47 protein-coding genes (2 of these 47 only partly in view) are annotated in these 57,671 nt (G+C 43.0%); 38 read left to right on the top strand and 9 right to left on the bottom strand.

The features are described from left to right. Window positions 1–535 carry the 3' portion of an aldose 1-epimerase family protein gene (locus tag M1F03_RS02475; RefSeq protein WP_163860622.1) on the top strand. 482 nt of this gene lie to the left of the window's left edge, so 535 of the gene's 1,017 nt are visible here — the last part of the coding sequence; its start codon lies off the left edge, out of view; the stop codon is at window positions 533–535. A 133-nt stretch (window positions 536–668) separates the two neighbouring features. On the opposite strand, the gene M1F03_RS02480 is transcribed toward M1F03_RS02475, so the two are convergent. After that, window positions 669–1,064 (bottom strand): DUF2750 domain-containing protein, encoded by a 396-nt coding sequence (locus tag M1F03_RS02480; RefSeq protein ID WP_163860623.1) that lies wholly within the window; start codon window positions 1,062–1,064, stop codon window positions 669–671. Window positions 1,065–1,257: 193 nt separating this feature from the next. On the opposite strand from M1F03_RS02480, the gene M1F03_RS02485 reads away from it, so the two are divergent. The 7 genes from M1F03_RS02485 (at window position 1,258) to dusA (ending at window position 9,834) form a co-directional block, all read left to right on the top strand. Beyond that, the gene (locus tag M1F03_RS02485; protein ID WP_154623541.1) at window positions 1,258–2,277 is read left to right on the top strand and encodes a mechanosensitive ion channel family protein; all 1,020 of its coding nucleotides are present in this window, start codon (window positions 1,258–1,260) and stop codon (window positions 2,275–2,277) included. A 271-nt stretch (window positions 2,278–2,548) separates the two neighbouring features. Next, complete coding sequence (locus M1F03_RS02490; protein ID WP_154623542.1) at window positions 2,549–4,708, top strand: ornithine decarboxylase; 2,160 nt, start codon at window positions 2,549–2,551, stop codon at window positions 4,706–4,708. Between the two features lie 104 nt (window positions 4,709–4,812). Continuing rightward, window positions 4,813–5,748 (top strand): nucleoside hydrolase, encoded by a 936-nt coding sequence (locus M1F03_RS02495; protein ID WP_154623543.1) that lies wholly within the window; start codon window positions 4,813–4,815, stop codon window positions 5,746–5,748. Window positions 5,749–5,854: 106 nt separating this feature from the next. Next, on the top strand, window positions 5,855–6,334 hold the full coding sequence (locus M1F03_RS02500; protein ID WP_154623544.1) for a DUF6882 domain-containing protein: 480 nt from the start codon (window positions 5,855–5,857) through the stop codon (window positions 6,332–6,334). A 92-nt stretch (window positions 6,335–6,426) separates the two neighbouring features. Then, window positions 6,427–7,257 (top strand): inositol monophosphatase family protein, encoded by an 831-nt coding sequence (locus M1F03_RS02505; protein WP_251465019.1) that lies wholly within the window; start codon window positions 6,427–6,429, stop codon window positions 7,255–7,257. Window positions 7,258–7,666: 409 nt separating this feature from the next. Then, on the top strand, window positions 7,667–8,311 hold the full coding sequence (locus M1F03_RS02510; RefSeq protein ID WP_154623824.1) for a hypothetical protein: 645 nt from the start codon (window positions 7,667–7,669) through the stop codon (window positions 8,309–8,311). Between the two features lie 512 nt (window positions 8,312–8,823). Then, the gene (gene dusA / locus M1F03_RS02515; RefSeq protein WP_163860627.1) at window positions 8,824–9,834 is read left to right on the top strand and encodes a tRNA dihydrouridine(20/20a) synthase DusA; all 1,011 of its coding nucleotides are present in this window, start codon (window positions 8,824–8,826) and stop codon (window positions 9,832–9,834) included. Between the two features lie 45 nt (window positions 9,835–9,879). Here dusA and M1F03_RS02520 read toward each other — a convergent pair whose 3' ends face one another. Then, entirely contained in the window at window positions 9,880–10,863 is a 984-nt protein-coding gene (locus tag M1F03_RS02520) for an NADPH:quinone reductase (protein WP_163860628.1), read from the bottom strand. A 339-nt stretch (window positions 10,864–11,202) separates the two neighbouring features. Here M1F03_RS02520 and dnaB point away from each other — a divergent pair, with 339 nt between their 5' ends. The 3 genes from dnaB (at window position 11,203) to M1F03_RS02535 (ending at window position 15,133) form a co-directional block, all read left to right on the top strand. After that, window positions 11,203–12,612: a replicative DNA helicase gene (gene dnaB / locus M1F03_RS02525; RefSeq protein WP_154623822.1), complete on the top strand. Its 1,410-nt coding sequence runs from the start codon at window positions 11,203–11,205 to the stop codon at window positions 12,610–12,612. Window positions 12,613–12,786: 174 nt separating this feature from the next. Beyond that, on the top strand, window positions 12,787–13,869 hold the full coding sequence (gene alr, locus M1F03_RS02530) for an alanine racemase (protein ID WP_196714000.1): 1,083 nt from the start codon (window positions 12,787–12,789) through the stop codon (window positions 13,867–13,869). 67 nt (window positions 13,870–13,936) lie between these two features. Further along, complete coding sequence (locus M1F03_RS02535) at window positions 13,937–15,133, top strand: aromatic amino acid transaminase (RefSeq protein WP_196714001.1); 1,197 nt, start codon at window positions 13,937–13,939, stop codon at window positions 15,131–15,133. 110 nt (window positions 15,134–15,243) lie between these two features. Here the strand turns inward: M1F03_RS02535 and uvrA are convergent, their stop codons facing one another. Then, the gene (gene uvrA, locus M1F03_RS02540) at window positions 15,244–18,078 is read right to left on the bottom strand and encodes an excinuclease ABC subunit UvrA (RefSeq protein ID WP_154623820.1); all 2,835 of its coding nucleotides are present in this window, start codon (window positions 18,076–18,078) and stop codon (window positions 15,244–15,246) included. 397 nt (window positions 18,079–18,475) lie between these two features. On the opposite strand from uvrA, the gene M1F03_RS02545 reads away from it, so the two are divergent. From M1F03_RS02545 to M1F03_RS02590, 10 genes are all read left to right on the top strand, one after another. Continuing rightward, a complete protein-coding gene (locus M1F03_RS02545; protein WP_154623819.1) occupies window positions 18,476–18,994 on the top strand; it encodes a single-stranded DNA-binding protein in 519 nt (172 codons plus the stop codon). A 218-nt stretch (window positions 18,995–19,212) separates the two neighbouring features. After that, a complete protein-coding gene (locus M1F03_RS02550; RefSeq protein WP_154598816.1) occupies window positions 19,213–20,394 on the top strand; it encodes a tyrosine-type recombinase/integrase in 1,182 nt (393 codons plus the stop codon). After that, the gene (locus M1F03_RS02555; protein ID WP_251465021.1) at window positions 20,391–21,974 is read left to right on the top strand and encodes a tyrosine-type recombinase/integrase; all 1,584 of its coding nucleotides are present in this window, start codon (window positions 20,391–20,393) and stop codon (window positions 21,972–21,974) included. Before M1F03_RS02550 ends, M1F03_RS02555 begins: the two co-directional genes overlap by 4 nt. Further along, the gene (locus tag M1F03_RS02560; protein WP_154623818.1) at window positions 21,967–23,976 is read left to right on the top strand and encodes an integrase; all 2,010 of its coding nucleotides are present in this window, start codon (window positions 21,967–21,969) and stop codon (window positions 23,974–23,976) included. Before M1F03_RS02555 ends, M1F03_RS02560 begins: the two co-directional genes overlap by 8 nt. Then, window positions 23,969–24,445 carry a protein kinase gene (locus tag M1F03_RS02565; protein ID WP_154598814.1) on the top strand — a complete coding sequence of 159 codons (477 nt, stop codon included), beginning with the start codon at window positions 23,969–23,971 and terminating at the stop codon, window positions 24,443–24,445. Before M1F03_RS02560 ends, M1F03_RS02565 begins: the two co-directional genes overlap by 8 nt. A gap of 89 nt (window positions 24,446–24,534) precedes the next feature. Continuing rightward, window positions 24,535–24,774, top strand: a complete 240-nt coding sequence (locus M1F03_RS02570) for a transcription factor (RefSeq protein ID WP_154598813.1) — start codon at window positions 24,535–24,537, stop codon at window positions 24,772–24,774. A gap of 40 nt (window positions 24,775–24,814) precedes the next feature. Beyond that, window positions 24,815–27,208, top strand: coding sequence for an EcoAI/FtnUII family type I restriction enzme subunit R (hsdR, locus tag M1F03_RS02575; RefSeq protein WP_154623817.1), 2,394 nt, complete (start codon window positions 24,815–24,817; stop codon window positions 27,206–27,208). A gap of 57 nt (window positions 27,209–27,265) precedes the next feature. Beyond that, window positions 27,266–28,732 carry a type I restriction-modification system subunit M gene (locus M1F03_RS02580; protein WP_154598811.1) on the top strand — a complete coding sequence of 489 codons (1,467 nt, stop codon included), beginning with the start codon at window positions 27,266–27,268 and terminating at the stop codon, window positions 28,730–28,732. Further along, a complete protein-coding gene (locus M1F03_RS02585) occupies window positions 28,729–30,426 on the top strand; it encodes a restriction endonuclease subunit S (RefSeq protein ID WP_154598810.1) in 1,698 nt (565 codons plus the stop codon). Before M1F03_RS02580 ends, M1F03_RS02585 begins: the two co-directional genes overlap by 4 nt. Window positions 30,427–30,435: 9 nt before the next feature. Then, window positions 30,436–32,376 (top strand): AAA family ATPase, encoded by a 1,941-nt coding sequence (locus M1F03_RS02590; protein WP_251465022.1) that lies wholly within the window; start codon window positions 30,436–30,438, stop codon window positions 32,374–32,376. Window positions 32,377–33,473: 1,097 nt separating this feature from the next. On the opposite strand, the gene aarP is transcribed toward M1F03_RS02590, so the two are convergent. Both aarP and M1F03_RS02600 read right to left on the bottom strand, forming a co-directional pair. Further along, the gene (gene aarP / locus M1F03_RS02595; RefSeq protein ID WP_154623204.1) at window positions 33,474–33,881 is read right to left on the bottom strand and encodes an HTH-type transcriptional activator AarP; all 408 of its coding nucleotides are present in this window, start codon (window positions 33,879–33,881) and stop codon (window positions 33,474–33,476) included. Window positions 33,882–34,038: 157 nt separating this feature from the next. After that, window positions 34,039–35,205, bottom strand: coding sequence for an MFS transporter (locus tag M1F03_RS02600; protein ID WP_154623203.1), 1,167 nt, complete (start codon window positions 35,203–35,205; stop codon window positions 34,039–34,041). 377 nt (window positions 35,206–35,582) lie between these two features. Between M1F03_RS02600 and ivbL the strand changes: the two genes are divergently transcribed. The 4 genes from ivbL to M1F03_RS02620 all read left to right on the top strand — a co-directional run bounded on the left by ivbL (window position 35,583) and on the right by M1F03_RS02620 (window position 38,613). Continuing rightward, the gene (ivbL, locus tag M1F03_RS02605; protein WP_154621822.1) at window positions 35,583–35,672 is read left to right on the top strand and encodes an ilvB operon leader peptide IvbL; all 90 of its coding nucleotides are present in this window, start codon (window positions 35,583–35,585) and stop codon (window positions 35,670–35,672) included. A gap of 104 nt (window positions 35,673–35,776) precedes the next feature. Further along, window positions 35,777–37,474 (top strand): acetolactate synthase large subunit, encoded by a 1,698-nt coding sequence (gene ilvB, locus M1F03_RS02610; RefSeq protein WP_251465023.1) that lies wholly within the window; start codon window positions 35,777–35,779, stop codon window positions 37,472–37,474. Window positions 37,475–37,476: 2 nt separating this feature from the next. Then, on the top strand, window positions 37,477–37,761 hold the full coding sequence (gene ilvN / locus M1F03_RS02615; protein ID WP_004924476.1) for an acetolactate synthase small subunit: 285 nt from the start codon (window positions 37,477–37,479) through the stop codon (window positions 37,759–37,761). 189 nt (window positions 37,762–37,950) lie between these two features. Beyond that, window positions 37,951–38,613 (top strand): hypothetical protein, encoded by a 663-nt coding sequence (locus M1F03_RS02620; protein ID WP_251465024.1) that lies wholly within the window; start codon window positions 37,951–37,953, stop codon window positions 38,611–38,613. Here M1F03_RS02620 and M1F03_RS02625 read toward each other — a convergent pair. Then, window positions 38,610–39,167 carry a helix-turn-helix domain-containing protein gene (locus M1F03_RS02625; protein ID WP_196714005.1) on the bottom strand — a complete coding sequence of 186 codons (558 nt, stop codon included), beginning with the start codon at window positions 39,165–39,167 and terminating at the stop codon, window positions 38,610–38,612. The genes M1F03_RS02620 and M1F03_RS02625 overlap by 4 nt on opposite strands. A 222-nt stretch (window positions 39,168–39,389) precedes the next feature. Here M1F03_RS02625 and M1F03_RS02630 point away from each other — a divergent pair, with 222 nt between their 5' ends. Together M1F03_RS02630 and M1F03_RS02635 are read left to right on the top strand one after the other, a co-directional pair. Continuing rightward, window positions 39,390–40,142 (top strand): sulfite exporter TauE/SafE family protein, encoded by a 753-nt coding sequence (locus tag M1F03_RS02630; protein ID WP_163860635.1) that lies wholly within the window; start codon window positions 39,390–39,392, stop codon window positions 40,140–40,142. 166 nt (window positions 40,143–40,308) lie between these two features. Further along, window positions 40,309–41,499: an MFS transporter gene (locus M1F03_RS02635; RefSeq protein WP_154621817.1), complete on the top strand. Its 1,191-nt coding sequence runs from the start codon at window positions 40,309–40,311 to the stop codon at window positions 41,497–41,499. A 49-nt stretch (window positions 41,500–41,548) separates the two neighbouring features. Here M1F03_RS02635 and M1F03_RS02640 read toward each other — a convergent pair whose 3' ends face one another. Further along, entirely contained in the window at window positions 41,549–43,219 is a 1,671-nt protein-coding gene (locus M1F03_RS02640; RefSeq protein ID WP_251465025.1) for an ArnT family glycosyltransferase, read from the bottom strand. A 657-nt stretch (window positions 43,220–43,876) separates the two neighbouring features. Here M1F03_RS02640 and M1F03_RS02645 point away from each other — a divergent pair. From M1F03_RS02645 to M1F03_RS02655, 3 genes are all read left to right on the top strand, one after another. Continuing rightward, entirely contained in the window at window positions 43,877–45,223 is a 1,347-nt protein-coding gene (locus tag M1F03_RS02645) for an NCS2 family permease (RefSeq protein WP_318840075.1), read from the top strand. A gap of 261 nt (window positions 45,224–45,484) precedes the next feature. Next, entirely contained in the window at window positions 45,485–47,134 is a 1,650-nt protein-coding gene (locus M1F03_RS02650) for a Na+/H+ antiporter (protein ID WP_154624653.1), read from the top strand. Window positions 47,135–47,151: 17 nt separating this feature from the next. Beyond that, a complete protein-coding gene (locus M1F03_RS02655; protein WP_154624654.1) occupies window positions 47,152–48,006 on the top strand; it encodes a carboxylate/amino acid/amine transporter in 855 nt (284 codons plus the stop codon). On the opposite strand, the gene metR is transcribed toward M1F03_RS02655, so the two are convergent. Beyond that, entirely contained in the window at window positions 47,936–48,892 is a 957-nt protein-coding gene (gene metR / locus M1F03_RS02660) for an HTH-type transcriptional regulator MetR (RefSeq protein WP_154624655.1), read from the bottom strand. The two genes, M1F03_RS02655 and metR, sit on opposite strands and share 71 nt — an antisense overlap. A gap of 108 nt (window positions 48,893–49,000) precedes the next feature. Here metR and metE point away from each other — a divergent pair, with 108 nt between their 5' ends. Beyond that, a complete protein-coding gene (gene metE / locus M1F03_RS02665) occupies window positions 49,001–51,280 on the top strand; it encodes a 5-methyltetrahydropteroyltriglutamate--homocysteine S-methyltransferase (protein ID WP_272661256.1) in 2,280 nt (759 codons plus the stop codon). Window positions 51,281–51,348: 68 nt separating this feature from the next. On the opposite strand, the gene M1F03_RS02670 is transcribed toward metE, so the two are convergent. Further along, on the bottom strand, window positions 51,349–51,738 hold the full coding sequence (locus tag M1F03_RS02670; RefSeq protein ID WP_251465027.1) for a YidB family protein: 390 nt from the start codon (window positions 51,736–51,738) through the stop codon (window positions 51,349–51,351). Between the two features lie 398 nt (window positions 51,739–52,136). On the opposite strand from M1F03_RS02670, the gene ltnD reads away from it, so the two are divergent. The 7 genes in view from ltnD to M1F03_RS02705 are tightly spaced (at most 56 nt apart) and all read left to right on the top strand, a layout consistent with a single transcriptional unit that may run on beyond the window. Then, window positions 52,137–53,045: an L-threonate dehydrogenase gene (gene ltnD / locus M1F03_RS02675; protein WP_154624658.1), complete on the top strand. Its 909-nt coding sequence runs from the start codon at window positions 52,137–52,139 to the stop codon at window positions 53,043–53,045. Beyond that, window positions 53,042–54,319, top strand: a complete 1,278-nt coding sequence (otnK, locus tag M1F03_RS02680) for a 3-oxo-tetronate kinase (RefSeq protein WP_251465029.1) — start codon at window positions 53,042–53,044, stop codon at window positions 54,317–54,319. The genes ltnD and otnK overlap by 4 nt, the downstream gene beginning before the upstream one ends. Continuing rightward, complete coding sequence (locus M1F03_RS02685; RefSeq protein WP_154624660.1) at window positions 54,312–54,953, top strand: aldolase; 642 nt, start codon at window positions 54,312–54,314, stop codon at window positions 54,951–54,953. The genes otnK and M1F03_RS02685 overlap by 8 nt, the downstream gene beginning before the upstream one ends. Window positions 54,954–54,963: 10 nt before the next feature. After that, window positions 54,964–55,743 (top strand): 2-oxo-tetronate isomerase, encoded by a 780-nt coding sequence (otnI, locus tag M1F03_RS02690; RefSeq protein WP_163860640.1) that lies wholly within the window; start codon window positions 54,964–54,966, stop codon window positions 55,741–55,743. 12 nt (window positions 55,744–55,755) lie between these two features. Next, complete coding sequence (locus M1F03_RS02695) at window positions 55,756–56,523, top strand: DeoR/GlpR family DNA-binding transcription regulator (protein ID WP_004924695.1); 768 nt, start codon at window positions 55,756–55,758, stop codon at window positions 56,521–56,523. 56 nt (window positions 56,524–56,579) lie between these two features. After that, a complete protein-coding gene (gene denD / locus M1F03_RS02700; RefSeq protein WP_163860641.1) occupies window positions 56,580–57,539 on the top strand; it encodes a D-erythronate dehydrogenase in 960 nt (319 codons plus the stop codon). 10 nt (window positions 57,540–57,549) lie between these two features. Next, window positions 57,550–57,671: the start of a GntP family permease gene (locus M1F03_RS02705; protein ID WP_154624663.1), read on the top strand. 1,255 nt of this gene lie beyond the right edge of the window; 122 of the gene's 1,377 nt are visible here — the first part of the coding sequence; the start codon lies at window positions 57,550–57,552; the stop codon falls past the right edge of the window.

Below are 57,671 nucleotides of genomic sequence, written 5' to 3' on the forward strand. Positions count from 1 at the left end.
ATTTGAGATTAACATGTCGGTGACTAATTTGGCTTCAGTAGCGATGCCTCTACAATATATGTGTCATATGAACTATGCCTATGTGGATAACGCCCAACTGAGTCAAAATATTCCGGAAAGTGCGATGACGTTACGAGAATCAATTCCTGGGCATGTGAATCCAACACCGCAGTGGCTGGAATTTAATCAAGCTTTAAAATCGGGCGCGGTCACACTCAATCAGCTTGATCAACCGAATATGTGTGATCCTGAAATAGTCTTTTTTATGGATAACTTAGCGCAGTACACCTCACAACCAGAGTTCCGTATGACCTCGAAAGAGGGGGTGAGTTTTGTGACCCGCTTTCATTCTTCTGAGCTTAATTTTGCCACTCGCTGGATCCTTTACAATGGCGATCAGAAAGTTGGTGCCTTTGTGTTACCCGCGACTTGCCGGCCTGAAGGCTTTTTAGCGGCAAAGAATAATCAAACGTTGATTTGGTTAGGTGCTGGTGAAAAACGACAATTTACGGTAACCACCGGTGTTGAGCAATAATCTTCATTACATGGCAGGCAGCTTAAAAACTGCCTGTTATTGAAGATTAAAGTGGGTGAGCTTTGATAAGGCCACTGATAATCAATCAATAAAAGTCAGATCGATAGTGGCAATAAAAGTGGCATGATCGTTATCATTCATATTGCTCACACTCTTCGATCAGATCTTGTAGCAGTGTTTTGGGTTCAGCGATGACATATGTTTTACATTGCGGATCCATCATGATCGCGACTGTCATATTCGCGCCATCCATATCCGGTAATATCTCTGTCATAAAATGTTCTAGTGATAGCCGCGTCGGGATGCAATTTGTCTTTTTGCCATCAAGATGACGCTGTGCATAAGCTTTAGCTGGCCAAACAGGGAGTAATAACCGTCCATTGTTATCGTGTATTGTCGTAATCTGATCATGCGCGAAAAGTACCCACACGGCCTCCCAATCGGCAATTTTTCCCACAAAGTAGCGATACTTTTGTTGTAAATTCAATGCAAGGACGTTATCGATCTCTTTTGAGTTTGGGCTAAACATAAGATGTCTCTATATTAGAATTGGAAGCTCTAAAAAAGTAACTTGATAATTAATAGGAAAATAACGTTCAAAATTGTTATCTTAGTGAGGTTTTATTGCTGCGTTTTATCCACTCAGAGTTTATCTAAAATAGCGTAGTAGACAAACAAGGTATCATTAAAAAAGAATATAAAGCGATGCGGAGCGGTGAAATATGATTGATACATTACTCGAAAAGTATGCCATTGGCATTACCATCATTGCGGTATGTTTAGCCGTTGCGGTTGTTTTCGAGATAATAAGCAAAAAACGTAAGCATAAGCATAAAAATAAAAGTATTTTTATTCATGTCATCCAGACAGCAGTGCTATGTAGTATGGTCATTGTCGCTGCCCAATATGTTGATATGGCGGCTACAGATTTTCATTTAAGCTTTATTTCAACCCCTCTGATTAATTTCATTACTATTGCGATTATTGCCATTATTTTAGTGCGCAAGCTGTTTCAATTGGTCAATAGGCTAGAAAAGACGCAAATTAAAAAAGGGAGCGACCCAACCTCAGCACGTATTATTGCCCGAGTATTTAAAACCACCATTTTTGTCGTGATGATTTTGTTATTTGGCGAACATTTTGGGATGAGTTTGTCGGGGTTGATGGCTTTTGGTGGTATTGGTGGCATTGCCATTGGTATGGCGGGTAAGGATATTCTAAGTAACTTTTTCTCTGGGATTATGCTTTACTTTGATCGGCCTTTTAATATTGGTGATTGGGTCAGCTCGCCAGACCGAAATATTGAAGGTACGGTTGTGGAGATTGGCTGGCGTATCACAAAAATTGTTACTTTCGATCATAGACCACTCTATATCCCTAACTCATTATTCTCATCAATCAGTGTTGAGAATCCAGGGCGTATGACTAACCGACGCATCAAAACCTCATTAGGTTTACGTTATGAGGATGCAGATAAAGTGAGCGTTATTGTCAGTGATATTCGTAGTATGTTGCAGCAAGATCCCAATATTGATACGGGGCAAACGTTATTGGTTTATTTTGATGAATTCGCGGATTCATCGCTCAACATTATGGTGTATTGCTTCACGAAAACGACGGTGTGGGCGGAATGGTTAGCTGCTCAGCAAGATGTGTATTTAAAGATCATTGAGATCGTTAAACGTCACGATGCAGACTTTGCTTATCCTACACAGACATTGTATATGGAAAAAAACAACTAACCTCCCAACTTGGATAAATCGGCCGACTAATATGTGGTTAAAATTAAAAATATTAGTCGGTTAGTTGATATTGTGGTTTTTCTATAGCGTTTAATGCCAGTGGCGCAAAAATAACCCTGAATAATTTTATGCTATTAACCAGTAGCTTATCAAAATTTATCTACTCCATAATATTTATGATTCTTCCCGCACGTTCTGACAATTCCAATCTGATTTTCTATCAAGTATATTGTCGGCCTCTTTTCCTCAGCTAACTAAGGGCCAGACTGTTATGAACAAAATCAATGTGGCATGTAGCCAGGGGGTCGCTATCTATTTTACTGGAGAATTCCAATGGGTAGATATTCGCGATGCACAGTTAAACAATATCGCTGCTGTTGTGCTATCTGAACAGGATGCCAATCAAGGGCTATGGAAAAGAGTTATTGATAGTAAGTTAAGTATTCCGCTGTTTATCATTAGTGATAAACAGCTTCCTGATAATATCGAGATGCCGTCATATGTAACGGCAATACTGCCTCCTGCACCTGCTGAGCGTAACGAAAATAGCCGTCAATTACTCGACGCCGCGAATCGCTATCTTGAGCAGTTATTACCGCCATTTTTTGCTCGAATGATGGATTATGCTGCGGGTCATAATGTCACCTTCGCTTGCCCTGGACATCAAGGCGGGCAATTTTTCCGTCGCCATCCGACAGGGGAACAATTTTATCAGTTCTACGGTGAAAATCTTTTTCGTACCGACTTGTGCAATGCTGATGTAGCAATGGGGGATCTGCTGATCCATGAAGGGGCCGCAAAGGAAGCGCAAAAATTTGCGGCCACGGTTTTTAATGCCGATAAAACGTATTTTGTACTCAATGGCACATCATCATCAAATAAAGTGGTATTGAACGCGTTATTAACACCTGGAGACCTCGTGTTATTTGATCGCAATAACCATAAATCTAACCATCATGGTGCGTTAATTCAGGCAGGAGCAACGCCAATTTACCTTGAAACTGCACGTAATCCGTTTGGGTTTATTGGTGGGATTGATGCACATTGCTTTGAAGAAGATTATTTGCGTGAATTGATTACTGAAGTGATGCCCGAGAAACGCACGGCAGAACGACCATTTCGTTTGGCGGTTATTCAGTTAGGCACCTATGACGGCACGGTATATAACGCAAGGCAGGTTGTCGATAAGATTGGCCATTTATGTGAGTATATTCTGTTTGACTCTGCATGGGTGGGTTATGAACAATTCATTCCAATGATGCGTCAATGTTCGCCATTATTACTGGAATTAAATGAAAATGACCCAGGTATTATGGTGACACAATCCGTGCATAAACAATTAGCAGGCTTCTCACAAGCGTCGCAGATTCATAAAAAAGATAATCATATTAAAGGGCAAAACCGTTTTGTTTCTCATAAAAAGCTCAATAATGCTTTTATGATGCATGCATCGACCAGCCCGTTCTACCCGTTATTTGCTTCCTTAGATGTGAATGCGCGTATGCATCAAGGCGATGCGGGCGAAATGATGTGGATGGAGTGCGTTAAGCTCGGTATTGAAATTAGAAAATCCATCATCAAACATTGCCAATATTTCAGGCCGTTTGTGCCTGAATGGGTCGATGGTAAACCATGGCAGGATTATCCAACAGAGCAAATAGCTTCCGAGCAGCGTTTCTTTAATTTTATTCCAAATGAACGTTGGCATGCTTTTGAGGGTTATGCAAAAAACCAATATTTTGTTGATCCTTGCAAGTTAATGTTAACGACGCCGGGGATTGATGCTCAAAGTGGCGACTATGAATCCTTTGGGGTTCCAGCGACGATTTTGGCTCATTTTTTGCGCGAACATGGTGTGATCCCTGAAAAATGTGATCTGAATTCGATTCTCTTTTTGCTCACGCCAGCGGAGAGCAAAGAGAAGCTGGATTTGTTAGTCATGCATTTGGTGCGTTTTGAGCAGTTACTGGAAGAAGATGCATTATTAGAAGATGTGCTGCCATCCGTCTATCAGCGTTATCAAGAGCATTACCAAGGCTATACTTTGCGCCGTTTATGCCAAGAGATGCATCAATTAAGTGTGCAGTACAATATTAAGCAGTTACAGAAAGAGATGTTCCGTAGACAACATTTTCCTACGGTCAAAATGAACCCACAACAGGCTCACCTTGAATTTATTCGAGGCAATGTGGAATTACTTCCACTTAGTGAATTGGAAGGCCGAATTGCCGTTGAAGGCGCATTACCTTACCCACCGGGAGTGCTGTGTGTGGTGCCGGGTGAGGTTTGGGAAGGACCTGTATTACGTTATTTTCAAGCGCTCGAAGCTGGAATTAACTTACTGCCGGGGTTTGCGCCCGAGCTACAAGGTGTCTATATTCCGAAAACGGAAGATGGACAGAAACGTGTCTATGCGCATGTTTTAAAATAAAATGACCTTTATTTTGTAGCGGTTCATAGATTTTACTTGATGAGCTGGTTAGATTGGGAGCTGTTTAGCAAACAGCTCCTTTTTCATTCAATAAGGTAAGGTGTATGGCAAAGAAAATTATCCTAGATTGCGATCCGGGACATGACGATGCGATTGCGTTGTTATTGGCTTATGGTAATCCTGAAATAGATTTATTGGCTGTCACTACTGTCGCGGGTAATCAAACTCTTGAAAAAGTCACTCATAATGCGCTTGCTGTTGCGGAAATGGCAAAAATTCGGGGAATTCCGTTTGCGGCAGGTTCACCTCGGCCATTAGTACGTGAAGTGGAAATTGCTCCTGATATTCATGGAGATTCAGGGCTTGATGGTCCTCAATTACCAGAACCATCGCTAACATTAGAAAATAGTCATGCAGTAGAATTGATCATAAAATTGATCATGTCGCATCCTCCTAAAACCATCACTTTAGTGCCTACAGGGGCACTGACCAATATTGCATTAGCAGCAAGGCTTGAGCCGCGTATTGTGGAGCGGGTAAAGGAAGTTGTGTTAATGGGCGGCGGTTACCATGTTGGAAACTGGAGCCCTGTGGCTGAATTTAATATTAAGATTGATCCGGAAGCCGCACATATTGTTTTTAATGAAAAATGGCCACTCACCATGGTTGGCTTAGACCTCACTCACCAAGCACTTGCAACGCCGGATGTTATCGAAAACATCGCTAAAGTTGGCACACCTTGTTCGCAATTTGTTGTCGAATTACTCGATTTCTTTGGCAAAATGTATAAACAGGCGCAAGGTTTTGATGCCCCACCAGTGCATGACCCTTGTGCTGTTGCCTATGTTATCGACCCTTCCGTAATGACGACACAACGTGTTCCCGTGGATATTGAGCTAACAGGAACGTTAACTTTAGGGATGACCGTTGCTGATTTCCGCCATCCTGCCCCTGCTGATTGTCATACTCAAGTCGCGGTAAAATTAGATCATGCTAAATTCTGGCAACTGGTGGTGGATGCCTTAAAACATATTGGGTGATAAATAGCTATTAGGTCATGTTGAATCCCCATAGTTTAGCTGGCCTAATCTATCACTATGTAATGATTTTCTTTCTGTTATTAAGTTGTAATTTAGGAATGCTTATATGAATCAAGATGCTGAAAACTTACCTTATGACATATTGCTAGCCCGTAGCATGAACGCCTTGCAACATAAGAGTCAATTTCATTGTGATACTTGGAAACTTGATCAAGCGAGTTGGTCTGTTGATCAAGAAGAAGGCACTATCGTTTTTCAGGCGCCAGACGATATTGTGGCAGTTGCCCCCGTGCAAATTATCGGCACTTATGATCAAAACCAAGGAAATTGGCTGTGGGGATGGGCGAATAGCTCGATCGAAGAACCATTATTACAAGATGCTTTAGCCGTACAAGAATTTGCTGAACGCAAAGGCTATGATCAATTAACCGAAGCCATGTGTCAGATCGATGAAAGCGAAGCTTGGGAATTTGCCGCACTGGCTTGTGAGTTAAATGAACGCCAAGGGGTATACCGCGGTGCCGCAGGGAATACGTTAATTTTTATGTCGTTTGGTGAAGTTAAGCTCCATAAAAATAATGCATAATCATTGAGTAACAAAAAGCATGATTATCTCTCCCTAATTATTCTTGGAAGTTATAATGACGTTCTGTCTTATGCTTTGGGAGGATAAACACGATGTTAGCAATAGCACTTGAAGCGGCGAAATCGGTCACAGCGATGACTGTGGAAGCATTTCAAGGCGCTGGACGATTTGATTACAAGCCGGATCGTTCAGTTGTCACTCAAACGGATTTGCGAGTTGAATCTGAATTGCGTGAATTATTCGCTCGACGCACCCCTAATATCCCCATTCTTGGCGAAGAATTTGGCCTTGAAGGCAGTAAATCATTCGATTCGGGCTGGGTTATTGACCCTATCGATGGTACTCGTGCTTTTATTTATGGTGTTCCGTTATTTAGCACCTTGATTGCTTATGTTGAGCATGGTGAGCCTATTGTCGGTGTCATTAGCTTTCCCGCTATTTCTACAATTATGTACGCTGCAAAAGGGGATGGCTGCTATTTAGACACAGGTAACAGCTCTAGACGGCTAGTCTTAGCAAAAGACGCACCAAAAGAGCTGGCGAATGCGGTGGTTTCAGCATCAGGTATTCATAGTAGCACTTACGATCCACGAGATGGAACAACGCTTTATCATCTCGATCGTGTTGTCGGAGCGGCGCGTGATTTTATTTTTGCTAATGATGCTTATCAACATGCAATGGTTGCATCAGGCCGTATACATGCCGCTATTGATTCGATCATGAAACCTTGGGATAGTGCGGCGCTGATCCCCTGTATTCGCGAAGCTGGCGGAGAAGTCTGTACCTTAAGTGGTGAACGTGAAAAAGTGTTGTTTGGCGGCAGCTTACTCAGTGCTTCAACGCCGGAGCTTGCGGAGCACATTGTGAATTTGATGAATACACCGGTTTCTTCAGTGAATGCAGATGGTGATAAATGTTTATAGCCTATATTGCGGAATATCATATTGAACAATTCCCTCGTATTCGCGTATTTGGCAATTAATAAGAGAGATAAAAATTTATTTATATGAGTTTACAACATGTCACTAATAAAGTGACATGTTGTAATATGAACGTCTACTCTATTCTCTTCTACACTAAATAATCGAAAATTAATTATAATGAGTTTAATCTAAATGTAATCTTCAGTTTTAATTGGCTGAAAATCAATGATAAAGGAAGTTTATTTTAAAAAGCACACGTCATAATCGTCTCTTTTTTGCTTTTATATGCTTAGGTTTTAATAATAACAGGTTTTTATCTTTTTTATTTTATAATCTATCCGACAAATAAATTACTACTATAATTAATTTGTGTTTTTTCATCGGTGTTATATAAATAAATGAGGCTATTATGATTAAGTCTGGGTATATTGATGAAGTTTTAAAAGTTACTGAATCCACTAATTCAAATTCAGATAACTCAAGCGTGATTGTTAAATGTACTTTGGAAGAGAGTGATGAAATTATTGACCTTGTTTTTAGTAATGATGATAAATATATAGCCGAATTGTATGTGTCATTATTAGAATATGTTTCGCCAGATAGTTTCTTTAGCCTATATGTTGAGTTTTTTAGTTCCCCAAATCGGATAGAACAAAACCATCTTGTTAAGGGGTTTAAACTAGAGCTGCCAGCCTTCCTAGAACACATGGCGTTGTCAGACAGTGAGTCTGTTTTAAATAATAATCAGGACTCAGAAGACGATAACATTATGAAAGGCGAGATATATGGAGTAAACGAAATTAGTAAAGAATTAGATTCCGTGTACTATGAAGTGATTACAAGAGTAGAACGAGGAAACTATAAAATCGTATTATACTCTGAAAATATGAAGTCATTTTTCATTAACTATGCTGGGATGATCACTCGATATAATCTCTTACCTAGAAATACGATTAAGTTAGAGTATATCATGTATGTTGAGTTTTATGTTGCGAATAACAACAGCGAACTGCATTATTCGATACCACATGTTATGGAGGTTAATAAAGTCTAAATGAAAAAATAATCGACTAATATAAAAAGGGTGTGTGAATCTAAAATCTCACTGGGTTTTTATTGGTGGGATTTTTTATATTGCATTGTGATAATTTATTTCACTCTGTCTATGGCCTATTGATGAATTAGAATATTAAAAATATGTTTTATCGGGCCTATGGCTGCCATCGATAGAAGAGTATTAAACCGGTTGAATTCAATATGCGCACAGATTTTTAATAGAAAATAGTGTGTTTATACCTCATGGCATATTGAGTATCAATGCATGTAGCAGGGCTACCTTGTGTTTAAATGCTTTTGCCGTCTTCTTGATAGCAACCGAGCAGCGATATCGCACAGTACCATCTGCTCTCATTCTGAGGTCTATGTTATAATCGTCTATCTTATAGTATTTTCCATGGCAGATTTAGGTGTGGAGTTTCCCAAACAGGGGGCTTCAACGGGTGTTCTGGTAAAGCAAAAACACATTAAATAGGTCACAAAAGACATGGATACAAGACAGATACAACAATGACCGAAAATAAGGTTTTTCAAGGTATGACAGGTTACAAGAACATAAATAGATTTTCCGTTGCGCCGATGTTGGATTGGACTGACCGCCATTGCCGATACTTCCACCGTTTGTTGAGCAAAAATACGTTGCTCTATACTGAAATGGTCACCACAGGCGCTATTATTCACGGTAAAGGTGATTATTTAGCATTTAGTGAAGAAGAGCAACCTGTAGCACTACAGCTCGGCGGCAGTGACCCAGCGGCATTAGCGCAATGTGCAAAGTTAGCACAAGCGCGTGGTTACGATGAAATTAATCTTAATGTCGGTTGTCCATCTGATCGTGTACAGAATGGCCGTTTTGGCGCTTGTTTAATGGCAGATGCTCAGCTTGTGGCTGATTGTGTCAAAGCGATGCAGGACGTGGTGTCGATCCCAGTGACGGTGAAAACGCGGATTGGTATCGATGAGCAGGACAGCTACCAATTTTTGTGTGACTTTATTGAGACCGTTTCAGCCAAAGGCGGCTGTGAAATGTTTATCATCCACGCTCGTAAAGCATGGTTATCTGGCCTTAGTCCAAAAGAAAATCGTGAAATCCCACCCTTGGATTATCCGCGTGTTTATCAGCTAAAACGTGATTTTCCTCAGTTAACGATAGCAATTAATGGTGGAATAAAAACCCTAGAAGAAGCGAAAGAGCATTTACGCCACCTTGATGGTGTGATGGTAGGACGTGAAGCCTATCAAAATCCCACTATTTTGACTGCGGTAGATAACCAATTATTCGATAGTCAATTGCCGGTGGTGAATGCTGTGGATGCTGTTCAGCAAATGTTTCCTTATATCGAAAAAGAGTTGTCGCGAGGCACTTACTTGGGACATATTACCCGCCATATGCTAGGGATATTCCAAGGTATTCCAGGCGCTCGCCAATGGCGACGTTATTTGAGTGAGAATGCACATAAGAAAGGTGCAGATCTTGCTGTCGTCGAACAAGCCTTGGCATTAGTTACTCGAGATCAATAATTAGCGTTGGGATGGCAACCGCAGTTGGCATCCCAATCAAGCGAATTAAGGGATCAATAGACTAGAACCTTGCGTTTTTCTCGACTCTAATGTGCGGTGTGCCGTTTGCACATCTTTTAAGGCAAAAATCTGTTGCTCTGGTACATCCACGTTCAGTTTGCCACTCAATATCATATCAAACAGCGCACGGCTGGCTTGATCTAGCTCGGCTCTATTAGTGACGTAGACCCCTAATGATGGGCGAGTGACATATAAACCGCCTTTTTGATTTAATATTCCTAGGTTGACGCCTGTCACTGGGCCAGATGCATTACCAAAACTCACCATTAAACCACGGCGTTTCAGTGAATCGAGTGAGGCAATCCAAGTTGACTGGCCGACAGAGTCATAAACGACATTCACTTTTTCACCGTTGGTGATTTCTTTAACGCGTGCAGCAATATCTTCAGTTTGGTAATTAATCACTTCCCACGCACCAGCTGCTTTGGCGCGTTCTGCTTTTTCCGCACTACCAACCGTACCAATCATTTTGGCACCCAACGCTTTTGCCCATTGGCAAGCAATGAGTCCAACGCCGCCTGCTGCTGCATGGAATAAAAAGATTTCGTCGCGTTTGATTTGATAAGTTTGGTTCAGTAGGTAATAGACTGTCATACCTTTTAGGCCACATGCCGCGGCTTGATTAAAGGAAATATCATCGGGTAGATGGGCAACAGCCTGTTCTGGTACATTGTGAACTTCACTGTATGCGCCGAGAGGGCCTTGAGCATACATGACTCGGTCACCAGGGCGAAAACCTGTTACTTGGGAACCGGTTTTCACCACAATACCCGCAGCTTCTGTACCCAGGCCTGAGGGCAAATTGGCGACAGGGTATAAACCGCTACGTACATAGGTATCAATATAGTTGATACCTATGGCATGGTTTTCTATCTGAATTTCGTTATCGGCAGGGTCTTTTAGCTCAAAATCGGTATAATTCAGAACTTCGGGGCCACCATTTTGTACAAATTCAATGCGTTTTACCATGATCATCTCCGATAGTAACAGTATTGGACTCGTCGTCTTGCAAGTTATCTGTTGGTTGAGGTGTGTAGCGGACAAATTTTGATCCTTAATCCCATCGTGAGCTAGTTTCACGGGAATCATTGGATTTGTTGGCTACAAATATTCGAATTATTTAGAAGCTGATTTGTCTACCATATCAATCACTCAATAATAACGCTATGGTTTCGTGGTATGAATTATAGGTTTATCACTCATCGGACAACGATAAAAATTCTGTTCAGGAAGTAAAGAAAGCGCCCTTCAATAACAAGTTTGGCGTATACTAATATGTTAGTAAATAATGGATGTGGATAAGAAAGTATGGCTAAGAAATACCCTTCAGAAAACAAAAACAGTGCGCCGCGCGACCAGCAGATGGAAGGCTTAAAACTTCCACCGCATTCTATCGAAGCGGAGCAATCTGTATTGGGAGGGTTAATGCTAGATAACGAACGTTGGGATACTGTTTCTGAGCGCGTTACCCATGCAGACTTTTATAGTCGTCCACACCGTACTATTTTTGCTCAAATGCAAACCTTGCTAGAACAAGGCAAACCGATTGATCTGATCACGCTATCAGAGTCCCTAGAGCAACAAGGTGAGCTGGATGTAGTTGGGGGATTTGCTTACCTTGCCGAATTGTCAAAAAACACACCAAGTGCGGCGAACATTAATGCTTATGCGGACATTGTTCGTGAACGTGCTGTTGTGCGAGATATGATCTCGGTAGCGAATGAAATCGCCGATGCAGGTTATGACCCACAAGGGCGTAGTAGTGAAGATTTATTGGACTTTGCAGAAACGAAAGTCTTCCAAATTGCTGAATCGCGGGCCAATAAAGATGAAGGCCCAAAGGATATTGAAGCGATTTTAGCGGAAACCATCGAAAAAATTGAAAAACTATACCAGCAGCCGCATGACGGTGTGACTGGGGTGTCAACAGGCTACCAAGATCTCGATAAAAAGACAGCCGGCCTACAGGGCTCCGATTTAATTATTGTTGCTGCCCGTCCATCAATGGGGAAAACGACCTTTGCGATGAACTTGTGTGAAAATGCGGCAATGACGGAAGAAAAACCGGTTTTGATTTTCAGCTTGGAGATGCCCGGCAACCAGATCATGATGCGTATGTTGGCCTCATTATCCCGTGTTGACCAAACGCGTATTCGTACTGGGCAGCTTGATGATGAGGATTGGGCACGAATTTCGAGCACGATGGGGATCTTGTCTGAAAAGCGTAATATGTATATCGATGATTCCTCGGGGTTAACGCCGACAGAGGTTCGCTCACGCGCTCGCCGTATTTATCGTGAACATGGCGGCTTGAGCCTAATCATGATCGACTACCTACAGTTGATGCGAGTTCCTGCGTTATCAGACAACCGAACGTTAGAGATCGCGGAGATCTCTCGTTCACTTAAAGCGTTAGCGAAAGAGCTTAATGTACCCGTTGTGGCGCTTTCACAGCTAAACCGCAGCCTTGAGCAACGTGCAGATAAACGCCCAGTCAACTCCGACTTACGTGAATCAGGCTCTATCGAGCAGGATGCTGACTTGATCATGTTTATTTATCGTGATGAAGTTTATCACGACAACAGCGACTTGAAAGGCGTTGCGGAAATTATTATAGGTAAACAGCGTAATGGGCCAATTGGTACGGTTAGATTGACGTTCAATGGCCAATGGTCTCGCTTCGATAACTATGCGGGACCGGCTTACGATGATGAATAAACACTCACCCGATTTCGAGATGTCATTGCGTTGACTCAGTTCACTCGTCTTAGCCGCATACTTTGGTATGCCCCTAAGGCGTTTTTTTGTGTCGTGTTATGACAACTGGAATGATTTCGTGTATTCACTAACGGTAGTTTTAGTGATGAGAGCATAAAAATAAAAGAGGAAATAATGAAAGCGGCAACCGCATTAATTAACCGCCGCGCTCTGCGACACAATCTGCAACGCGTCAGAGAATTAGCACCACACAGTCGTCTCATTGCAATTGTTAAAGCAAACGCTTATGGCCATGGATTAACTGAAGTCAGTACCGGTATTGAAGACCTCGTTGATGGGTTTGGGGTTGCCCGTCTTAAGGAAGCTCTGGCATTAAGAGAAAAGGGAATAACAGCTCCCATCGTGTTACTTGAAGGTTTCTTTGAACATTCTGATCTGCCATTGTTAGTCACACACCGTATCGATACGGTTATCCATTGTATTGAACAACTTGAAATGTTGGAAAACGTTCAGTTAGCGACGCCTATCAAAGTTTGGATGAAACTTGATACGGGTATGCATCGCTTAGGTGTACTTCCTCAAGATGCGGAGGCGTTTTATCAGCGTTTACAAGCTTGTAAAAATGTCGAATTGCCTATCAATATTGTTAGCCATTTTTGTCAGGCTGATGAACCTGAATTACCTACAACCGCTAAACAAATCCATTGCTTCAAACAATTTATTGAGAATAAGGTCGGGGAAAAATCGATTGCGGCATCGGCAGGCATTCTATTATGGCCAGAAGCTCACTATGATTGGGTAAGACCGGGCATTATAATGTATGGCGCGTCTCCGCAAGAAGGAGTCCCCGCTAAATCCTTTGGTTTAGAAAGTGTGATGACACTTAAATCAACATTAATTGCCGTCAGAGAGCATGCTGCTGGGCAATGTGTCGGATATGGTGCAACATGGTGTAGTGACCGTGATACTCGACTTGGCGTCGTGGCAATTGGTTATGGTGACGGCTATCCTCGAAGTGCGCCATCGGGCACACCCGTTTTGGTTAATGGGCGAAAAGTGCCAATTGTAGGGCGCGTTTCTATGGATATGATCACCGTCGATTTAGGCCCAAATGCCAATGATAAAGTAGGTGATGAGGTGGTTTTATGGGGGAAAGCTCTGCCTGTTGAGGAAATTGCCAAACAAACAGGAATTATCAACTATGAACTGCTGACAAAATTAACCTCAAGAGTTGTCATGGAATATGTAGACGAATAACTGACAAAGGGTTATTTTCAAAAGACGAGACGAAAAATAGAATATTATCTGATTATGGAGATGTCCTGTGTACCAACACGTTGATTCCTATCCTGGCGATCCCATCCTTTCGTTAATGGATGAATTTAATAAAGATACTCGTGAAAACAAAATCAATTTGAGTATCGGCCTGTATTATGACGGTGAAGGCAAAACACCAGAGCTAAAAACAGTGGGCCATGCAAAAGCGGCTTTAAATAAGCTGCCACCAAGTGCATCACTGTATTTGCCGATGGAAGGTTTAAAAGATTATCGATTGGAGATCCAACACCTGCTATTTGGTGCTGATTGCCCACTGATCGCTCAAGAGCGTATTGCAACAGTACAAACGATAGGGGGGTCTGGTGCGCTAAAACTGGGTGCTGATTTCCTTCACCATTATTTCCCTCAATCTGAGGTTTGGTGTAGTGATCCAACATGGGAAAACCATGCCTCTATTTTTTCTGGTGCCGGTACCAAAGTTCACTACTACCCTTACTTTGATGAAAAAACTAAAGGGGTTAAATTTGCTGAAATGCTCGCAACATTTAAGACGTTGCCAGCAAATAGCATCATTTTAATGCATCCGTGTTGCCATAACCCAACGGGGTCTGATTTGACACCTGAGCAGTGGGATGAAGTGACTAAAGTCGCAAAAGCACAAAAACTGATCCCATTCTTAGATATTGCTTACCAAGGTTTCGCTGAAGGTATTGATGAAGATGCTTATGCTATCAGAGCGATGGTCAAAGCAGGTTTACCGGTATTCGTCAGTAATTCATTCTCCAAAATCTTTGGTATCTATGGTGAACGTGCTGGTGGCCTATCTGTTATTTGTGAAAACCAAGAAGAACGCGACCGCGTTCTTGGTCAGCTAAAAGCAGGGGTTCGTCGCCTTTATTCTAGCCCTCCATCAAACGGAGCTAAGATTGTGGCGCAAGTGCTGACTGATAGCGAACAAAAAGCACAATGGTTGAAAGAAGTTGAAGAGATGCGAGTGCGTATTGTCGAGATGCGTACAGTCCTCGTAGACGAACTGAAAAAAGCTTTACCTGAAAAGAACTTTGACCATCTGTTAAAACAACGCGGTATGTTCAGCTATACAGGATTTACAAAAGAACAGGTTGCTCGTTTGAAAGATGAGTTTGCGGTCTATTTAGTCGGAACTGGGCGAGTTTGTATGGCTGGAGTTAACCGCCATAACGTGCATCGTATCGTTGAAGCTTTTGCTGCGGTTAGTCAGTAACCGTCGAGTGATATCGTAAAAAAACGCAGGTAAATCCTGCGTTTTTTATTACAGAGGCAGTGACACAACGCGGCGATCAAAAACCGCCATTGTTTGGGTCACCGTGATATTTAGTAGCCACGTGCCAAGATTGGTTTTAAGAAACGAGCAGTATGCGATTTTTCACATTCCGCCACCTCTTCTGGGGTACCTGAAATTAATATTTCACCACCACCGCTGCCCCCTTCAGGGCCTAAATCGACAATCCAGTCAGCCGTTTTGATAACATCTAAGTTATGCTCAATGACCACAATGGTGTTACCTTGATCGCGTAATTGATGCAATACCGTCAGCAGCTGTTGGATATCTGCAAAATGTAAGCCAGTCGTTGGTTCATCAAGGATATAAATGGTTTGCCCAGTACCACGTTTCGATAATTCACGTGCAAGCTTCACGCGTTGCGCTTCACCACCAGACAAAGTGGTGGCTGACTGGCCTAAACGAATGTAGGAAAGACCAACATCCATCAATGTTTGCAGTTTACGCGCAAGAGCAGGGACGGCATCAAAGAAATCACGAGCCTCCTCAATAGTCATATCAAGTACTTCGTGAATGCTTTTTCCTTTGTATTTAATCTCTAATGTCTCACGGTTATAACGCTTACCTTTACACTGGTCACAGGGTACATAAACATCAGGTAAGAAGTGCATCTCAACCTTGATCACACCGTCGCCTTGGCAGGCCTCGCAGCGACCACCTTTGACGTTGAAACTAAAGCGACCTGGATTATAGCCACGAGTTCGTGATTCAGGTACACCTGCAAATAGTTCACGAATAGGTGTAAAGACCCCCGTATAGGTGGCTGGGTTTGAACGAGGTGTACGGCCGATAGGGCTCTGGTCGATATCAATGACTTTATCGAAATGCTCAAGACCCTCAACATCTAAATAAGGGGCAGGTGTGATGGTCGTTGCACCATTTAATTGACGCTGTGCGATAGGGAATAAAGTATCGTTGATCAGCGTGGACTTCCCTGAACCAGAAACGCCTGTAATACAAGTAAATAAGCCAACAGGGAGTTTAAGGGTGACATTTTTTAGGTTGTTCCCTTTCGCACCATGTAATTGGAGCATCTTGTCTTTATTCACGGGAACTCGTTTCTCGGGAATTTCGATTCGTCGTTCACCGCTTAAGAACTTACCCGTTAATGACTCTGGGTTGGCAATGATATCTTCTAATGTGCCTTGGGCAACAATTTGGCCGCCGTGCACACCGGCTCCAGGGCCAATATCAATAACGTGGTCTGCCGCACGGATTGCATCTTCATCGTGCTCAACCACAATCACGGTGTTACCTAAGTTACGTAGATGGATTAGCGTTTCTAACAGGCGGTCATTATCGCGTTGATGGAGTCCGATTGAAGGCTCATCAAGGACATACATAACTCCAACAAGCCCTGCACCGATTTGGCTGGCAAGACGAATACGCTGTGCCTCACCGCCGGATAAGGTATCCGCGGAGCGAGAAAGGGTTAGGTAATTAAGGCCTACGTTAACTAAGAATTTTAATCGATCACTGATTTCTTTTAGGACTTTTTCGGCAATTTTCGCCCTTTGTCCGCTGAGTTTTAGATTTTGGAAAAATGCCATAGCATGGCCAATGCTGTAATCGGCAATTTCAGGTAACGTGGTGTTTTCGACGAAAACAAAGCGTGCTTCTTTACGCAAGCGAGTTCCGTGACATGTCACACAAGGCCGGTTGCTGATATATTTTGCCAGTTCTTCACGTACCGCAGTAGATTCCGTTTCTTTATAGCGGCGCTCCATATTATTGAGCACCCCTTCGAATGGATGGCGGCGAACAGTGATATCACCTCGATCATTACGGTATTTGAACTCAATGGTCTCTTTCCCTGAGCCATATAAAATAATTTTTTGAATCGATGGGCTTAGGGATTCATAAGGAGCTTCAACATCAAATTTATAATGTTCCGCTAGGGATTGTAGCATTTGAAAATAGTAGAAGTTACGGCGATCCCAACCGCGGATAGCTCCTCCGGCTAAGGAAATCTCCGTACTTTGAATGACTCTTTCCGGATCAAAGAATTGTTGAACGCCAAGGCCATCACAACTTGGGCAAGCACCAGCCGGATTGTTAAAGGAAAAGAGACGTGGCTCTAATTCCATCATGCTGTAACCGCATACCGAGCAGGCAAAATTAGCGGAGAAAACGAGCTCTTCAGCTTGCGGGTCATCCATGTCGGCCACAATGGCTGTGCCACCCGACAATTCCAGTGCAGTTTCAAATGATTCAGCTAAACGTTGTGCAATATCATCACGGATCTTAAAACGATCAACGACCACCTCGATGGTGTGTTTCTTTTGTAATTCAAGGGGCGGTGGATCGGAGAGATCACAAACCTCACCATCAATACGCGCGCGGATGTAACCTTGAGAGGCTAAATTATCTAATAATTTGACATGCTCACCTTTACGATCTTTCACGACGGGGGCTAACAACATCATGCGGCGTTCAGAGGGCTGAGCCAAAACATTATCAACCATTTGGCTTACTGTTTGCGCTGCGAGTGGAATGTTATGGTCAGGGCAACGAGGTTCCCCAACACGAGCAAACAGCAAACGCAAGTAATCATGGATCTCAGTGATGGTACCGACTGTAGACCTCGGGTTATGAGAGGTGGATTTCTGTTCAATCGAAATAGCGGGTGATAGCCCTTCGATGTGGTCAACATCAGGTTTTTCCATCAGCGAGAGAAATTGCCTTGCATAAGCTGATAATGATTCAACATAGCGTCTTTGACCTTCCGCATAGAGCGTATCAAAGGCTAATGATGATTTCCCTGAACCGGACAACCCTGTAATAACTATCAGTTTGTCTCGGGGGATGATGAGATTGATGTTCTTAAGATTATGAGTGCGGGCACCGCGTACTTCGATATTATCCATTTACCACTTCCCGGATGATTTGATAGTGAACAATCATAAGTGGATCATTATCGCACAATTTAGACTGAATGAATATACAGTATTCTATTAAAAAAAAGATTATACATGTTATACTTCAAGCTCTCGCATTGCTGACGATACTGATTCGAACACATCATTATACCGATAATGATGCGGCTGACTGGTCGTCGGTTTGTTTATCAGTTGAATTCATTGAAGCCTATATTTTTTGTCTATCAACACTGATAATAATGATAGGGCTTAAATTTTCAAAGCGGTTCGCATTTTGATTGAACAGCGGGGATTTTCATCGGGAATGCGTATGCAATACTTGATTGGTCGTGTTAAACTTCATGACCAATACAGAGATTAAATCTAATGCATCAGGAGTGTTTAAATGGCCAGCAGAGGCGTAAATAAAGTAATTCTTATCGGTAACTTAGGGCAAGATCCTGAAATCCGTTACATGCCTAATGGCGGTGCCGTGGCAAACCTGACTCTGGCAACTTCTGAAAGCTGGCGTGATAAGCAAACCGGCGAAATGCGTGAGAAAACAGAATGGCACCGCGTGGTTATTTTCGGCAAATTAGCTGAAGTTGCGGGTGAATATCTGAAAAAAGGTTCTCAGGTATACATCGAAGGTTCTTTGCAAACGCGTAAATGGCAGGACCAAAGTGGTCAAGATCGTTATACCACAGAAGTCGTGGTTAACATTGGCGGGTCAATGCAAATGCTAGGCGGACGCGGCGGTGAATCTTCAGGCCAAAGCCAAGGTGGCCAAGGTGGTTGGGGGCAACCACAGCAACCAGCAGCGCAACAATTTAGTGGTGGTGGCGCACCAGCGCGTGCACCGTCATCGCCAGCTCCACAAAGCAGTGAGCCACCAATTGATTTTGATGACGATATTCCGTTCTGAATGACATAAAGTAATTATTGTTAAGTAATTTATAATCAGGTTTATTTAATAGATTGGTTTTACAGACAATAAATGAAAAATAAAGCCCTTTGAGTGTGTAAACATTTGAAGGGCTTTTTTGTTTTACATAGTTTTGCTTATTTACAAAATCGCATAAATTCAATATTGTAAAGATAGGGTTTTATGACTATCCTTGTTTTGTCAATAAGGGTGGTGTAATGAAAATAGAGCTAGTCACACACAAAACGGGTGAACAAATTCCAATGATGCTGGATGCTTCTGGTATGCCAGTTGTCTTACCCAATGAGTTTGTCCTTTCCAGACGATCCCTTAGTACCAATACATTGGTTCGGAATTTGAGAGAGCTGTCAGTGCTCTATCGTTGGCTGGATAAATCAAATTGTGATTTATCTGCGAAATTACTGGCTCAAAACTCATTCAATGAAGCGGAATTAAAAGGTGGTTTGGTCGAAGCGTTAAGAATCGATCAGGCAAATGGGTGTATAAGTGCAGTAGCGCCTAATACCTTCAATCAACGGTTAACAACTATCCGACAATTTTTCAGCTGGTGCATGGACGTCCTGACTAGTCAGTTGCCCCTATCTTCCTTGGACTATGAGCGTTTAAGGGAGAGAAAGTCATTTTTGCTTAAAACGCTCGATGGTAGTTTTATGTCTGCCACACCAATGAGAAAGAGTCTTCGAAAGGGCCTAAATGAGGCAGAAGTTGATTTCTTGCTTGCGGTATTGCACCCCGATGCTGAGCAGGGTTATGGGAGAGATTCTGCTGTAAAATTTAGAAATTATGTATCTGTTGGGCTGATGCTATTTTGTGGTTTAAGGCCAGGCGAGCTGCTTAGCCTCAGGGTAGAGGATGTCCAGGTTGGTGCGATTTCGGCGATAAAGGTTGAGCGTAGACCAGCGGACCCACTAGATGCAAGACGACCGAGGCCTCAAATAAAACGAAATGGTCGAATCATTCCGATTGAGAATAGGCAGCTTGCATTTGCTTTGAATGATTACATTGTTACTTGGCGTGAAGTGCTTGAAAGTAAAAACCAAGACGAATCAGACTATTTAATCTTGAGTGATGAGGGTTCGCCTTTGTCGCAATCCTCAATTACACAGTTCTTTCAATTGTTGCGATCGCAATACGCTGACCATCTTCCTGAAAACTTAACGGCCAAGTCTCTCAGGCATACATTCTCATCCCGGCTTGAGCGGGTGTTGCGTGCTTCAGGAATGGATGAGCAGCGCAGAAGAGAAGCCCTAGCCTTGCTTCGTGGCGACAGTAGTTTGGATTCACAAGATACTTACATAGCGCAGGAAGTGGAGGAGCAGGCAATCAAGTCACTGAAGCGGTACCAGGCTGAAATAATGTCAGGGAGGATGCCGGAGTGAACACAATATTATCGAAACCACAGGCCGTCGAGCAGTCTTGGCCTGAAATAGAGAAACTAATTACCCGTGAAGGAAAGGAAGTTGATATATCCGGTGATACTTGGAGATTGCCCTATTCTGCGAGGGATAATTCAACCCTGAATTTCACAAAGATAACTAACTCTGAAATCAGAGAAGCGTTCAAAGACCATGTTGCTGACCGACTTAAACGAATATCTACCCATGCGGGTTATGCTGCGTATCAGGATGTTTGGAGAGAAGTTCTGAGACATTGGGGGAGCCCAGTATCTCAAGTTGATACTGAGTCGCACTTAATTGGTCTGTTTGAAACCGCTATCAATCGCGCCCGCTCACGAAAAAGGTTGTGGGCAATGTACAGGCCCATACAGTGGTACATTTGGAGTGCGGACAACAAGCCAGAATGTGGCTTTTCGGAAATTTATGCGCAAGAACTTGAGGCATTAGAGTTGCCAGGGAATCCGAAAGGAGAGGCTGTTCGGATGGAAGATCCCGAAAGTGGTCCTCTGCACAAGTCTCTTGAGCTACCTCTGTTAATCAATGCACTTAAATCGGATGAGGGGCGATCATTAGGGTATTTGCAGCAGAGGGTTGTGGTTGCGCTCTCAATAGCATTTGGACGCAATCCAGCTAACTTAACTTTTCTGCGTGAGTCTGATTTTGAATGTCTGGTTCCTGGAGGTGAGGACCCCTGCTACATCATTCGCATGCCGAGAATTAAAAAGCGATTTGTAAATCCAAGAGACGATCTTTTGGATGAATATCTCGATCCGCATTTTGGTGCCATGATTGAGCAGTTGATTGAAGTCAGTAAGTTAGTTCCGCTGAGCTTTGCAGAGAGGGCCTTTGTGAATCCGGAAGAGCGACCATTGCTTATTAACAGGAATGGAAACAAAGCCGCCATTTTATCCAAAGACATTGATAACGTATTTAATCTGACAAGCAGCGATATAGCTCGTTTGCTTAGTGCGTTCGTGAAACGTCACAACATTATCTCGCCGCTTACTGGCGAATTATTGCATGTCACGCCAAGGCGGCTGCGATATACCTTGGCAACTGGGCTGGCTGCTGAGGGAATCAGTAAGCGTGAGCTGGCCAGAATACTGGACCATACAGATACCCAGCACGTGAATGTCTATTTTGAGATGGCTGGAAAAATAGTTGAACACCTAGACAAAGCAACCGCGAAAGGTTTCTCGAAGTACCTCAATTTTTTCAAAGGTAGGCTAATCGATAGTGATGAAGATGCTGTTAATGGTGAGCGAGATGACAAGCATCTAACGTTTGTAGATGATCAAAACCCTGCTGATCAAGCTGATATTGGCGTGTGTGGTGAATCTAGCGTCTGCCACCTTGATCCCCCCTACTCATGTTATTTGTGCCCCAAGTTTCAGCCATATCGTCATGCTGATCATGAGCATGTCTTGGAGTGCCTGCTGGCCGGTCGCGAAGAGCGTTTGAAGAAGTACGAGAATGCGCGATTGGGCATACAGCTCGATGAGGTAATCGCAGCGGTCGCACAAGTAGCCAAACTCTGTGAGGAAGGGGGGCATCATGTCTGATGGTCGCTCTAATCGCAAGGCCAAGGTCGTCCCTTTCGTTGATCGTCTTGAGCGTGACAGGAATGAAAACCTAAAATCTTTAATCGACAAAGCAAAGCTAATGAAGCTGGAAGGGTTTGAGTCGGTTGTGTGGGATGATCCCGAGTGGCAAGTCAATGCAGGGCGCCTAGTCAAGTTGACAGGTAGAAACACGAAATCAGTTTCTTTTGTTTTTTCGCTATCTCCGAAGCTGGGTTCAGCGCCACTAGGCGGTTGCTGGGAACTGGTTGCCAAAGCATTGTTTGTTCTCAGGTTCCACAGGAAACATCAATCAGCACCGAATCAGCGCAAATTCATAACAGCTATTGGATATGTCTCATATGCAGCTAAACAGCTAGGGCAGGAGTTAGTTGGGCTTACGCCAGAGGCTCTGGATAATGCGTCTGGTTTAATCTCAAAACACTACAGTGAAACCACTGCCTACAACCTTCACAAGCATGTTGCAGAGTTCGCCGCGCATTGTGATTCGAATGGTCTATGTCGGGTTTTATTTCAGTACAAATACGCCAAAATGAAGCGTCCCGCGAGCACGAGGGGAATAAATCATAAAAGGTTAGATGATCCTGAGGTTCTGGAGACGAGGTCGGACAAACTTGTCGATCCCGCTGTGTTTCGAGTCCTTGGCGAACTCTACTTAAACGTTCCCAAAGAGCATAAGTATCGCTTCTATATTCTGATGTTGACGCTACTTGCTTGCACAGGAAGACGATTCAGTGAGATTTCACTATTACCAAATCAGCAATTGTCTTCTGATGAAGATGGTAACGCCTATATCGAATACTTTCCGCGGAAGGCAAGTCGTGGTGACGTTTTCACACCTAAGCGTAGACTTTACTTGCCGTCAGAAGTGACCCCCATCGTTGGTGATGTGCTCGTTGAGTTAGCGGAAATTACATCTGAAGCGCGTTTAACAGCGGAAGAAATTCACAAAGTTGGTGAGCCTGATCTAAGGTTTCTGGATGGCATACCTGAAGATAAAAAGCTCTACGCGGCTGATTTAACTGAATTGGGGATCAGTCATACTCTTTTGGGCACAACTGGCTGGCTCAGGAAGCAAAACCTCGCGTGGCCAGATCATAGCGCATTAACCAAGCAGGGAATTAAGCCTGCAAACCCCATTTTTTACACTTACAAAAGTGGATTGGTTGAATACTGTTTCCGTGATTTCTCGGGAGCATATTTATCGGCTCTTCATACGGACCAATTTGGTAAAGAATACTACCTAAAAGATCTTTTATTCATTCGTTCTCTTGGACTTTCCAGCGGAAGCTACGCTCATTGGCTGGCCACAAGTTGTAGCCAGTCCATGTTTACTACCTTTCTCCGATATTTCCCCGCGCTTGCCGCCGAGTACGCATCCAGCAGTATCGAGGTGAACTTCACCAGTCACCACTTTCGTCACACGCTTAATACCCTGCTTGATGAGAGCGGGTTAAGTGACCTGCTGCAAACTGAATGGTTTGGTCGAACTAACCCAAGAGATACCAAAGCCTATCAGCATACATCCCGCGAAAAACGAGCACTGATGCTCCGTGACGACATCAAAAAAGGTCTGGTTGGAGGCCAGTTAGCTGAGCAAATCAAAGTGGTTCCGGTAGAAGTCCAGGATGCCATTCTGAAAGCGCGAATTCAGGCCGTACATGATGTCGGCACGGGTATCTGTATCCACAATTTCTCTCAGACACCCTGCGAGCGCCATTTGCAATGCTCGGCGGACTGCAAAGACTATGTGTGGGCTAAGGATGATAAGGGGCGTCTGGACGAGCAGAAGCGCCAGTATGCCCTTACTGCGCTGGCACGAAAAAATGCTGAAAAGCAGTTGGATAGCGCCAAGCCGAAAAAGAGTGCCGACTGGCTGGCACACAACGATAAAAAACTTAAAACACTGGCTTCCCAACTGGCCGACAACGGGGTGGAGCACTTTGATCCCGAACAATATTTACACGAGGTAGAGCATGGTTAAGCGCTTCAGACGCATGTCCGACAGTGACATCAATACAATCGTTGCCGATTTGGATCGCTGGGCGTTGGGTGAGCTTGGATCAAAACTCACCTGGGCTGTGCTAGAAGAGCGCTTTGGCTTTAGTCGCCAATCACTCCAAGCTAAAACAGAGATTAAGGCTGCATACGACAACGCCAAACAAGCACTATCGGGCGGATTGGTGAAAACCAAAGAGCAGGCCACTAAAGAGGCCGAAGAGCTTCAGGTAGAGGTAGATCGCCTCAAAGCGGAGCTAAATGCCTACAAGCGAAAAGAAGAGCTATGGCTGCGCCGCTGGCAGCAAATCGCCTTTCATGTGCGGCAGAAAGGCATACAGATGGCTAGCGTTGATAAGGTCCCGCCAGAAGGAGCTGATCTGCCCTCTAATACTGAAACCGCACAGATTCTCCGGCCGTTTGATAAAGAGATACCGCCATCCGGGCGGATCTAAAGGCGTGATGCACAAAGTAATTGTGAGCCTGAGGTTTTCTATATAAATTAGCTAAATTATCAAGTGGCTAGTGTCGCGTAGGCTGAAAAATGAACGAAAACGAGATTTACGAGCGAATTAAGCAAGTACTGGCGGATGCCCCTCGTAATCAATATACCGCTGAACTTCATCTGCAAATGATCAAATATGCCGATGAGTTGAAGGACATCACCGCAAAAGAGTTTTGTGGAGGGGTGGGGCTGCGGAGCAGTTTCGGCACTGAATTTAGCAAAATGCGAAACCTGACTCGCCGCCTGAAAGCGGCTGGGTTGCAGACTGAGCTGATCTAGCTCTTCGGCGAGTAAAGGCGTTAATACATGGGTAAGCAATATGAATAAAAAACAACTCACGGAGCGAGACATCTGCACCAAGTTCATTACGCCTGCGCTTGAACAATCCGGATGGGATATTGCTACGCAAATACGAGAAGAGTTCCCGCTAACCAAGGGGCGGATTATCGTCCGTGGCAAGCTACATACCCGTGCCAAACACAAACGAGCCGATTATGTGCTTTTCTACAAGCCTAACATCCCTATCGCAATCATTGAGGCCAAAGATAACAACCACAGCTTGGGTGATGGTATGCAGCAAGGCTTGGGTTATGCGGAGATGCTCCAAGTGCCGTTCGTCTTTAGTTCTAACGGCGATGGCTTTCTGTTCCATAACAAAATAGCCAAAGATGGAGTGATTGAGAGAGAGCTGGCTTTGCACGAATTCCCATCGGCCGAAACGCTATGGCAATGGTGGGCAGAGCACAAAGGCCTGAATCAGAAACAAAACGAACTGGTCACTCAGGATTATTACAGCGACGGCAATAACAAAACACCACGCTATTACCAACTACTGGCCATTAACAAAACCATCGAAGCCATTGCCAATGGGCAAAACCGTATTCTATTAGTCATGGCAACCGGAACGGGTAAGACCTTTACCGCGTTCCAAATTATCTGGCGGTTATGGCGCTCCAAAGCCAAAAAGCGCATTTTATTTCTGGCTGACCGAAATATATTGGTCGATCAAACCATGACCAACGACTTCAAACCCTTTGGTTCGGCCATGACCAAGATCCAAAAGCGCCAGGCCAATAAATCCTATGAAATCTACCTTTCTCTCTATCAGGCCGTTACAGGCAATGAAGAAGAGAAAAATATCTACAAGCAATTCAGCCCGGATTTCTTTGATCTTATTGTCATTGATGAGTGTCATCGTGGCAGTGCAGCGGCCGATTCTGCTTGGCGAGACATTCTTGAATACTTTTCCTCAGCCACGCAGATAGGCCTTACAGCCACACCCAAAGAAACCAAAGAGGTCTCGAATATCGACTACTTTGGTGAACCGATTTACACCTACAGCCTGCGCCAAGGTATTGATGATGGCTTTCTTGCGCCTTACAAAGTCGTGCGCATCGATCTGGATAGAGATTTGACAGGTTGGCGGCCCGATAAAGGCATGACCGACAAACACGGCAATGAAATTGAAGACCGCATCTATAACCAGAAGGATTTTGATAAAACTCTGGTACTGGAGCAGCGCACACACTTGGTCGCAAAAAAAATCACTGAATTTCTAAAGCAGACCAACCGTTTTGATAAGGCCATTGTCTTTTGCGAAAACATTGATCATGCCGAGCGTATGCGCCAGGCATTGGTCAACGAAAACGCAGATTTAGTCGCACAAAACAGCAAGTACATCATGCGCATCACTGGCGACAACGAAGAAGGTAAAGCCGAGCTGGACAACTTTATCTTCCCGGAAAGCAAATATCCGGTGATCGCCACCACCTCCAAATTGATGACCACGGGCGTGGATGCCCAAACCTGCAAGCTCATTGTGCTCGACCAGCGCATTCAGTCGATGACAGAGTTCAAACAGATTATCGGGCGTGGTACTCGCATCAATGAAGATTACGGTAAGTACTACTTCACCATTATCGACTTTAAAAAGGCCACTGAGCTTTTTGCCGACCCAGACTTTGACGGTGATCCTGTTCAGGTTTACGAGCCATCCGGTTCTGATTCTCCCGTTCCGCCAGATGTTCCTCTAGATGAAGGTGCCGGGGAAGCGGGAGATTCAGGCTTGGAATACCCCAAACCCGATAGCGAGCGCGACTGGGGTGGCATTGGTGAGCCCGGTGAAGACGAAGACGGCGGCGTGCGCCGTTACGTAGTAGCGAATGTGCCGGTAAAAGTCGCCGCTGAACGCGTGCAATACTTTGATGCCAACGGCAAGCTCATTACGGAATCTCTAAAAGATTACACCCGTCAAGCGGTAACAAAAGAATTTGCCACAATGGATGATTTTCTTCGCCGTTGGAGCAGTGCGGAAAAGAAACAAGCCATCATTGAAGAACTTGCCGAGCATGGCGTGTTCTTTGAAGCTTTAGCTGATGAAGTGGGTGAAAAATCAGGCAAAGCGTTCGACCCTTTTGACTTGGTTTGTCACGTTGCTTGGGACATGCCACCGCTCACTCGAAAAGAGCGGGCAGAGCAGGTGAAAAAACGCAATTACTTTACGCAATACGGTGATCAGGCTCGCAAAGTGTTAGAAGCGCTGCTGGACAAATATGCCGATGAAGGTGTGGCTCAGATTGAAGAAACACAGATTCTGACCATCGCGCCTTTTACCCAATTTGGCACCCCGCTGGAAATCATTCGTGCCTTTGGTGGCTTGGATCAATACCAGCAAGCCGTAAACGAACTCGAACAGGCGCTGTATAGCTCTTGAAAATAGAAAAAAAGAAAAACGTAGCGCCGAATAAAGAATATTGGAGATAGCAATACCATGTCACTCACTACCCTTATCAAATCCATTCAGGACATCATGCGCAAAGACGTAGGCGTCGATGGTGATGCCCAGCGCATAAGCCAGATGGTTTGGCTGATTTTCCTGAAGATCTTTGATGACAAAGAACAGGAATGGCAACTCACCGTGCCCAACTACAAGTCGCCGTTACCTAGCCGTTTTCGCTGGTCATCTTGGGCCAAGGACGCTGAGGGTATCACCGGTGAAGAGCTCATCGACTTCGTTAACAACGATCTGTTCCCAGCGTTAAAAAAGTTAGCCACCGCAGCGGGAGTATCACCACACGGCAAAGTCGTGGGTTCAGTCTTTGAGGATGCGTACAACTATATGAAGTCGGGTACGTTACTGCGCCAGGTAATCAACACCATAGAAGAAGATGTCGATTTCAATAAGTCGGACGATCGCCATTTGTTTAACGATATTTACGAAAAAATTCTGGCCGATTTGCAGTCAGCGGGTAACGCTGGCGAGTACTACACCCCGCGTGCAGTGACCCAGTTTATTGTGGATATGATTGACCCGAAGTTAGGCGAAAGCATTCTTGACCCAGCTTGCGGTACAGCGGGCTTTCTTGCTTGCGCCATTGAGCACCTGAATCAGCAAATCAAAAAGAACGAAGACAAGCTGTTGCTACAAGACACGATCCACGGTGTTGAGAAAAAGCCCCTGCCGCATATGCTAGCGATGACCAACGTCATGCTGCACGGCATTGATGTGCCTACCAATATTCGGCACGACAATACGCTTGGAAGGCAGCTACAGAGCTACACCCCTAAAGAACGAGTAGACATCATCATTACCAACCCGCCGTTTGGCGGTATGGAAGAAGATGGCATTGAATCAAACTTCTTAAAGAAATATCAAACCCGCGAAACTGCCGATTTATTTATGGCTCTGATCATGCACTTACTCAAGCATGATACTGGAAGAGCTGCCGTAGTTCTGCCCGACGGTTTCTTGTTTGGTGAAGGTGTAAAAACCACCTTAAAGCGCGAACTATTGGAAGAATTTAATCTGCATACCATTGTGCGCCTACCTAAAGGTGTCTTTGCGCCCTACACCAGTATCGCCACGAATATTCTGTTTTTTGAAAAAGGTGGCCCTACCAAAGACGTGTGGTTCTTCGAGCACCCTTACCCAGAAGGCTACAAATCCTATTCTCGTTCTAAACCATTAACCATTGGTGAATTTGATTTAGAAAAAGCCTGGTGGGGCGGTGCTGCACGCAAAGGCCGTAAAGTCACGGAGTATGCGTGGAAGGTATCAGCCGAAACGCTAGCTGGACGTAACTATAATTTCGACTGCAAAAATCCACATGAAGCCGAAGTGATTCATCAAGATCCAGCGGAGTTGATGAGCGAATATCAAGAAATTGTGCGGCAATTGAACGCGGCGCAAACAGCGCTAAAAGAAGAGTTGATGGCTTGCTTGGGGGCAAAAGCATGACCCAGGCCGTGAATGATTTGCTTGAGCAGCATTTTGATGCCGCCTTTTCTGCACCCGACGGCATTGAAAAATTGCGCGAACTGATTTTGACTTTGGCTATGCAAGGCAAACTGGTTGAGCAAGATCCTAATGAGCCGCCTGCCAGTGAGTTGTTGAAGGAGATAGAAGCTGAAAAGCTGCAACTTGTGAAGGTTGGAAAAATCAAGAAGCCAAAGATTCTCCCCACAATTGAGCAGGTCGATGCTCCTTATGCACTACCGGAAAGCTGGGTATGGACTCGCCTAGGTAACATTGGGAATATTTTCAATGGCAACAGCATCAATGCGAATGAGAAAGAATCCAAGTATACAGGAGTTGATGGTCTGCCTTACATTGCCACTAAGGATGTTGGTTACGGCCATGATGCACTTGACTATAAAAACGGAATCTATATTCCTGAATCAGAGGGGAAGTTTAAAGTAGCCCGTCAAGGTTCGGTTCTGATATGTGCTGAAGGTGGTAGCGCAGGCAGAAAATGTGGAATTGCAGAGCTGGATATTTGCTTTGGTAATAAGTTATTCGCCAACGAGCCCTGCGGAGGAATACCCTCAAAGTTTATTCTTTACTTGTACCTGTCGCCCATTTTTAAAAGATTCTTCAGCGAGGCTATGACCGGTATTATCGGGGGCGTATCTATCGCCAAATTTTTGGAGCTGCCTGTTCCTATACCTCCGTTAGGGGAACAGTACCGTATTGTCTCCCGCTTGGATGATCTCATGGCGCGTTGTAGTGCCTTGGAGAAGCTGTGTAAAACGCGAGCGGAAAAACGCATTGTTGTGCACAAGGCTGCCATCGATAAATTGTTTGATGGTGCTGAAAATGGTGGTCCCTTATTTATAAAGCAGTACTTTGACGAGCTTTATAGTGATAGGAAAAATATCACTGAATTGCGGAAGGCTATTCTGAAGCTTGCGATTACAGGGCGTCTTTCAGATAGACTTGATGGAGACTCGTCTGCTGACAAATTGTTAGAGAAAGTTCATAAAGAGCGAGTTGAGTTAAAGTTAAAAGTATCGCATGACGATAGAGACCTAGAAAAAGCGATAGGTTTTGAAATACCCAAGCATTGGCGTTGGGAATCCCTTGGGCAAATACTTGTTTTTGGACCGAAGAATGGGTATTCACCTAAAGCAGTTGACTACGAAACTAGCGTTCGCTCTTTAACTTTAAGTGCAACAACTTCTGGCGTTTTTATTGGTGAGCACTCTAAATTTATTGATGCGGATATTCCTAGTGATTCGCATCTCTGGCTAAGTGATGGAGATATCCTTGTTCAGCGTGGAAATAGTATAGAGTACGTAGGGGTGCCTGCCATATATAGAGGTGAGCCAAGGATTTTTATTTATCCTGACTTGATGATGAGGTTACGAGTTTCTGATCACATCAACACGGAATATGTCTATTACGTCATGAGTTCTGAGCCTTCTAGAAGCTTTTTGCGTTCACATGCGTCTGGAACATCTGGAACTATGCCCAAGATTAATCAAAAGGTGCTGACAGGTCTCCCCATACCGCTACCGCCCATCGAGGAGCAACTGAGAATAGTTAATAATATCAAGAGACTTCTAGACCTTTGTGACGTAGTAGAGGAGAAAATAGAGATCTTAAATTCTAAACAGTCTGAACTTCTTGGTTCTGTAGTTGCTCAGGTATAAGGAAATCGGATGCGCCTAAAGTCACTCTATATCAGCCAATACAAAAACCTTCGAGACTTTTCATTAAATTTCGATGGCAGCAGCTTTATTGATGTATTCGTTGGTAAAAATGGCACAGGTAAGTCGAATCTGTTTGAAGCCTTGATAGAGATCTTTCGTCATATTGTGGAATACGACAGGACTAAGGCGGATCTTGGGTTTAGCTATCGGCTTGTGTATGAGATTGATAATTCAGAAACGACAATAGAGTGGAGCTGGGGCGAAATTGATGATGTTGCATGCCGTGATCGCCCGAAAGATCGCGGTTTAGTGATTAATGGCCGCAAGCGAAAAACTATCGGTCAATCTCAGGTGCCAGACAATGTGTTGATCTATTACTCTGGGCACAATAAAACCGTTGCTGGCTTGGTGGCGCAATATGAAGAGAGTTTTCGCCAGCGAATAAAGCGTGCGGATTTTGATGAAAGCCGTTTCTTCATCGGTATTGGGCCGGAATACAAAGAACTGCTGCTGGCCGTATTGTTAATGCAGCAAGATGGCTGCAAAGCACGCCAGTTTATTTGCCAGAAGTTAGGTATCGCTAATGTTGCAACAGAATTGCGCTTGGTTTTAGAGCGACCAGAGTATGCGGGCGATTCTCGTTTTGATATTGAGCTGAATGACGAAACAGACCGCTACTGGAAGCCGGAAGGCATTACCAAAACGTTTCTTGATAGATTGCACCTTTGCATCAATACTGCATCTGGAAGCCCGGTGAGGTCTGAAGGGTATTTTGCGTCTGATGATCGCTACTTGCTTTACTTTGGTATCGAAAAGATCCAGCGAGAATTTACGGATTTAAGCCCTCAGGAGTTATTTCGCCAGCTAGATAATTTGAAGACACTGGGAATGCTCGTAGAAATTACCATTCCTTTGCAGCTCGAAAATGGCTTTGATGCTTCCGTCTCTCACTTCAGCGACGGTCAGTTTCAGTCGGTGTATATCTATTCTATTACCGAGCTGTTTAAAGATCGAAATTGCATCACCTTGCTGGATGAGCCAGACTCATTCCTGCATCCAGAGTGGCAATTTGATTTCTTGAAACAAGTCTTTGAAATCACAGATACTGCGGCGAAAACAAACCATGTGCTGATGAGCAGTCACAGTGCAGTAACACTTATTCCGCACGAGAAGAAGCGAGTAAACCTATTTGATATACACAACTCGAATGTGGTTTGCAGATCTACCAGTAAAGATTATGCAATAAGCAAGCTATCGTCGAGCCTGATTAAGTACAAGGAAGATGAGCAAATCCTGAGTATCCTTCGAAATATTAGGATTGAGGGAGTCCCAGTACTATTCACTGAAGGAAGTACTGATCCCGACATTTTAAAAGAGGCTTGGCGAAAGCTTTTTGATGAGCCACTTCCTTTTGTGCCTATCTATGCGTTTTGCTGCGATTACTTGCGCAGAGCGCTTCAGGATAATCGAATAATTAATGAGATGGGTGGTCGTCCACTATTTGGTCTATTTGACTTTGATGAGGCGTATAACGAGTGGAATTATCTTAACCAAAAAGATAGCTGGGCATTGCAGTGTGATGACCCCTATCTTGGGTTGCGCACTGAAAATGCTGCTGAGAAAGTGCATGCGTTTATTCTTCCTGTACCAAGAATTGCTAAGGTTGAAGCGCAGGTAATGAAAACGCCCGGCTCAAAAGAACATTTTGCGCATCAAGCAATTATGGGTATTGAGCACCTTTTTTATAGTGACCACACAGCTCGGTACTTTGAGGCTAGGCAACTTCCTGGTGGAGGAGAGATCGTAACCTTCTCTGGCAATAAGACCAAATTTGCAAGGGAGGTTGTACCTACCTTAGATGCTGCCACCTTCGAGGTATTCCGACCCATGTTTGAATTTATTAAGTCAAAATGCCCAGCTCCGGCAGAAGCAGCGGTAGCCTTGGTATGATAATGAATTACGCTTAGTTACGCATGTGGCGCGTAATTGTGCGTAATTTGAGGTAACTCTATCTCAAACCTCAAATTGGCAGGCTGTCTGCTGGATAGCGCCTTGGTCTAAGGAGCTCTTAGCCGATGACGGCTTGAAAACGAGTGTAAATACCAAGGTTTGACATAGAGTTGATGGCAAGAGCGGGAAATGGATTTTATTTCGCCGAGATCCTGCTAAAATGCGACTCAATGTTTGGTAGAAACAATCAGCCTCCCAATACCCGCCTTTTTTATTTTGGGTGTTGGAGCCGCCTGATTTGATCAGGTGCTGCCGCTGAAAGTGTCAAGATTCTATCTTTACGCTTGGCGGCTAATACTCCCACAGTACCTGCCCAGAAAGTTGACAATATTGGGCTTAACTTAACAGTTTTTGCTATCTTTATGATAAAAACCAATATTTTCAATGGGTTAAATGGGTTCTTCACCGTTTTATGTGAACTACCGTTCTAAGGCTCGCCTAAAAATAGAATGTTGAAGAATGATAAAATACCCTTATTTTAAGGGTATTTTTATTTGTTCAGAGAGTCTTTGATACAATACTTATTATTCATATAGTTAACTAGGATGACTAACTTTCTGTTCGCTTGATAAGCCTATTGTTTTATCGTTATGAGTATAAAAATTAATATCAAATCGTTCTTTAAAAAGAAAAACGATGATAGAAAAGAAGTGAATCACCCCCTGTTACTTATTTTATTATTTAAATTGAGTTATTGAACATTGATTTTAATGATGTGAATGAAATGGTGAGTTTGATTGAGCATCATTTTTAAACATAACAGAAAGGTATCGATAGATATTTCACGAAGGCGGCTTTTGTTTATTATTGATGTGTGTTTTGGGGATGCAATAACCTTATTATCATTCAATTATAGTTTTTTTATAAAGTTAAACCTTAAGGGTTGATTAAAATTTTATTAAGGTTTCTTTAAGTATTGTTTTAATGAGTTATTAATGACTTCATTGATAAAAAAGCCCCTGAGAGTGATTACAAGGGGCTTTTTAGATAGTGATATCAGAAAGTTTTAAATATTGATGTTTTTTCATATGAAATAATTAAGCTACCTTTGGTTCCAGTAGTAGCGGATCATTATCATAATTATTTGCAAGTCGATATAAAGAAGGTGATGTACCTAAATACGCTTTAAATCTTTTTGCGAATGATTGTTGCGAGTCAAATTGATATTTAAGCGCAATATCAATAACTTGAAGTTTTGTTGTTTGCAAGTCTTTTGCTGCTTCACTGATCCTTCTGCGGCGGATATATTCACCAAGAGGCATACCGACTATTTTACGAAATACTCGCTGTAAGTGCCATTTGGTATATCCAGAACGTTGAGCAATATCATCGAGTAATAATCTTCTGGTTAGGTTTTCTTCTATCCAAACAAGAATTTCATTGACGACAGCAGATTGGAATTCAGTATATTTTTTACTGTATGAAATAGTTAATTTATTGTACATAATACACTTCCTAGTTATTAGGTATTAAGCATAGTATTCATCTTATGAATTTAAAATAAATAAAGCCTAAACAAACTAATAAGACAGAGAGTTTCATAATGATTAATAGTCATTGGGTTACTAAAGGTAAAATTAAATACTGTTGTTATGGTTTAGTTCATTGTGGAATATGTTTTTTTAATACGACATAGCTGCTCAAAATGAAAAGTGCAAAAATTATTGAGACTGTATTCATTAACTGCCAGCCTAATGAAAAGAACAGCACGCCTGCGCCAAGGCTACCTAATGCACCAAAGGAATAAATCAGGAAATCAGTCATACCTTGTACTTTCGCTCTCTCATGAGATTGATAACCGTACGGTAATAACTGGGTTGTACTGATTAAAAGTAAATTCCATGCCACTCCAACGGAAATCCCAGATAATAAGTAGTGGTAAAACTCAGTCCCTAAAAGGTTAATAGTTGCAGAGAGTATGAGTAATAGAATACCGACAAAAATAATTTTTTTAGCTCCTAAGCGCTGAATCAAATGCCCAGTGAAAAATGAAGGGGCAAACATGCCAAGTACATGACATTGAAAGACGATAGCGATCAAAGGAAACGGGAAATGATTTTGTTTCATAGAGAGTGGAATAGACGCAAAAGTAAAAACAACCAATGCATAGCCAACGGCGCTCACTATCGCAATTAATTTTAATATGGGTTGTGAATATAACTGCTTGTAACTACGCTTCACTTCCATATGATTTTGTTTTTCTGGGGGAATTTTCTTTAATGGGATGTTTAATAGTAAGATAAAGGCGAGCACATAAATGCCCACTAAGGTACTAAAAGGGCCTGCAAATGGGTATTCAGTAAAAAATCGTTGTGTGACTACCGCGAGTGTAGGGCCGATTAAGGCGGCAGCGATTCCTCCACTCATGACTAATCCAATCGCTTTAGCATGCAAGAACTTAGGTGCCTCTTCTAATGCAGCGAAACGAAATTGTTTAGCCGTACCAATTGCAATGCCTGTAAAAAATAAGCCAAGCGAAAAGTAGGCTAAGTGATGATAAATAATGCCAATAATAGACAAGGTTGCGCCGATGATGCCCGCGATATTGCCCAAGATAAAACCTAATTTTCTGGAGTGTTTCTGCATTAAATATGCAATGGGAATGGTTGCGATAATCAGACCAATATATTGACTGAGTAATGGCAATGTGGAATAGGTGGGATCTTGGGAAAGACTTTCACCAATCACTACCGCGACCGACAGAACAATAGCATTACCTGTCGTAAACAATGCTAACGCAATAGTTAGCCACCAGACATTTTTTGGCATAATTCCCCCTCGATGCCGAAAGTTATAAACCTCAATAAAAATAAAGAGATATATTTAAGTTTTATGGTTATTGCTATCTTGTAAGGAGGGGATTTTACGACTTAAAGTCAACTTTAAGTCAAGAGAAAATTGATAAGAAAATGAGACTTTTTTTCAATCTGTCTAGCTAGTGATAATGACTTTATTATCCTATTTTACTAGATAATTATCCTGTTGCTGTGTGTTGTGATATTGATCTCATTTTAAGTTTGCTGTGAATAAAAATCGAAAAAATGATTGTTATTATGAACAATATGTGTTTTCTTAAATGCACTTACACAAAATAATGATTAATAATCTAACCAATTAAAATCAACAGACAGGATTAACCCGTGAACATGACTCTTCATCATTCAAACCTACTACTTACCGCGCCATCAGCCGCGGTGGTCGTGCGTGTGGTGGTGGTCGTGGGCTTAGCGCCGTAACGGGTACAAATCAACGCAGATTTAGAACCCCGCCGGCGCAAACCGGACGGGGTTTTTTTATGACGCTCCGCCCGAATCCGCCGGCTAGTGTGAAGGATAAAATTATGAGCGAGTTGGGCACAACATCACCAGATAAAACCTGTTTTACAGGTGCAGAATTAATCGTCCACCTGTTAGAAAAACATGGGATTACCATTGTTTCAGGGATCCCAGGTGGCGCGGCACTCCCTTTTTATGATGCTTTAGGCAAAAGTAAGCAGATTCGCCATATTTTGGCGCGCCATGAGCAAGGCGCTGGCTTTATTGCACAAGGCATAGCACGTACCACTGGTAAAGCGGCAGTGTGTATTTCATCAAGTGGCCCAGGGGCAACGAATTTAGTAACGGCAATTGCCGATGCTAAGCTCGATTCTATTCCATTAGTTTGTATTACAGGGCAAGTTCCTTCATCAATGATTGGTACAGATGCATTCCAAGAAGTTGATACTTATGGAATTTCTATTCCTGTCACCAAACACAATTACTTGGTTCGTAATATCAATGAGTTACCTCAAGTTATTTGTGATGCTTTTCGGATTGCAGAATCAGGACGTCCGGGACCTGTGTGGATTGATATCCCGAAGGATGTACAAACCGCGACTATCGAATTAGATTCATTACCTGAGATTCAGCCAAAAGATAAAGCCCCAAATTTTGATATGGAAAAGGTCATTCAGGCAGCTGAGATGATTAATCAGGCTAAGCGCCCAGTTCTTTATTTTGGTGGCGGGGTTATTAGTTCTGAATCGACGGAAACGGCGATTGCTTTTGCAGAGAAAGCAACACTGCCAACAACAATGACATTGATGGCGTTAGGCACTATTCCAATGCGTCATCCACTGTATTTAGGCATGTTGGGCATGCATGCAGCGCGTAGCACTAATATGGTTATGGAAGAAGCGGACCTGTTAATTGTTATTGGAGCACGCTTTGATGACCGTGCAATAGGTCGCGCAGAAAAATTTTGCCCGAATGCCAAAATTATTCATGTGGATATCGATAAAGCAGAGATCAGCAAAATTAAACGCCCTGATATTGCTATCAATGCTGATGCAGGGCAAATCCTAGAATTATTGCTGCCATTAGTTGAGCGAAATCAGCGTGAAGAATGGATGACAAGAGTTAATGAGTTAAAACAGAACTTTCCGCTGAATTTAAGTGAGGCTGATAATCCTTTAACACATTACGGGTTAGTGTTAGCGGCAGCAAGAGCAGCAGGAGAAGACGCGATCGTGACTACGGATGTGGGACAGCATCAAATGTGGGCGGCACAAGTTTATCCGTTATCACGTCCTCGCCAGTGGTTAACATCTGGCGGCTTGGGAACCATGGGATTTGGTTTGCCGGCCGCGATTGGTGCAGCTTTAGCGAATCCTGAGAAAACGATCGTTTGTTTTTCGGGGGATGGCAGCTTGATGATGAATATTCAAGAGTTGGCTACCGCAGTTGAACATCAACTTAATATCAAAATTGTTTTGATGAACAACCAAGCATTAGGGATGGTTTATCAGCAACAAGAACTGTTTTTTGATAATCGTATTTATGCAGCCGCTTATCCATACCAAACCGATTTTATAAAAATTGCGGCAGGATTCGGCTTGCAGACCTGTGATTTAAATACAGAAGCAGATCCTGAGATGGCATTAGAAACGATTATGAATACAAAGGGTCCTTGCTTAATTCATGCCTTGATCGATGTGAACCAAAAGGTTTATCCAATGGTTCCACCGGGTGCTGCAAATATTGATATGATCGGAGCGTAATTATGGTTTTTGAACATCATCCTATCGCGTTAGAACTTATTGTCCGTAACCACCCTGGCGTCATGTCACATATTTGTGGTTTGTTTGCGCGCCGAGCATTTAATGTGGATGGCATCCTATGTATGCCAATAAAAGATAAAGATGAAAGCCGTATTTGGCTGTTAGTCCAAAAAGACGAACGCTTATCTCAAATGGTCAATCAAGTTGAAAAATTAGAAGACGTTCGTGAAGTTCGTTTTAGCGACGATTTAAGGTTATTTGAGACCATGCAAAATTATCTGCAATAACGCTTAATAACAACGGCATGTCTATTCAACCTACATCACGGTGTAGGTTGAATTTTTTATCTGGCTTATGGATACAATTTAAGTACATTTGTTTGTTTTAGTTGCCAGATGTTTCTTAAAGTGAACAATGATGATATAACAATTTCAACATCACATCATAAAGCTGTTATCTATAAGTGGATTATTTTTATGCAAAACAATATTTATCTTACTGATACTTATCTCTATGAAATTAAAACCACTATTCTCGAGTCGGGTCATGATGACGACGGGCAATGGGTGGCATTGACGGAGAATATCTTTCATCCTCAAGGAGGAGGGCAGCCAGCAGATATTGGTTGGATTAATGATGAGCCTGTTCGTATTAAGAAACACTCGAATGGATTAATTATTGCTTATTTAAACCCAAACCAAGATTTGCAGAGTGGTGATACCGTTATTGCCCGTGTTGATAAGGCGCAGCGTCAACACCATGCCGCTTTACATACTACAGGACACTTGCTGAGTTGGGTTATGTCACGTTTTGGTTGGCAGGGACAAAAAGGGCATCACTTTCCTAATGAGTCACGGGTTGAATTCAGCGCCATCGGAGATAACGCCACACCTATCGAGCAACTTGATGATAAGCAAATAGAAATGCTAGTGAATCAATCTATCAGTGATGATTCACCTGTATTAATCGGGCAACGCGATACGTTACGGCTTTGTGGTGTTTCTGAAGGTGATGAAGTGCCATGCGGTGGTACGCATGTCGCATCACTTGGTAAAATTGAACAGTTTTCAATTAAATCAATGAAGTATAAAAAAGGCATACTGCGGATCAGTTACGACGCGAAGCATATCGAGCATTAAATACTGTCACTGAGGTGAGAGTAGGTCATGACGACGGTTGCATTTAATTCCCCTTCCATGCAGAGGTAGGAATGGGGAAAGTCACAGCTAAAAGCATAAAAATCGCCTTCTTCTAGTAGTACTGTCTGGTCGTTTTTTAAACGTAGCATCAATGAACCTGTATGCATCATGATGTGTTCATGGGTTCCACTCATGTGAGCTGGACTATTAATGATGGCGCCACGTTTCATTTTTAGCTGCCATATCTCAGAAATATTGCCCATATTGATCCGAAATTTAAAGAGCTGTGAATAATCGCCTTGTAGGGGGGAGGATTTGACGAAATAGGGGTAAGTTTCATGCTGTAATGCAAATAAATCGCTCAGAGGGAAACGTAATGCAATGGCAATAGCTTCTAGCGTATCAACGCGAGGGTTGGAATCACCCGATTCTAATTTAGAGAGCGCGGCTTTTGAAATGCCTGATAGGCGTGCAAGTTCATTCAGGGATAAATTTCGTGCTTGCCTCAGATGGCGTACTTTTTGACCAATTTTAATATTGATTTTTTTATCCATATGCTGTCTTCCCTGAAAATTAATTTATGCTATTAATTCTAGCATCATAGCAACATTATGTCAGAAATGTACTGACGAAGGCATAATATTTTGGCAATAATCTCGAAGTGTGAAAATTAACGTGTTTGATAAATAAATAAGGTTGCACATTCTATCAAACAGGACTTTTTTATTTTTTCAGAAGAAATTATAGTGAACAAAATACCCTTGTAGAGATTCACTATGCCGTTTGATATTTTATCTCCAGAGATGGCAATCTGCTTTTTTACTTTACTGTGCGCTTATTTGGTCTTTGGGATGGCTGGCTTTGGTTCTGCGTTAGTCGCCACTCCAGTATTAGCGATGTATCTTCCTTTAAATATGATTGTGCCGACTCTTGCCCTTATTGACTTAACCGCGGCATTAATCAACCTTGTTAAAGATGGTAAAAACGCGGACTATCATGAAATTAAATGGATTATTCCATTGATGATCGTGGGGAGTTTAATTGGGGCTGCCATTCTATTGAAAACGCGTCCTGATATCCTGATTTTACTGTTGGGTATATTTGTTATTTTTTATGTACTGAATACGTTCTTTTCAAAGAAAGCCCAGCCACATTTGTCAAAAGCATTTGTTGTGCCTTTCAGCTTAATCGGTGGGGTTTTTAGTGCCTTATTTGGTAGTGGTGGTTTTATTTATGCTATGTATTTATCAAGCCGCATCGCAGATAAACAGCGATTTCGCATCACCCAGATGACCTTAATCGGTTTTAGTACATTGACACGTGTTATTATATTTTTAGTGATGGGTGTTTATGTCAATATGGATATTATTTTGATGGCGCTAGCTTTTTCTCCCGCTATGCTAATAGGAATCTGGGTTGGGCGCCATATTACACTGAAAATATCCCGTGATACGTTCCTTAAAATTATTAATGTTATTATTTTAATTTCAGGTGTTGCTTTGTTATATCGTTATTTTTTCATTTTATAATCGGTGCTCAAAAATAAAAAACTATCAGTACAAAATATAGTTTATGATACGAGCGCCTTTTGTCATCTTTTGTTAGTTATGATGATGATGGGTTTTTATGTCAAAACTAACCCTAACTAATCGTGTTTAAAATGGATGCTTCATAACGGAAGCAATGAATATCAAAATGAGCTCTGATCATCAGCGTTTTCAATATCTTCGTCGTACCCCTTCATTTGCTATTTTTACGATCACGACCAGTATCGCAGTGATTGGTATTGTCATTGGACTCAGTATTCCAATGGTCGCACTGCGATTAAATAGCTATGGTGTTGGTGAGTTATATATCGGTATTATTTCTGCTGCACCTGCCTTAGGTATGTTTTTAATCGCACCGGTTGTTCAGCGTATTGTGCATTGGTGTGGAAAGCGGCAGGCGATGTTATTTGCCACGGTTGTTTCGGCTATGAGTTTATTACCGTTGCTCAGTACGTTGCCATTGTGGTTACTTTTCCCATTACGCCTGATTACAGGACTTGCGAGTGGTGTACTTATCTGTTTAGGAGAAACGTGGATTAATGAGCTTTCTCCTGAAAATAAGCGGGGTCGAATATTGGCTATTTATACAACGGTATTTACTGTAAGCCAGCTACTTGGCCCTTCTTTTATTGCTTATTATGGGGTTGAAGATAAGTCACCTTTACTCATTTGTACTTTGCTCCATCTTATATCCATCGCACTATTTTTAGCGATGGAACAAAAGGTGGGAGACCATATTTCAGCCACGGCAAGTGAGTCTCGTTTTTCTATTATTCAATTTGTGAAATTTGCCCCCGGTATTTGTGCGGGCATCCTGTTTTTTGCCTTTTTTGATGGCACCATTTTGTCAATATTTCCTATCTATGGGATGGGGATGGGGCATACCGAAGCGATTGCAGCAATGATGATTAGTGCAATATTGGCGGGGGATGCGATTATGCAAATGCCGTTTGGTTGGCTCGCTGATCATATGAATCGTGAAAAATTATACCGAATTTGCGGCATTGTCACGTTTGGTGCAAGTTGCTTGTTGCCATTACTGATTACTCATAACGTCTTAATTTGGTTACTGTTGTTTGTCTTAGGCGCAACGGCCGGGGCGATTTACACAATTGCGCTTGTGCAAATTGGACAATATTTTCGTGGCAATGACCTCATTATCGCCAATGCGGCAGCAGCAATGCTATGGGGAATTGGTAACCTTTCTGGACCATTATTAGCTGGCGTAGCGACATCGATTTCACCATCAGGGCTGCCCGTTCTCCTTATTCTTATTGCAGCGGCATTCCTCTGGTTTACCCGTGAGAAATATAGCGCACAGGCGACTCAGCGAGTCTAAACTGGCTTTCTGTGCCAGTTGTCTGAACTGGCACAGAAATGTGACTTATCTATTCAACACTCTTATAAACGACTAAATTTTCGGTAAATTCATCGGGGCGATGATCTGTCCAAAATAATGTCATACCAGATGGTGCTGGTTTAACCTGTTTTGATAATACAATCAGCCAGCGGCAATGCGCTGGTTTTTCAAAGCGATCTTGTCGCTGATGCAGAATGTTGGTGTAGTAGTACAGCATAGGGGCTTCAGATTCGCCTATATTATCCGAGGCCATACAGTCATTATCATGATAATGTTCATCTAGCTGTTGCGCTAAATCGACAAATACTTTTTCAAATCCTTTGGCATAGTCAATCCAACCTACAAATAAGGTGAACGTGATCCCCCAAACAATACACATGCCTAATGCCCAGTTCTGTATGGCTCGCAATGTTATTTGTTGGCTGAGGAAGGTACCACGTAAAAACCAAATAGCAGTGAGAAGCGTTGCAGCCACCAAAGTCAACGCTGAAAATGGCAGGTGATAGCTCATGGGAAGCCATTGACTAAAAAACTGAAGCCAAGTTTCAGCATGGCCAGAAAGCGCGATCACGTAGCAAACCCAAAGAAAAATAATCAGTGCAGACCAGAATGTTGCCGCAAAATATGAAAAATAGCGTAATGCTCTCTCTGGAATAGAAAACAGTGTATTTGTACCTAAAATAGCCAATGGAGCGATAAAAGGTAATAAATAAAGTGCTCTACCTGTTGCTGACATCTGTAAAAATACAATTCCCAGTAATGGGAATATTGTGACTAAATACTCATTGTGATTGCGTAATCGTTTTAAAGGGTTCCTTAAAAAATAAAGGGTTGCCAGTATTCCAGAAGGAAAGGCAAATAAAAGGACAGATGCTGGCACGCGTGTTAAGTTAGCCTTAGCGCCTAATTTTTCAACGGAAAAACCTAAAAATCGTCCAATGTTATTTTCCCAAAACCAAGTGATAAAAAGATCTGGGTGTTGCAAATATAATAAGATAGGCCAAGGTAAAATAAAGATCAGTGAGCAAAGGCCCGCGATGATGGCGGGTAACCAGAATGTTTTTTGCCGGCAATGCGGTAGGAAAATAGGCGTAAGTAGTAAGCTGATCCATAAGACACCAGGTACAAATACGCCTTTTGATAACAGGGTAATAGCCGTACCAGCCATAAGCCAACATGCGGATGCGACAACTTTTTCTTGGCGTATTAGCCCTAAAATGCCATATAAACCAATGGTTGCTCCTGTCACCAATGCAATATCCGTGAACATGTCATGGCTATGTCTTAAAATACCGGGAGCACAAACATAGAGTGCGAAAGCCACCCAAATACGTTTATCCCCAATGTCTGCTGCATGGAAAGCGCGACGTGCTAGCAAAATAAAAAATGAAAAATTAACCACTGAAAACAATAGAGTAGCACTACGGGCAGCATCGTGAAGCGGCATTAAGCCAGACAGCAAATGTGAAGTGAGCGTCGCGACCCAGTAGTACAGAGGGGGCTTTTCCATAAAAGGTTCGCCCGCATTGGTAGGCACTAACCAGTTATTGGTTTCGAACATGGTTTGGATGATACCAAAGCTATAGTTCTCATCTTGCTTCCATGGCGTATGCCCATAAATACCGGGCAAAAGATAAATAACCAGGAAGCCAATAAATAAAGTTAGTGATAATTGTTTAGGGGATAATTTTTTATACATTGTTTACAGTAAATATATTCCAATAATTAATAGCTCGGCGTAATGTTTAATTTTAACCTAATAAATAAAAATAAACTGTTATAAATGAATCTTGTTAACATTATGAAATAAAAGTTAATTTTTATTTACTTTTTGAAGGTGTGATTATATTTTTTGCAGCGTTACATTTTTGGTAATAAATGCGGTTAATGAAAATTAAAACCTCATTAATTGAAATTAATTTATCTTGTTATTATTAACAAAATAGAATTTAACTCTAACAAAGCATTTATTAACTACAGCTAAACGAGAGTAAAATCTATTAGTAGTTTATTGAATGGGGTCTATTTCTTAACGTTATTAAAGTCGGAAGAGGTCACGTAGCCATTGAATTTAGCTATCAATAATATCGAGGAAGAAAGAAAGACTAAAAATTTACGTTAAGTTTGCTTTGCTGCACGCTATCTGCTGCTTAAATTCGAAAACACTTGATCAGTACACCTGTTTAGATTGATAATTGCCCGCTTCAGAATCTGCCATTTCGACCATAAAGCCAAACGATTGCGTAAAATCACTCTTCATTAAGTGAATGACTTGGCTTATGAGTTTTTTTAAAAAAGTAATCGTTTTCGTGAGCGGAATTTGGCGCTTTTAGTTATGTTTAGCAGGAGTATCTCCATGTCTGGCCAACAGGCTTCAACCAATTGCAAATTGGATAAATTTTTTAAAATTTCCGCGCGTGGCTCTTCGGTTCGCCGTGAAATCATTGCTGGGTTAACGACGTTTTTAGCAATGGTTTACTCCGTTATTGTTGTGCCTGGCATGTTAGGGCAGGCAGGTTTCCCTCCTACCGCAGTGTTTATTGCGACCTGTTTAGTTGCTGGTTTTGGCTCATTATTAATGGGGCTATGGGCTAATCTCCCAATGGCAATCGGGTGTGCTATTTCACTAACCGCATTTACGGCATTTAGTTTGGTGTTGGGGCAAAATATTAGCATCCCTGTTGCGCTTGGTGCCGTATTCTTAATGGGGTGTTTATTCACCATTATTTCAGTGACAGGTATTCGCAGTTGGATCCTTCGTAATATGCCAATGGGCATTGCGCATGGGACAGGGATCGGTATCGGGCTATTTTTACTGCTGATTGCTGCCAATGGGGTAGGGCTGGTGATTAAAAATCCAAATGCAGGCCTACCTGTAGCACTGGGGGATTTCACCTCTTTTCCTGTTTTAATCTCATTAGCGGGCTTAGCCGTTATCTTTGGTCTGGAAAAGCGTCGTGTACCCGGTGGTGTTTTACTGGTCATTATCGCTATCTCTATTATTGGGTTGATCTTTGATCCCGCCGTTAAATATCAAGGTTTCTTTAAACTGCCTTCTTTCGGGGAGGATGGTTTATCACTGATATTTAATATGGATATTATGGGCGCATTACAGCCAATTGTGTTACCGAGTTTATTAGCTTTAGTGATGACTGCCGTCTTTGATGCAACGGGAACAATTCGCGCTGTTGCAGGTCAAGCGAATTTGCTTGATAAAGAGGGGCAAATTATTAATGGTGGTAAGGCATTAACAGCCGATTCGGTGAGCAGTATCTTTGCTGGTGCAATTGGTGCTTCTCCTGCTGCCGTTTATATTGAGTCAGCGGCAGGAACGGCAGCTGGTGGACGCACAGGTTTGACCGCTGTTGTCGTTGGTGTGTTATTCCTGTTCATTCTGTTTTTATCGCCACTGTCTTATTTAGTTCCCGCTTATGCGACGGCTCCCGCTTTAATGTACGTTGGCTTACTGATGCTCAGTAATGTGTCTAAACTCGACTTTGATGACTTTGTCGATTCGATGTCAGGCCTATTGTGTGCGGTGTTTATTGTTCTGATATGTAATATTGTCACCGGTATTATGTTGGGCTTTGCAGCGCTGGTGATCGGCCGTATTTTTGCTGGCGAATGGCGTAAGCTAAATATCGGTACCGTCGTGATTGCCGTTCTTTTGGTAGCTTTTTATGCTGCTGATCTAGCTATTTAAGATTTGTTATTCTGTGGGGGAGGGCTCGTTAGCCGCCCCCTAATGTATTATCGCGATTAATCTTAAAGTTTGAATTATTTTCCCGCCGAGTAGTGAGTTAAGGATAGAATAGATAAAAGGCGGTAAATCATGTGAAACCCGCAGGTTTTCACGAGTTGCTGGCTTTACTGAAAAATTTTATGGCCTGACGAGCTACCTAATATTCTGCTACGACGGGTCATATTTGGGTCTTGGTTCGTTTAGTTAATCAGTAAGGGCAACATGGAAATTTTCTTTACTATCCTCATCTTAATTTTGGCTGTGTCTGTTTCAGGCGTGGTGACAAAAGTCATTCCTGTTCGTGTTCCATTACCCTTGATTCAAATTGCGATTGGTGCGTTATTGGCTTGGCCTCAGTTTGGCTTGCATGTCACGTTTGATCCTGAATTATTTATGGTGTTATTGATTCCACCATTGTTATTCGTTGATGGCTGGAAAACACCAACCCGTGAATTTTTCCAAAATGGACGCGAAATCTTCATTTTGGTATTAGTGCTGGTATTGGTGACCGTTGTTGGGATTGGTTATCTTATTTACTGGCTGATGCCTGGTATTCCATTAATTGCTGCATTTGCACTTGCCGCTGTTCTTTCACCAACGGATGCTGTCGCCCTCTCTTCCATTGTGGGTAAAGGCCGAATTCCAAAACGCATGATGAGTGTGTTGGAAGGTGAAGCTCTCATGAATGATGCTTCTGGCCTTGTCGCTTTAAAGTTTGCTGTGGCGATTGCCATGGGAACGATGGCATTCTCTGTTTCCGGTGTGACCATTGAGTTCTTTAAAGTTGCGATAGGTGGATTATTGTCCGGTATCGTCGTGACTTGGGTTTACAGTAAATCGCTTAGACTGATGAGCCGCTGGAGTGGGGATGATCCCGCAACGCAAATCGTGTTTATGCTCTTGCTGCCTTTTGCCTCCTACATGATTGCTGAGCATATTGGCTTTTCGGGCATTTTGGCAGCGGTTGCTGCGGGTATGACGATCACTAAATCTGGTGTGATCCGTAATGCTCCTCTGGCAATGCGACTACGTGCTGACAGCGTATGGTCGATGCTTGAGTTTGTATTTAATGGACTGGTGTTTATCATGCTCGGATTGCAATTGCCGGGAATATGGGAAACCTCTGTACTGCAAGCTGAATTAGACCCGAGTGTAGAAACTTGGATGTTATTCGCGGCTGTTGCGGTTATCTATTTTGCTTTGTTGATATTACGTTTTTGTTGGCTATGGCTAATGAAAAGATTTAGCCGACTGTTTTTGAAGAAAAGGCCATTACAGTTCGCCAACTATACAGTGCGTGAATTATGGTTAGCTTCATTTGCGGGCGTTCGTGGGGCAATTACCTTGGCGGGTGTGTTGTCAGTGCCGTTATTTTTAAGTGATGGCTCACCATTCCCTGCTCGTTATCAGCTGGTATTTATTGCTGCTGGGGTTATTTTATTCTCGATTTTTGCTGGTGTGATCGCGTTACCACTGTTATTGCGTAATTTTAAGGTGAGTGACAAGGAAGCGGATATCAACGAAATACGCATGGCAAAAGCGGCAATGGCTGAAGTGGCTATTGTCAGTTTGAACAAAATGGAAGAGCGTTTATCCGCGGATGTCGATGAAAAATTAGATCCGGAAGATATTAGTGAGGTCGCATCAAGGGTAACGGGGCATTTACGTCGCCGAACCGCGGGTCAGGATGAAATTGAGCATAATCTACAAATTGAGGATCTGGAACGCAGGTTTAGATTAACAGCACTACGTGCCGAACGAGGTGAGTTATATCACTTACGTGCAACACGTAAAATCAGTAATGAAACGTTGCAATCTTTACTGACTGACCTCGATTTATTAGAAGCCGTACTCATTGAAAAAGAGCATTAATTGAGAACAATACAATAATGTGGTTACTTGTTATAACGACGCTGCTTTGGGCAGCGTCTTTTAGTCTTATCGGTGAATATCTTGCTGGTCAAGTCGATAGCTGGTTATCTGTTTTAATTCGCGTATCTTTAGCGGCGTTGGTTTTTTTGCCTTTTTTACGTTGGCGTGGCTTAGGAAAAAAAGTGATTGCCCTCTATATGACGGTTGGCGCATGTCAGCTGGGGATTATGTACTTTTTTGTTTTCCAAGCATATCGGCACCTTACCGTCGCTGAATTTTTGCTATTTACGGTCATGACGCCACTGTATGTGACGCTAGTTTATGACCTATTGGAACGTCAAAAGTTACGCATAGGCTATCTCTTCAGTTCATTGCTGGCCGTGATCGGAGCTGCAATTATTCGTTATGATCACCTGAGTGAGTCATTTTGGGTTGGCTTGATCTATGTTCAACTTGCCAATATTTTCTTCGCGATAGGTCAGGTAGGTTATAAACGCTTGATGGAGGTCTATCCCATTCCTCAGCATCAGGCTTTTTCTTGGTTCTATCTCGGTGCAACGTTGGTGGCGCTAGTTGGTTGGCTCTTATTCGGTAATAAATCCATGGTTCCAACAACCCATGTGCAATGGGGCGTTCTGCTGTGGTTAGGCGTAGCAGCTTCTGGTATTGGCTATTTTATGTGGAACTATGGCGCGACCAAGGTAGACGCTGGAACCCTTGCTATCATGAATAACATGATGGTTCCAGCGGGGCTATTAGTGAATTTTGCTATCTGGCAACAACATCCGGATTGGCTGAGTTTTACCATTGGAGCGAGCCTAATTGTTGCTTCTCTGTGGGTACATAGGCGCTGGATACTTTCACCGGCTTAACATAAGACAAATTATCAACAGCGTGACTAGTCGCGGTTTTGGTAAAAGCTTCAATAGCAGGTTGGCGTTGCTCTCCTTCACGGCATGCAGCGTACAGCCTGCTCCATAATCCATTCCCTAGCGTTTTAATGCTAATCAAACCTTGTTTTTCAAAGGAATCGACAGCCCAATGTGGCAATGCAGCTATTCCCATTTTTGCCGCAACCATTTGAATCAATATCAGTGTGTTATCGACAGTTTTAACACTTGGTGAAACGCCCGCTGGTTGCAAGAAATGACGCCATACGTCAAAACGGTGACGTTGTACGGGGTAAATTAATAAAGTCTCATCGGCCAGATCATGCGGAGCAATTATTGGCTTTCTTGCCAGAGGATGATCATTAGCCACAATCAATTTCACTTCATAATCAAATAGTGGCGTGTAGTGAATTTCTTTATCCGCCAAGATATCAGACGTTAAGACGATATCCAGTTCCCGTGACAGTAATTCAGGTTGCGGGTCGAAAGTCACACCTGATTTAAAATCGACGGAAACTTGTGGCCATGTTTGCCTAAATTGTTGTAATGCAGGAGTGAGCCACTGAATACAACTATGGCATTCAATGGCGATACGTAGTGTTGAGACACCTGGCTCATTACAGACACGAATCGCATCCTTCACCATAGGCAATATTTGCTGGGCTAACTGTAATAGGACTTCCCCTTGTGGAGTAAAACGTAATGGTTGGCTTTTACGAACAAATAGCTTAAAGCCCAAACGGTGCTCTAAGTCACTAAACTGATGTGACAAAGCAGACTGAGTCTGATGCAAATAGGTTGCAGCTGCCGCCAATGAACCGTGCTGGCTGAGCGCATGCAATGTTTTTAGATGTTTTAGTTCAATCATGAGAAACCTTCAAGATGACAATGAATAATTTGCGCTTGTGCTTTATACAGTACCTGTTGATTATAGATGTGTAAACATCTAGACGGCTAAAAATTTTAAGGGGTCAATATGTCTGTTATAAATCATACACTTGGATTTCCTCGTGTCGGTCTGAAAAGAGAACTAAAACGTGCACAAGAAGATTATTGGGCAGGCAAGATTGATCAAGCCGCACTTTTAGAGACAGGACGTGAGTTACGGGCTCGTCACTGGCAACAACAAAAAGAGGCAGGAGTGAATTTATTACCTGTTGGTGATTTTGCTTGGTATGACCAAGTGCTGACAACCAGCCTATTGTTGGGCAACGTGCCACCACGTCATCAAAATGAAGATGGCTCAATTGATTTAGATACCCTGTTTAGAGTCGCACGAGGCCGTGCTCCAACAGGAAAACCAGCCGCAGCGGGAGAGATGACTAAGTGGTTTAATACCAACTATCACTACATTGTTCCCGAGTTCCAAAAAGGGCAAAAATTTAGCCTTTCATGGACGCAGCTATTTGATGAAGTTGATGAAGCATTGGCATTAGGTCATAACATTAAACCGGTTGTTATTGGCCCAATTACCTATCTATGGTTAGGTAAAGTGAAGGGTGAATCATTCGATCGTTTATCTTTGCTGAATGATTTATTGCCTGTCTATGAAGAAATTCTGACTCGTCTGGCGCAAAAAGGGATCGAGTGGGTTCAAATCGATGAGCCGGCCTTGGTTTTAGATTTACCGATAGAGTGGCAGCACGCGTATCAAACCGCCTATCAAGCCCTTACAGGTAAAACTAATTTACTGCTAACCACTTATTTTGATGGCATTAGTCATCATTTAGACCTGATTAAACAACTGCCGATTCAAGGTTTGCATGTTGATGTGGTGGCTGGACGTGATGATATTGAAAAACTGCATCAACAATTACCACAAAATTGGCTGCTATCTCTTGGGATTATCAATGGGCGCAACGTATGGAAGGCTGATTTAGGTGAAAAATTTGCACGGGTGAAACCGTTATTAGGTCAACGACCAATATGGATTGGTACATCCTGTTCATTGTTACATAGCCCAATCGATCTTAACGACGAGACTCGTTTGGACGATGAGGTGAAAAGCTGGTTTGCATTTGCCTTACAAAAATGCGGTGAATTAGCTTTATTAAGTAAAGCGTTAAATGAGCCAACAGAGGCCAATATTGCTGAGTTGGAGCAATACAGCGCCCCCATTCGTGCGCGTAAAACCTCAACACGCGTGAATAATGCAACGGTTGCACAGCGTTTGAAAGCAGTTAGAGAAGGGGATGTTGAGCGTAATAGCGCATATCCACTACGGGCACAGCGTCAGCGCACGCGTTTTAATCTACCATTGTGGCCAACAACAACGATTGGTTCGTTCCCACAAACCAGTGAAATTAGAACGCTACGCCTTGATTTCAAGAAAGGGAATGTTGACAAAACGCACTACCGTACCAATATCAGCGAGCACATTAAGCAAGCGATTAAAGAGCAAGAGCTGCTAGATATCGATGTGCTGGTGCACGGTGAAGCAGAACGTAATGACATGGTGGAATATTTCGGCGAGCATTTTGATGGTTATGTATTTACTCAAAATGGCTGGGTGCAAAGCTATGGTTCACGTTGCGTCAAACCACCAGTGATCATTGGTGATATTAGTCGTCCTGAAGCCATTACAGTTGAATGGGCGAAATATGCGCAATCTTTGACTGAAAAACCGGTCAAAGGGATGTTAACAGGGCCTGTCACGATACTGTGCTGGTCATTCCCACGTGAAGATGTGAGCCGTGAAACGATCGCGAAACAGATTGCGTTAGCGTTACGGGATGAAGTGGATGATTTACAAAAAGCAGGTATTGGCATTATTCAAATTGATGAACCTGCACTGCGTGAAGGATTACCACTGCGTAAGGGTGAGTGGGCAGAGTACTTAAATTGGGCTGTTGATGCTTTCAAACTGAGTGCTGCAATAGCCGATGATGAGACACAGATCCACACTCATATGTGTTATTGCGAGTTCAATGACATCATGGAGTCGATAGCTGCACTGGATGCCGACGTTATTACGATAGAGACTTCACGTTCTGATATGGAGTTGTTAGACGCCTTTGAAGACTTTGACTACCCCAATGAAATTGGACCGGGTGTCTATGATATTCACTCACCCAACGTACCAAATGTCGATTGGATTGTGGCTCTGCTGAGAAAAGCAGCAAAACGTGTTCCGGTTGAACGTCTGTGGGTTAACCCTGACTGTGGCTTGAAAACAAGAGGCTGGCCAGAGACCCGTCAATCATTAGCTAACATGGTTGAAGCGGCGAAAAAACTGAGGAATGAATACCAAAGCTAAGGCTTTAACAATGACAAACGGTAGGTGAGACAGCGTATTCCCTACCGTTTTTCTATTTTTTGACAGTATTAACCAAACAGCTTTTCTTTTAGCATATTCATGCCGATTGCTGATAAATCAATATGTTCTGGTAAAACGCCTTCAGGAGTCGCTTGATTGACGAGTTTGGGGAGGTATTTTGCGATTAACTCGGTTGTTTCTTGTGAGTCGAAGCCTATTTGTTGAGCGAGCTGCTGGATATCTAAATTACCGAATACTTGGATTAACTGGTTGACACTAACAGGTAGGTTCTCACCATTACCGATCCATGATTGGACAATCTCACCTAAGCCTTGTTGGTTAAATTTATCGGCAACACCCGCTAACCCACCTTGTTTATCAATCCATTCAATAACAGATTGAAACTGGCTCATTTTATCACCGGCAACCATGGTGATCAGTTGATCGAACAAACCCATCTAATGCTCCTCATCGTTTATCAAGTTGTAGACTCCAACTGCCTATGGTTAGCTTTGGAATACCACTAAAAAATTAAGTCGTCGGCTATTTTGGTCAATTTCAGCAAAGCGTCAATCAAAAATGATGCGATATCTACTTAACTGAATGGAAAAGATGACAAATTTTCTTTTTTTATTCTTGAACTGTGTAAAACATACTCATATCACATTTTTTATCACATTATGCTGTGAATGATTTTGTGAATTACCAAAAAATATAAAACATTAAAAATCAATTGAATAGAATTTATTTGTTGGTTTTTTATCTTGTTCGTAATGTGATGTTCATCATGTGTTTGTGAATTTTGTTATGTGAGAATTCACATCAATAACAAAGATTAACAACATCAGGGGTTGTTATGGGAAATATCGTTAAGAATGTCGGTGTTATTGGTCTCGGTTCTATGGGTATGGGGATCGCACAATCCCTTATAAAAAATAATATTCCTACCTATGGCTTTGACCTTAGCCCAAATGCATGCCAAACCTTAAAACAGGCTGGCGCTGTTGCGGTGGGGCAAAACGCTGCTGAATATGCTCAAGACTTACAGGCTTTACTTTTAGTGGTCGTTAATGGTCGCCAAGTTGAAGCTATTCTATTTGAAGGGGATAAACCTCTCGTAGAACAGTTACATCCAGGCACAATTATTGTGTTGCATAGTACGTTAGCGGCTGAGCAAACCAAGCGCATCGCTAAGCGTTTAGAACAATATCAATTACCACTAATGGATGCCCCTATTTCTGGGGGGGCGCTGAAAGCGGCGGAAGGTAAGTTAACGGTGATGGCGTCAGGCGCGCCAGCATTATTTGAGCAACTTAATGCTATTTTTGCGGCGATATCTGAGCGCTTATACCGCGTTGGTGATGAAGTCGGTCTAGGGTCAACGGTGAAAACAATCCACCAACTGCTGGCTGGCGTACACATTGCTGTTGCTGCGGAAAGTATGGCGTTAGCCGCTAAAGCAGGTATCGATTTGAATATGATGTACGACATCGTCACCCATGCTGCGGGTAATTCTTGGATGTTTGAAAACCGTATGCAGCATGTTCTTGATGGTGATTATACGCCAAAATCGTCTGTGGATATTTTTGTTAAAGACTTAGGTTTAGTCATGGAAACGGGAAAAGCACTTAATTTCCCATTGCCTATTGCCGCAACTGCTCATCAGATGTTTATTTCTGCAAGTCATGAAGGCTTTGGCCATCAAGATGACAGTGCGGTGATCAAAACTTTCAAAGGAATTGCTTTACCGGAGAAAAAAGTATGACAGTGAAATTAGGTGTGATCGCCGATGATTTTACCGGTGCAACCGACATTGCAGGATTTATGGTACAGAACGGCTGGCGTGTCGTTCAACTATTGAATGAACCGGATGAAAATACGGCTGTGCCACAAGATGTTGATGCGATTGTTATCAGCCTAAAAAGCCGTTCTTGTCCTGTCGACACCGCAATCAATGCATCCTTAAATGCCTGCCGTTGGTTAAAGCAGCAAGCTCACTGCCAACAGATTTTCTTTAAATATTGCTCCACTTTTGATTCTACAGAAAAAGGCAACATTGGACCGGTTACTGACGCATTGATGCAACAGCTTGATACGCAAGTCGCATTGATTTGTCCTGCCTTGCCAATAAATGGCAGAACCGTTGTTCATGGCCATTTATTTGTAAATGGCCAATTACTCAATGAAAGTGGCATGCAGCATCACCCAGTGACACCAATGACAGATGCTAACTTGCTCAGAGTCATGGAAAAACAGTCTGAAGGTAAAGCCGGGTTAATTCCATTGCCTGATATTCAGCAAGGTGACGCGCTGATCAAGCAACGCCTAGCGACTTTAGCAGAGCAAGGGGCAAGCTATATCGTTGTTGATTCATTAACAATGAATGATTTATTGCCTATCGCAAAAGCCGTGAAAGAGATGCCTTTGCTGACGGGTGGCTCAGGTCTTGGCGCTGCGTTAGCAAATGTGGATACGGGTTGTGAATGGGGCGCGGGTGGCAGCCGTGGTGAAATACCTGCAAGCCAAGGCCGTAAAACCATTATTTTATCCGGTAGCTGCTCAGTGATGACGAATAAACAAGTTCAAAGCTACCAGCAAATCGCGCCTGCAAAAGTTGTTGATGTGGGCGAGTGTATTGCTAACCCAGAATATGCACAGCAATTAGCGAATTGGGTTCAAGAACAAAAAATCACTGGTTTAGCCCCTTTACTCTATGCGACTCAACCACCTGAAATTCTGAAAAAAATTCAGGAAAATTATGGGGCAGAAGTGGCGAGTAGTGCAGTCGAAAACGTGTTTGGTGAAGTGGTAAAACTTCTTCAAGCGCAAGGTTATAACACTTTTATTATTGCGGGTGGCGAAACATCCGGCAAGGTCGTTCAAAGCCTAGGAACAGAGCAGCTTAGCATTGGTGCGCCAATCGCACCTGGGGTTCCATGGGTTCAGGATTTAACAAGCGGACACTGGTTGGCACTCAAATCGGGTAATTTCGGCCAAGAGAATTTCTTCCAGTACGCACAGGAGATGTTTAATGAGTGAAGAACAGGCACTACGCCAAGAACTGGCTGATTGGGCTAAATCGATGTTTAACCGCGGCTATAGCAGTGGTGGAGCCGGAAACATCAGTGCCAAACTTCCCGATGGGAACATTATTGTTACCCCAACCAATTCAAGCTTTGGTGATTTAGATCCAGAAAGATTGAGTAAGTTGGATGCAGAAGGTAACTGGATCGATGGAGATAAGCCAACGAAAGAAGTTTCTATGCACATGGCGATGTATCGACAGCGTCCAGACTGCCAAGCCGTGGTGCACTTACATTCGCCTTGGCTAACAGCGTTATCGTGTTTAGCGGGACTTGATAGCAGCAACTGCTTACCCCCGATCACGCCTTATTATGTGATGCGAGTTGGCAAACTACCCTTGATTCAATATTTACCACCGGGGGATGACCGTATTGGTGAAGAGATTGAAAAGTTAGCACCAAACCACAATGCGGTATTGCTATCGAATCATGGGCCTGTTGTTGGCGGTAAAACATTAAGACAAGCCTTCTTCAATGCGGAAGAACTGGAAGATACGGCTCGTTTGTATATCACGCTACGTCAGCAAGGCTTTACAACACTCACTGAAGAGCAGGTTAACGAGCTAGAAAGCCGTTATCCAAAGAAATGAGGCACTAAACATGGCTAAATTTGCAGCAAATCTCAGTATGATGTTTAACGAGGTTCCTTTTATCCAACGTTTTGAGCGTGCCGCACAGGCAGGTTTTACTGGCGTTGAATATCTGTTTCCTTACGAAGAGCAGCCAGAAGCTATCGCGGAAGAGCTGAAAAAACATGGATTAACACAAGCACTGTTCAATATGCCTGCGGGGGATTGGGCTGCTGGTGAGCGCGGAATGGCATCGATACCAGGTCGTGAAGATGAATTTGCAAAAGGCGTTCATACGGCATTGCACTATGCTAAGGCATTAGGATGTCAACAAGTGCATGCGATGGCCGGCAAAGTCGATGCCCGCTTTACGCCTGAGCAACAGCGAGCCTGCTTTATCAAGAATATCCAATATGCAGCGGATGTGATGGCAGAACATGGTATTCGCGTCTTAATTGAACCGATTAATACGCGTGATATGCCTGGCTACTTCTTAACGACACAGAAGCAAGCTGAAGCCTTACTCCCTGAAATTGCTCGTGAAAACGTCTTTATTCAATTGGATCTTTATCACTGCCAAATCATGGAAGGTGATTTATTGAAAACAATTGAGCGTTTATGGGGTAAATTTAGTCATATTCAGATAGCTTCAGTGCCTTATCGTCACGAACCTGATAGCGGTGAAGTCAACTACCCATGGATTTTCGAGCAACTCGACAAAATGGGTTATCAAGGTTGGCTGGGATGTGAATATCATCCTGCGGGCCGCACAGAAGACGGTTTAGGGTGGCTGAAACAAGCACAGTCATAAACAGGAGAACCTATGATCCCTTCAGAGCGTCGTGATTTTATTTACCGTTACGTTCATGAATACCAAACCGTTTCGATCAACGATTTGGTTGAACTGATGAATGTGTCACATATGACGGTAAGACGTGATATTCGCATGCTCGAAGAAGAAGGGAAGGTGGTCGCAATCAGCGGTGGTGTTCGTTTAAACGATGCGTTACGCCAAGAGTTACCTTGGAGTGAGAAAGCGCGTCTACACCATCGCAGTAAACGTGAGATAGGTAAATTTGCCTCATCGCTCGTTGAAGACGGGCAAGTGGTGTATCTCGATGCGGGAACGACCACATTTGAAATCGCTCGTGTGTTAGGTGAACGGTTTAATTTAACGATTGTGACTAACGATTTTTCGATCATGCAGTATTTGATGAATAAATCGCAACTCAATCTCTATCACACGGGAGGGCAAGTCGATAAACGCAATCATTCGTGTGTTGGTAATACCGCAGCGATGATGCTGAAAACGTTAAATGTTGATGTGGCATTTATTAGTACAAGCTCTTGGGATTTACTGCATGGTGTCTCTACGCCCCATGAAGAAAAAGTGCAGATAAAACAAACACTACTAGATGTTGCTCGGCGCTGTGTGCTGGTTTCTGACAGTAGTAAATTTGGCAAATACGGTATGTTTCGTGTTTGTCCACTCAATCAATTGCATGACATCATTTGCGACGATCAACTACCAAACGATGCTGTGCAGCGGATAACAGAACAAAATATAAAACTTCATTTAATAAAGACATAAATAAATCTTACCTAATGATAAATAGCCAGAAATAGGCTATTTCAAGGAGAATAACAATGAAAGTTATCATCACTGGCGGCGCTGGCTTTTTAGGTCAGCAGCTAGCCGCTGCTTTACTTAAAAATAGCCAGGGTTTTCAATTTGACCAACTCGTTCTAGCGGACATTCAGTGCCCTACATCCCCAATTGAAGATGCTAGAGTGAGCTGCGTGGCAACGGATTTAACTCAAGCAGGTGCTGCTGATCAACTGATTGATGCACAAACCGATGTGGTTTACCACCTCGCTGCAATTGTGAGTAGCCATGCTGAAAGTGATTTCGATTTAGGCATGAAAGTGAATTTCGAAGCAACACGTCAGTTGTTAGAAGTGGCTCGTGCTAAAAATCCGGCCATGAAGTTTATCTTTACCAGTTCTTTAGCCGTATTTGGTGGTGAGCTGCCAGATGTGATCACCGACCTATGTGTTGTGAATCCGCAATCTTCATATGGCGCTCAAAAAGCCATGTGTGAGTTGATGGTTAACGACTACTCACGTAAAGGTTATGTTGACGGACGTGTGTTACGTCTACCGACCATCAGTGTTCGCCCAGGAGTGCCTAACAAGGCTGCTTCATCATTTGCCAGTGGGATCATTCGTGAGCCATTAAATGGTATTGAAAGTGTTTGCCCAGTTTCACCTGAACTTGCTTTGTGGCTGTCTAGCCCAGAAACCGTGGTGAGCAACTTCATCCATGCTGCAACTATTTCAGCAGAGAAATTTGGCCTTTCTCGTACCGTTAACTTACCGGGAATTACCGTAACGGTTCAAGGAATGATTGATGCGCTACGCGATGTCGCTGGTCAAGACGCTGTTGACCTTATTCGTTTCGAACCTGATGAAGCCATTAACCGTATCGTCGCGAGTTGGCCGGGCAAATTTGATATTAGCCGTGCGTTAGGCCTTGGCTTCCGTGCAGATGGTTCATTTGCTGATGCGATCCGTTCGTTCATCACTCACCACGGCTCACAGCAATAGGGGATAAGCGATGTCCTATATTCCTATTATTGGCCTCGCAGTGGCCATATTTGTCCTGATCTTCTTGGTATTACGAACGCGTATTCATGCGTTACTTGCCATGTTGATTGCGGCTGCAATCGCCGGTATTTC

The organism is Providencia sp. PROV080, from assembly GCF_033688105.1.
Lineage (GTDB): Bacteria > Pseudomonadota > Gammaproteobacteria > Enterobacterales > Enterobacteriaceae > Providencia > Providencia zhejiangensis.

What these genes read in the sequence shown, in the direction of transcription:
- ilvB (WP_251465023.1), top strand. Translation starts at nt 35,777, where the DNA reads ATGAGCGAGTTGGGCACAACATCACCAGATAAAACCTGTTTTACAGGT.
- M1F03_RS02545 (WP_154623819.1), top strand. Translation starts at nt 18,476, where the DNA reads ATGGCCAGCAGAGGCGTAAATAAAGTAATTCTTATCGGTAACTTAGGG.
- M1F03_RS02510 (WP_154623824.1), top strand. Translation starts at nt 7,667, where the DNA reads ATGATTAAGTCTGGGTATATTGATGAAGTTTTAAAAGTTACTGAATCC.
- aarP (WP_154623204.1), bottom strand. Translation starts at nt 33,881, where the DNA reads ATGTACAATAAATTAACTATTTCATACAGTAAAAAATATACTGAATTC.
- dnaB (WP_154623822.1), top strand. Translation starts at nt 11,203, where the DNA reads ATGGCTAAGAAATACCCTTCAGAAAACAAAAACAGTGCGCCGCGCGAC.
- M1F03_RS02580 (WP_154598811.1), top strand. Translation starts at nt 27,266, where the DNA reads ATGTCACTCACTACCCTTATCAAATCCATTCAGGACATCATGCGCAAA.
- M1F03_RS02655 (WP_154624654.1), top strand. Translation starts at nt 47,152, where the DNA reads ATGTGGTTACTTGTTATAACGACGCTGCTTTGGGCAGCGTCTTTTAGT.
- M1F03_RS02560 (WP_154623818.1), top strand. Translation starts at nt 21,967, where the DNA reads ATGTCTGATGGTCGCTCTAATCGCAAGGCCAAGGTCGTCCCTTTCGTT.
- M1F03_RS02550 (WP_154598816.1), top strand. Translation starts at nt 19,213, where the DNA reads ATGAAAATAGAGCTAGTCACACACAAAACGGGTGAACAAATTCCAATG.
- M1F03_RS02585 (WP_154598810.1), top strand. Translation starts at nt 28,729, where the DNA reads ATGACCCAGGCCGTGAATGATTTGCTTGAGCAGCATTTTGATGCCGCC.
- M1F03_RS02505 (WP_251465019.1), top strand. Translation starts at nt 6,427, where the DNA reads ATGTTAGCAATAGCACTTGAAGCGGCGAAATCGGTCACAGCGATGACT.
- ivbL (WP_154621822.1), top strand. Translation starts at nt 35,583, where the DNA reads ATGACTCTTCATCATTCAAACCTACTACTTACCGCGCCATCAGCCGCG.
- M1F03_RS02565 (WP_154598814.1), top strand. Translation starts at nt 23,969, where the DNA reads ATGGTTAAGCGCTTCAGACGCATGTCCGACAGTGACATCAATACAATC.
- M1F03_RS02650 (WP_154624653.1), top strand. Translation starts at nt 45,485, where the DNA reads ATGGAAATTTTCTTTACTATCCTCATCTTAATTTTGGCTGTGTCTGTT.
- M1F03_RS02495 (WP_154623543.1), top strand. Translation starts at nt 4,813, where the DNA reads ATGGCAAAGAAAATTATCCTAGATTGCGATCCGGGACATGACGATGCG.
- ilvN (WP_004924476.1), top strand. Translation starts at nt 37,477, where the DNA reads ATGGTTTTTGAACATCATCCTATCGCGTTAGAACTTATTGTCCGTAAC.
- hsdR (WP_154623817.1), top strand. Translation starts at nt 24,815, where the DNA reads ATGAATAAAAAACAACTCACGGAGCGAGACATCTGCACCAAGTTCATT.
- M1F03_RS02630 (WP_163860635.1), top strand. Translation starts at nt 39,390, where the DNA reads ATGCCGTTTGATATTTTATCTCCAGAGATGGCAATCTGCTTTTTTACT.
- M1F03_RS02520 (WP_163860628.1), bottom strand. Translation starts at nt 10,863, where the DNA reads ATGGTAAAACGCATTGAATTTGTACAAAATGGTGGCCCCGAAGTTCTG.
- denD (WP_163860641.1), top strand. Translation starts at nt 56,580, where the DNA reads ATGAAAGTTATCATCACTGGCGGCGCTGGCTTTTTAGGTCAGCAGCTA.
- M1F03_RS02490 (WP_154623542.1), top strand. Translation starts at nt 2,549, where the DNA reads ATGAACAAAATCAATGTGGCATGTAGCCAGGGGGTCGCTATCTATTTT.
- alr (WP_196714000.1), top strand. Translation starts at nt 12,787, where the DNA reads ATGAAAGCGGCAACCGCATTAATTAACCGCCGCGCTCTGCGACACAAT.
- M1F03_RS02600 (WP_154623203.1), bottom strand. Translation starts at nt 35,205, where the DNA reads ATGCCAAAAAATGTCTGGTGGCTAACTATTGCGTTAGCATTGTTTACG.
- M1F03_RS02485 (WP_154623541.1), top strand. Translation starts at nt 1,258, where the DNA reads ATGATTGATACATTACTCGAAAAGTATGCCATTGGCATTACCATCATT.
- M1F03_RS02640 (WP_251465025.1), bottom strand. Translation starts at nt 43,219, where the DNA reads ATGTATAAAAAATTATCCCCTAAACAATTATCACTAACTTTATTTATT.
- M1F03_RS02695 (WP_004924695.1), top strand. Translation starts at nt 55,756, where the DNA reads ATGATCCCTTCAGAGCGTCGTGATTTTATTTACCGTTACGTTCATGAA.
- M1F03_RS02480 (WP_163860623.1), bottom strand. Translation starts at nt 1,064, where the DNA reads ATGTTTAGCCCAAACTCAAAAGAGATCGATAACGTCCTTGCATTGAAT.
- M1F03_RS02570 (WP_154598813.1), top strand. Translation starts at nt 24,535, where the DNA reads ATGAACGAAAACGAGATTTACGAGCGAATTAAGCAAGTACTGGCGGAT.
- metE (WP_272661256.1), top strand. Translation starts at nt 49,001, where the DNA reads ATGTCTGTTATAAATCATACACTTGGATTTCCTCGTGTCGGTCTGAAA.
- M1F03_RS02685 (WP_154624660.1), top strand. Translation starts at nt 54,312, where the DNA reads ATGAGTGAAGAACAGGCACTACGCCAAGAACTGGCTGATTGGGCTAAA.
- ltnD (WP_154624658.1), top strand. Translation starts at nt 52,137, where the DNA reads ATGGGAAATATCGTTAAGAATGTCGGTGTTATTGGTCTCGGTTCTATG.
- M1F03_RS02670 (WP_251465027.1), bottom strand. Translation starts at nt 51,738, where the DNA reads ATGGGTTTGTTCGATCAACTGATCACCATGGTTGCCGGTGATAAAATG.
- metR (WP_154624655.1), bottom strand. Translation starts at nt 48,892, where the DNA reads ATGATTGAACTAAAACATCTAAAAACATTGCATGCGCTCAGCCAGCAC.
- M1F03_RS02620 (WP_251465024.1), top strand. Translation starts at nt 37,951, where the DNA reads ATGCAAAACAATATTTATCTTACTGATACTTATCTCTATGAAATTAAA.
- M1F03_RS02500 (WP_154623544.1), top strand. Translation starts at nt 5,855, where the DNA reads ATGAATCAAGATGCTGAAAACTTACCTTATGACATATTGCTAGCCCGT.
- otnI (WP_163860640.1), top strand. Translation starts at nt 54,964, where the DNA reads ATGGCTAAATTTGCAGCAAATCTCAGTATGATGTTTAACGAGGTTCCT.
- M1F03_RS02635 (WP_154621817.1), top strand. Translation starts at nt 40,309, where the DNA reads ATGAGCTCTGATCATCAGCGTTTTCAATATCTTCGTCGTACCCCTTCA.
- otnK (WP_251465029.1), top strand. Translation starts at nt 53,042, where the DNA reads ATGACAGTGAAATTAGGTGTGATCGCCGATGATTTTACCGGTGCAACC.
- M1F03_RS02645 (WP_318840075.1), top strand. Translation starts at nt 43,877, where the DNA reads ATGTCTGGCCAACAGGCTTCAACCAATTGCAAATTGGATAAATTTTTT.
- M1F03_RS02590 (WP_251465022.1), top strand. Translation starts at nt 30,436, where the DNA reads ATGCGCCTAAAGTCACTCTATATCAGCCAATACAAAAACCTTCGAGAC.
- dusA (WP_163860627.1), top strand. Translation starts at nt 8,824, where the DNA reads ATGACCGAAAATAAGGTTTTTCAAGGTATGACAGGTTACAAGAACATA.
- uvrA (WP_154623820.1), bottom strand. Translation starts at nt 18,078, where the DNA reads ATGGATAATATCGAAGTACGCGGTGCCCGCACTCATAATCTTAAGAAC.
- M1F03_RS02625 (WP_196714005.1), bottom strand. Translation starts at nt 39,167, where the DNA reads ATGGATAAAAAAATCAATATTAAAATTGGTCAAAAAGTACGCCATCTG.